At 40.4% G+C, this 56908-nt stretch carries 60 protein-coding genes (1 of these 60 cut by a window edge); 48 read left to right on the top strand and 12 right to left on the bottom strand.

Going from position 1 to position 56908, the window contains the following annotated elements:
* The 3 genes in view from ACQ93I_RS13525 to ACQ93I_RS13515 are tightly spaced (at most 59 nt apart) and all read left to right on the top strand, a layout consistent with a single transcriptional unit that may run on beyond the window.
* Nucleotides 1-431, top strand: partial view of an adenylate kinase gene (locus ACQ93I_RS13525; protein WP_431698954.1) — the end only. Its footprint begins 679 nt before the window's first position; 431 of the gene's 1110 nt are visible here — the last part of the coding sequence; its start codon lies beyond the left edge, outside the window; it ends in the stop codon at nucleotides 429-431.
* 30 nt (nucleotides 432-461) lie between these two features.
* Entirely contained in the window at nucleotides 462-1472 is a 1011-nt protein-coding gene (gene obgE / locus ACQ93I_RS13520) for a GTPase ObgE (RefSeq protein ID WP_431698953.1), read from the top strand.
* A 59-nt stretch (nucleotides 1473-1531) separates the two neighbouring features.
* Nucleotides 1532-2053, top strand: coding sequence for a DUF4136 domain-containing protein (locus ACQ93I_RS13515; protein ID WP_431698952.1), 522 nt, complete (start codon nucleotides 1532-1534; stop codon nucleotides 2051-2053).
* Nucleotides 2054-2237: 184 nt separating this feature from the next.
* Here the strand turns inward: ACQ93I_RS13515 and ACQ93I_RS13510 are convergent, their stop codons facing one another.
* From ACQ93I_RS13510 to ACQ93I_RS13500, 3 genes are read right to left on the bottom strand one after another with little or no spacing between them, the layout of a single operon-like run.
* A complete protein-coding gene (locus ACQ93I_RS13510; RefSeq protein WP_431698951.1) occupies nucleotides 2238-3926 on the bottom strand; it encodes an OmpA family protein in 1689 nt (562 codons plus the stop codon).
* 12 nt (nucleotides 3927-3938) lie between these two features.
* Complete coding sequence (locus ACQ93I_RS13505) at nucleotides 3939-5129, bottom strand: PorP/SprF family type IX secretion system membrane protein (protein WP_431698950.1); 1191 nt, start codon at nucleotides 5127-5129, stop codon at nucleotides 3939-3941.
* Nucleotides 5130-5149: 20 nt separating this feature from the next.
* A complete protein-coding gene (locus ACQ93I_RS13500; protein ID WP_431698949.1) occupies nucleotides 5150-9838 on the bottom strand; it encodes a gliding motility-associated C-terminal domain-containing protein in 4689 nt (1562 codons plus the stop codon).
* A 353-nt stretch (nucleotides 9839-10191) separates the two neighbouring features.
* On the opposite strand from ACQ93I_RS13500, the gene ACQ93I_RS13495 reads away from it, so the two are divergent.
* From ACQ93I_RS13495 to ACQ93I_RS13465, 7 genes are read left to right on the top strand one after another with little or no spacing between them, the layout of a single operon-like run.
* Nucleotides 10192-11547 (top strand): UDP-N-acetylmuramate--L-alanine ligase, encoded by a 1356-nt coding sequence (locus ACQ93I_RS13495; RefSeq protein WP_431698948.1) that lies wholly within the window; start codon nucleotides 10192-10194, stop codon nucleotides 11545-11547.
* Between the two features lie 52 nt (nucleotides 11548-11599).
* Nucleotides 11600-12301, top strand: coding sequence for a RadC family protein (gene radC, locus ACQ93I_RS13490; RefSeq protein WP_431698947.1), 702 nt, complete (start codon nucleotides 11600-11602; stop codon nucleotides 12299-12301).
* Between the two features lie 9 nt (nucleotides 12302-12310).
* On the top strand, nucleotides 12311-13600 hold the full coding sequence (locus ACQ93I_RS13485) for a polysaccharide deacetylase family protein (RefSeq protein ID WP_431698946.1): 1290 nt from the start codon (nucleotides 12311-12313) through the stop codon (nucleotides 13598-13600).
* On the top strand, nucleotides 13587-14276 hold the full coding sequence (locus ACQ93I_RS13480) for a YjjG family noncanonical pyrimidine nucleotidase (protein WP_431698945.1): 690 nt from the start codon (nucleotides 13587-13589) through the stop codon (nucleotides 14274-14276). Before ACQ93I_RS13485 ends, ACQ93I_RS13480 begins: the two co-directional genes overlap by 14 nt.
* A 41-nt stretch (nucleotides 14277-14317) precedes the next feature.
* On the top strand, nucleotides 14318-14860 hold the full coding sequence (locus tag ACQ93I_RS13475) for a hypothetical protein (RefSeq protein WP_431698944.1): 543 nt from the start codon (nucleotides 14318-14320) through the stop codon (nucleotides 14858-14860).
* On the top strand, nucleotides 14857-16251 hold the full coding sequence (locus tag ACQ93I_RS13470) for a DUF5723 family protein (protein ID WP_431698943.1): 1395 nt from the start codon (nucleotides 14857-14859) through the stop codon (nucleotides 16249-16251). The genes ACQ93I_RS13475 and ACQ93I_RS13470 overlap by 4 nt, the downstream gene beginning before the upstream one ends.
* Nucleotides 16248-17177, top strand: coding sequence for a hypothetical protein (locus ACQ93I_RS13465; protein WP_431698942.1), 930 nt, complete (start codon nucleotides 16248-16250; stop codon nucleotides 17175-17177). Before ACQ93I_RS13470 ends, ACQ93I_RS13465 begins: the two co-directional genes overlap by 4 nt.
* On the opposite strand, the gene ACQ93I_RS13460 is transcribed toward ACQ93I_RS13465, so the two are convergent.
* Nucleotides 17171-18448 (bottom strand): replication-associated recombination protein A, encoded by a 1278-nt coding sequence (locus ACQ93I_RS13460; RefSeq protein ID WP_431698941.1) that lies wholly within the window; start codon nucleotides 18446-18448, stop codon nucleotides 17171-17173. The two genes, ACQ93I_RS13465 and ACQ93I_RS13460, sit on opposite strands and share 7 nt — an antisense overlap.
* 174 nt (nucleotides 18449-18622) lie before the next feature.
* On the opposite strand from ACQ93I_RS13460, the gene ACQ93I_RS13455 reads away from it, so the two are divergent.
* Entirely contained in the window at nucleotides 18623-19372 is a 750-nt protein-coding gene (locus ACQ93I_RS13455; RefSeq protein ID WP_431698940.1) for a rhomboid family intramembrane serine protease, read from the top strand.
* A 7-nt stretch (nucleotides 19373-19379) separates the two neighbouring features.
* Here ACQ93I_RS13455 and rlmB read toward each other — a convergent pair whose 3' ends face one another.
* From rlmB to ACQ93I_RS13415, 8 genes are all read right to left on the bottom strand, one after another.
* The gene (rlmB, locus tag ACQ93I_RS13450) at nucleotides 19380-20117 is read right to left on the bottom strand and encodes a 23S rRNA (guanosine(2251)-2'-O)-methyltransferase RlmB (RefSeq protein WP_266070228.1); all 738 of its coding nucleotides are present in this window, start codon (nucleotides 20115-20117) and stop codon (nucleotides 19380-19382) included.
* Between the two features lie 52 nt (nucleotides 20118-20169).
* Nucleotides 20170-21918, bottom strand: coding sequence for a hypothetical protein (locus tag ACQ93I_RS13445; protein WP_431698939.1), 1749 nt, complete (start codon nucleotides 21916-21918; stop codon nucleotides 20170-20172).
* Between the two features lie 8 nt (nucleotides 21919-21926).
* Nucleotides 21927-23126, bottom strand: a complete 1200-nt coding sequence (locus ACQ93I_RS13440; RefSeq protein ID WP_431698938.1) for a DUF4249 domain-containing protein — start codon at nucleotides 23124-23126, stop codon at nucleotides 21927-21929.
* A gap of 11 nt (nucleotides 23127-23137) precedes the next feature.
* The gene (locus ACQ93I_RS13435; protein ID WP_431698937.1) at nucleotides 23138-25900 is read right to left on the bottom strand and encodes a TonB-dependent receptor; all 2763 of its coding nucleotides are present in this window, start codon (nucleotides 25898-25900) and stop codon (nucleotides 23138-23140) included.
* A gap of 1 nt (nucleotide 25901) precedes the next feature.
* Nucleotides 25902-26636 (bottom strand): hypothetical protein, encoded by a 735-nt coding sequence (locus tag ACQ93I_RS13430; RefSeq protein ID WP_431698936.1) that lies wholly within the window; start codon nucleotides 26634-26636, stop codon nucleotides 25902-25904.
* Between the two features lie 279 nt (nucleotides 26637-26915).
* Nucleotides 26916-28046 (bottom strand): hypothetical protein, encoded by a 1131-nt coding sequence (locus tag ACQ93I_RS13425; RefSeq protein WP_431698935.1) that lies wholly within the window; start codon nucleotides 28044-28046, stop codon nucleotides 26916-26918.
* Nucleotides 28047-28076: 30 nt separating this feature from the next.
* The gene (locus ACQ93I_RS13420; RefSeq protein WP_431698934.1) at nucleotides 28077-29507 is read right to left on the bottom strand and encodes a SusD/RagB family nutrient-binding outer membrane lipoprotein; all 1431 of its coding nucleotides are present in this window, start codon (nucleotides 29505-29507) and stop codon (nucleotides 28077-28079) included.
* Between the two features lie 10 nt (nucleotides 29508-29517).
* Nucleotides 29518-32736: a SusC/RagA family TonB-linked outer membrane protein gene (locus ACQ93I_RS13415; protein WP_431698933.1), complete on the bottom strand. Its 3219-nt coding sequence runs from the start codon at nucleotides 32734-32736 to the stop codon at nucleotides 29518-29520.
* 473 nt (nucleotides 32737-33209) lie between these two features.
* On the opposite strand from ACQ93I_RS13415, the gene rpsL reads away from it, so the two are divergent.
* The 37 genes from rpsL (at nucleotide 33210) to ctlX (ending at nucleotide 56890) form a co-directional block, all read left to right on the top strand.
* Nucleotides 33210-33584, top strand: a complete 375-nt coding sequence (gene rpsL, locus ACQ93I_RS13410) for a 30S ribosomal protein S12 (RefSeq protein WP_029037125.1) — start codon at nucleotides 33210-33212, stop codon at nucleotides 33582-33584.
* A 45-nt stretch (nucleotides 33585-33629) separates the two neighbouring features.
* On the top strand, nucleotides 33630-34106 hold the full coding sequence (gene rpsG / locus ACQ93I_RS13405) for a 30S ribosomal protein S7 (protein ID WP_266070236.1): 477 nt from the start codon (nucleotides 33630-33632) through the stop codon (nucleotides 34104-34106).
* Nucleotides 34107-34109: 3 nt separating this feature from the next.
* The gene (fusA, locus tag ACQ93I_RS13400) at nucleotides 34110-36221 is read left to right on the top strand and encodes an elongation factor G (protein WP_431698932.1); all 2112 of its coding nucleotides are present in this window, start codon (nucleotides 34110-34112) and stop codon (nucleotides 36219-36221) included.
* A 12-nt stretch (nucleotides 36222-36233) separates the two neighbouring features.
* A complete protein-coding gene (gene rpsJ / locus ACQ93I_RS13395) occupies nucleotides 36234-36539 on the top strand; it encodes a 30S ribosomal protein S10 (protein WP_010181931.1) in 306 nt (101 codons plus the stop codon).
* A gap of 159 nt (nucleotides 36540-36698) precedes the next feature.
* Nucleotides 36699-37310: a 50S ribosomal protein L3 gene (gene rplC, locus ACQ93I_RS13390; RefSeq protein WP_431698931.1), complete on the top strand. Its 612-nt coding sequence runs from the start codon at nucleotides 36699-36701 to the stop codon at nucleotides 37308-37310.
* Entirely contained in the window at nucleotides 37310-37939 is a 630-nt protein-coding gene (rplD, locus tag ACQ93I_RS13385) for a 50S ribosomal protein L4 (RefSeq protein ID WP_431698930.1), read from the top strand. The genes rplC and rplD overlap by 1 nt, the downstream gene beginning before the upstream one ends.
* A gap of 5 nt (nucleotides 37940-37944) precedes the next feature.
* Nucleotides 37945-38235 carry a 50S ribosomal protein L23 gene (gene rplW / locus ACQ93I_RS13380; protein WP_029037130.1) on the top strand — a complete coding sequence of 97 codons (291 nt, stop codon included), beginning with the start codon at nucleotides 37945-37947 and terminating at the stop codon, nucleotides 38233-38235.
* A 9-nt stretch (nucleotides 38236-38244) separates the two neighbouring features.
* Nucleotides 38245-39072: a 50S ribosomal protein L2 gene (rplB, locus tag ACQ93I_RS13375; protein ID WP_431698929.1), complete on the top strand. Its 828-nt coding sequence runs from the start codon at nucleotides 38245-38247 to the stop codon at nucleotides 39070-39072.
* Between the two features lie 6 nt (nucleotides 39073-39078).
* A complete protein-coding gene (gene rpsS / locus ACQ93I_RS13370; protein WP_029035468.1) occupies nucleotides 39079-39357 on the top strand; it encodes a 30S ribosomal protein S19 in 279 nt (92 codons plus the stop codon).
* 8 nt (nucleotides 39358-39365) lie between these two features.
* Nucleotides 39366-39773 (top strand): 50S ribosomal protein L22, encoded by a 408-nt coding sequence (rplV, locus tag ACQ93I_RS13365; RefSeq protein WP_266070241.1) that lies wholly within the window; start codon nucleotides 39366-39368, stop codon nucleotides 39771-39773.
* Nucleotides 39774-39781: 8 nt separating this feature from the next.
* Complete coding sequence (rpsC, locus tag ACQ93I_RS13360; RefSeq protein WP_266070242.1) at nucleotides 39782-40504, top strand: 30S ribosomal protein S3; 723 nt, start codon at nucleotides 39782-39784, stop codon at nucleotides 40502-40504.
* A 19-nt stretch (nucleotides 40505-40523) separates the two neighbouring features.
* Nucleotides 40524-40943 (top strand): 50S ribosomal protein L16, encoded by a 420-nt coding sequence (gene rplP, locus ACQ93I_RS13355; protein ID WP_266070243.1) that lies wholly within the window; start codon nucleotides 40524-40526, stop codon nucleotides 40941-40943.
* Between the two features lie 11 nt (nucleotides 40944-40954).
* Complete coding sequence (rpmC, locus tag ACQ93I_RS13350; RefSeq protein ID WP_097056535.1) at nucleotides 40955-41146, top strand: 50S ribosomal protein L29; 192 nt, start codon at nucleotides 40955-40957, stop codon at nucleotides 41144-41146.
* Nucleotides 41147-41163: 17 nt separating this feature from the next.
* The gene (gene rpsQ / locus ACQ93I_RS13345) at nucleotides 41164-41421 is read left to right on the top strand and encodes a 30S ribosomal protein S17 (protein WP_093113468.1); all 258 of its coding nucleotides are present in this window, start codon (nucleotides 41164-41166) and stop codon (nucleotides 41419-41421) included.
* Nucleotides 41422-41423: 2 nt separating this feature from the next.
* Nucleotides 41424-41792, top strand: coding sequence for a 50S ribosomal protein L14 (rplN, locus tag ACQ93I_RS13340; protein ID WP_265162654.1), 369 nt, complete (start codon nucleotides 41424-41426; stop codon nucleotides 41790-41792).
* A gap of 12 nt (nucleotides 41793-41804) precedes the next feature.
* Nucleotides 41805-42116, top strand: a complete 312-nt coding sequence (rplX, locus tag ACQ93I_RS13335) for a 50S ribosomal protein L24 (RefSeq protein ID WP_266070244.1) — start codon at nucleotides 41805-41807, stop codon at nucleotides 42114-42116.
* Between the two features lie 2 nt (nucleotides 42117-42118).
* Nucleotides 42119-42670, top strand: coding sequence for a 50S ribosomal protein L5 (rplE, locus tag ACQ93I_RS13330; RefSeq protein WP_266070245.1), 552 nt, complete (start codon nucleotides 42119-42121; stop codon nucleotides 42668-42670).
* A 2-nt stretch (nucleotides 42671-42672) separates the two neighbouring features.
* Complete coding sequence (rpsN, locus tag ACQ93I_RS13325) at nucleotides 42673-42942, top strand: 30S ribosomal protein S14 (RefSeq protein WP_431698928.1); 270 nt, start codon at nucleotides 42673-42675, stop codon at nucleotides 42940-42942.
* 64 nt (nucleotides 42943-43006) lie between these two features.
* Nucleotides 43007-43405, top strand: a complete 399-nt coding sequence (gene rpsH / locus ACQ93I_RS13320) for a 30S ribosomal protein S8 (RefSeq protein ID WP_431698927.1) — start codon at nucleotides 43007-43009, stop codon at nucleotides 43403-43405.
* A gap of 19 nt (nucleotides 43406-43424) precedes the next feature.
* The gene (rplF, locus tag ACQ93I_RS13315) at nucleotides 43425-43967 is read left to right on the top strand and encodes a 50S ribosomal protein L6 (RefSeq protein WP_431698926.1); all 543 of its coding nucleotides are present in this window, start codon (nucleotides 43425-43427) and stop codon (nucleotides 43965-43967) included.
* A gap of 11 nt (nucleotides 43968-43978) precedes the next feature.
* Complete coding sequence (rplR, locus tag ACQ93I_RS13310; protein ID WP_431698925.1) at nucleotides 43979-44338, top strand: 50S ribosomal protein L18; 360 nt, start codon at nucleotides 43979-43981, stop codon at nucleotides 44336-44338.
* A 4-nt stretch (nucleotides 44339-44342) separates the two neighbouring features.
* Nucleotides 44343-44867, top strand: coding sequence for a 30S ribosomal protein S5 (gene rpsE / locus ACQ93I_RS13305; RefSeq protein ID WP_265162661.1), 525 nt, complete (start codon nucleotides 44343-44345; stop codon nucleotides 44865-44867).
* A gap of 12 nt (nucleotides 44868-44879) precedes the next feature.
* Nucleotides 44880-45062, top strand: coding sequence for a 50S ribosomal protein L30 (rpmD, locus tag ACQ93I_RS13300; RefSeq protein ID WP_029035482.1), 183 nt, complete (start codon nucleotides 44880-44882; stop codon nucleotides 45060-45062).
* A gap of 9 nt (nucleotides 45063-45071) precedes the next feature.
* Nucleotides 45072-45524 carry a 50S ribosomal protein L15 gene (gene rplO, locus ACQ93I_RS13295; protein ID WP_431698924.1) on the top strand — a complete coding sequence of 151 codons (453 nt, stop codon included), beginning with the start codon at nucleotides 45072-45074 and terminating at the stop codon, nucleotides 45522-45524.
* 9 nt (nucleotides 45525-45533) lie between these two features.
* The gene (gene secY / locus ACQ93I_RS13290; protein WP_266070252.1) at nucleotides 45534-46871 is read left to right on the top strand and encodes a preprotein translocase subunit SecY; all 1338 of its coding nucleotides are present in this window, start codon (nucleotides 45534-45536) and stop codon (nucleotides 46869-46871) included.
* Nucleotides 46871-47086: a translation initiation factor IF-1 gene (infA, locus tag ACQ93I_RS13285; RefSeq protein ID WP_006988529.1), complete on the top strand. Its 216-nt coding sequence runs from the start codon at nucleotides 46871-46873 to the stop codon at nucleotides 47084-47086. The genes secY and infA overlap by 1 nt, the downstream gene beginning before the upstream one ends.
* 5 nt (nucleotides 47087-47091) lie before the next feature.
* A complete protein-coding gene (ykgO, locus tag ACQ93I_RS13280) occupies nucleotides 47092-47208 on the top strand; it encodes a type B 50S ribosomal protein L36 (protein ID WP_037325435.1) in 117 nt (38 codons plus the stop codon).
* Between the two features lie 2 nt (nucleotides 47209-47210).
* The gene (rpsM, locus tag ACQ93I_RS13275) at nucleotides 47211-47585 is read left to right on the top strand and encodes a 30S ribosomal protein S13 (protein ID WP_168139061.1); all 375 of its coding nucleotides are present in this window, start codon (nucleotides 47211-47213) and stop codon (nucleotides 47583-47585) included.
* 8 nt (nucleotides 47586-47593) lie between these two features.
* Nucleotides 47594-47983 carry a 30S ribosomal protein S11 gene (rpsK, locus tag ACQ93I_RS13270; RefSeq protein ID WP_265162665.1) on the top strand — a complete coding sequence of 130 codons (390 nt, stop codon included), beginning with the start codon at nucleotides 47594-47596 and terminating at the stop codon, nucleotides 47981-47983.
* Nucleotides 47984-48072: 89 nt separating this feature from the next.
* Nucleotides 48073-48678 (top strand): 30S ribosomal protein S4, encoded by a 606-nt coding sequence (gene rpsD / locus ACQ93I_RS13265; RefSeq protein WP_431698923.1) that lies wholly within the window; start codon nucleotides 48073-48075, stop codon nucleotides 48676-48678.
* 20 nt (nucleotides 48679-48698) lie between these two features.
* The gene (locus ACQ93I_RS13260) at nucleotides 48699-49691 is read left to right on the top strand and encodes a DNA-directed RNA polymerase subunit alpha (RefSeq protein WP_431698922.1); all 993 of its coding nucleotides are present in this window, start codon (nucleotides 48699-48701) and stop codon (nucleotides 49689-49691) included.
* Between the two features lie 95 nt (nucleotides 49692-49786).
* Entirely contained in the window at nucleotides 49787-50281 is a 495-nt protein-coding gene (gene rplQ, locus ACQ93I_RS13255; RefSeq protein WP_266070255.1) for a 50S ribosomal protein L17, read from the top strand.
* 164 nt (nucleotides 50282-50445) lie between these two features.
* On the top strand, nucleotides 50446-51567 hold the full coding sequence (gene carA / locus ACQ93I_RS13250; protein ID WP_431698921.1) for a glutamine-hydrolyzing carbamoyl-phosphate synthase small subunit: 1122 nt from the start codon (nucleotides 50446-50448) through the stop codon (nucleotides 51565-51567).
* 397 nt (nucleotides 51568-51964) lie between these two features.
* Nucleotides 51965-53257 (top strand): phosphopyruvate hydratase, encoded by a 1293-nt coding sequence (eno, locus tag ACQ93I_RS13245; RefSeq protein ID WP_431698920.1) that lies wholly within the window; start codon nucleotides 51965-51967, stop codon nucleotides 53255-53257.
* Between the two features lie 277 nt (nucleotides 53258-53534).
* Nucleotides 53535-54824: a citrate synthase gene (locus ACQ93I_RS13240; protein ID WP_431698919.1), complete on the top strand. Its 1290-nt coding sequence runs from the start codon at nucleotides 53535-53537 to the stop codon at nucleotides 54822-54824.
* Between the two features lie 213 nt (nucleotides 54825-55037).
* A complete protein-coding gene (locus ACQ93I_RS13235) occupies nucleotides 55038-55952 on the top strand; it encodes a dimethylarginine dimethylaminohydrolase family protein (RefSeq protein WP_431698918.1) in 915 nt (304 codons plus the stop codon).
* Nucleotides 55953-55957: 5 nt separating this feature from the next.
* Nucleotides 55958-56890, top strand: coding sequence for a citrulline utilization hydrolase CtlX (gene ctlX, locus ACQ93I_RS13230; protein WP_431698917.1), 933 nt, complete (start codon nucleotides 55958-55960; stop codon nucleotides 56888-56890).
* The last annotated feature ends 18 nt before the right edge of the window (nucleotides 56891-56908 follow it).

Raw genomic sequence — 56908 nt, 5'->3', positions numbered from 1 at the left:
TTGCAAAAGCCTACATGGATAAAGGCCAGCTGGTGCCCGATAGCATTACTATAGATATGCTGAAGGCTGAAGTAAGACAGTCAACCGAAGGGAATGGCTTCATTTTCGACGGATTTCCACGCACGGTTGCTCAGGCCGAAGCTCTTGAGGAATTTCTTCAGGAAGAGGGAACCCAGGTTAATGCCATGATCGCTCTGGAAGTTGATGACGAGATCCTGGTGGAGCGTTTGCTCGAGCGGGGAAAAACTTCGGGACGGCCAGATGACGCTAATGAACTTGTTATTCGCAAAAGAATAAAAGTTTATTACGAAGAAACTGCGATCTTGAAACAGTTTTATTTGAAACAGGATAAATATTTTGGCATAAACGGCGTAGGCTCTATTCAGGAGATCACTGCACGTTTAAAAGAAGCTATTGACCAGCTGGTATAAGAAATGCCACTGGTGTAAAGATGATAAAGGATGACTGAAGGGAATTTTGTTGATTACGTTAAGATACACGTATCCTCGGGTAATGGAGGTAAAGGATCGTCTCACCTGCACCGTGAAAAGTACGTTGCAAAAGGCGGGCCCGATGGAGGAGATGGAGGCCGTGGAGGGCATGTGATCCTAAGAGGGAACAAAAACCTTTGGACGCTTTTTCACCTCAAATTTAAGAGGCACGTTAAAGCCGGGCACGGGGAACACGGAAGTAAACAACGTAGCACCGGGGGCGATGGGCAGGATGAGATCATTGAAGTGCCGTTAGGAACGGTTATTCGTGATACCGAAACCCAAAATATTCTTCACGAGATTACTGAAGATGGACAGGAGATCATTGTTGCTGAAGGCGGAAAAGGAGGGCTGGGTAACTGGCATTTTAAATCTTCAACCAATCAAACCCCGCGATATGCGCAGCCTGGAATTCCCGGTGAGGAAGAGGATATTACCCTTGAGCTAAAGATTCTTGCTGATGTTGGTCTTGTAGGTTTTCCCAACGCCGGAAAGTCAACTTTACTTTCGGTGATCACAGCAGCCAAGCCAAAAATAGCCGGTTACGAGTTTACAACCTTAAAGCCCAATTTAGGAATTGTCGAATATCGTGACTTTAAAACCTTTGTGGTGGCCGATATCCCCGGAATTATTGAAGGGGCAGCTGAAGGAAAGGGTATTGGACACAGGTTCTTAAGACATATTGAGCGCAACTCAACACTCTTGTTTTTAATCCCTGCTGATGCGAAGGATATAAAGGAGCAGTACGAGATCCTGGTAGATGAACTAAGGCGTTACAACCCGGAACTTCTTGATAAAGATCGTTTGGTAGCCATTTCAAAAAGCGATATGCTTGATGCCGAATTAAAGGCTGAAATGACCACGCAACTTGATCGCGAACTCAATGCGCCGTATATCTTCATATCATCTGTAGCGCAGCAAGGATTGACCCAGCTTAAAGATAAGCTCTGGGAAATGCTGAATAAAGAGGAGGCTGTTTAATTCCTGTTAATGTCTTAGTTTTCAGTGGTGTTTTCTTTAAATTTAAGGAAAACACCAGTATGAAACTTTTAAAAATATGTTGTTTATGCTTCATTATGAGCGGCTGTGGAGGACCACGGGCGGCTTTTGACTACGATGAGCAGACAAACTTTTCCACTTATAACACTATAAGCATCTATCCGGAAGTCCAGTCGGGTCTAAGTGAGTTAGATGAAAACCGGCTACTCAATAGCATGGAAAGTGCTTTACAGGAGAGGAATTTATCTACCTCAACAACTCCCGATCTATACCTAAACGTCTATACCGAACAATACCAGGAGCCCAGCCGTAACCGCCTTGGGGTGGGAATAGGTGGTTCCGGAGGGAATGTGGGAGTAGGAGTGAGCGGAGGTATACCATTAGGAGGCCCTGAGAGTTTTCTTCAGCTTACTTTTGATCTTATAGATGTGGAACGGGACGAACTGGTTTGGCAGGCTGTTGTTAACAGCAAATTTAATCCTAACTGGAGTCCTGTACAAAGACAACAACAGTTTGATAAAATAGTGGAAGAAGCTTTAGAAGGTTACCCTCCAAAAAGGTGATTATGGATTCACATTTTTGAGGAGTAAAATTCCTTCTGGTTAATGCCATGGAACATTTTGAAGGAATATATTTTCTAATTCTATAGATATTTATTCAATAGAAAGTTTTGTATATACCTTTTCAGAATAAAAAAGGCCCCGATTTCTCGGGGCCCTTCTTTTTGGCTGGTTAGTTAATTGTAGCCTAGTTTTGGTCGTCATCGGCTGCTTCAGGCTGATCTTGCAGGTAAGGAGTACTTCCTGTAATTTCAGTGAATTCACTTCGTCTATTGCGCGCATATTCAGCAGCAGTACACATATTAGGTCTTGTACAGTCATTCAATGGTACTTCTTCACCATATCCTTTTGGAACCAACCTGTCACGGCTTATTCCCTGAGACACTAGATACTCGAGAGTAGATTCAGCACGACGCTGAGAAAGATTCATGTTGTATTTATCTGATCCACGTGCATCGGCGTGAGAGCCAATTTCTATTTTAAGCGTTGGATAGTTTTTCATGATCTCAGCTACGCGGTTAAGAGTAGGTTCAGATTCAGATTTGATGGTTGCTTTATCAAAATCAAAGTAGATGTTTCCAACTCCTGCGATTTGTCTTCTTCCGGTTTCAGGATTGATCTCCATTTCATCTTTTGGAAGGATTGGAGGTGTGTAATCTTCTCTGGTGAAAGCGTAAAGGTTATCAGATCCTCTTCTGTTGGAAGCAAGATATCCTTTTTCTTCTCCTTCTTTCAGTACAAACGCGAAGTCATCAAACTCACTGTTAAGAGAATTACCAAGGTTTTGAGCTTCTTCAAAAGTGCCATTATTTTGCTCGCTTTTGAAAACATCAAGATTACCGTAGCCCATATGCCCATCAGAAGTAAAATAAAGAGTTCCGTCATTAGCAATGTAAGGGAACTGTTCGCGGTGAGCGGTATTTACATTTGGCCCCAGGTTTACTGGTTCTCCAAATGTTCCGTCTTCGTTAACAGCTACGCTGTAAATGTCAAATGATCCCATTGATCCTGGCATATCACTTGCGAAATACAGGGTAGAACCGTCTTCACTTAAAGTTGGGTGCTCTACAGAATACTGGTCGCTGGTGAAAGGCAAAGCTTCAATGTTTGTCCACTCGCCATCAACAAGCTCGGCGCGGTAGATTCTAATGGTAGATACAGGTACTTCAGCCCAGTCAACTTTAACTCTTCTTGAGTTAGTACGGTCAAAGTACATGGTTTTTCCATCGGTAGAAAAAGCAGCTGAACTTTCGTGAGTGTCGGTATTGATCTTGTCGTTGAACAACGCGATGTTGCTAAGGTTACCTTCATCATCAATATCGGCAACGTAAAGATCAAGATAAGGTTTCTTGTTCCATGCGTAAATAGGACGATCCTGATTGCGGGTAGAAGCAAAAACGATACGGTCACCCATAAAGGTAATTCCGAAGTCTGAAGACGCTGCATTCTGCATTACCTGGTTTGTAGTGTAGGTATGAGATACAGCAGTATCAAGCTTTGCAGTCCACTCTTCAAAATCTACAGTACTGTTGTAGTACTGGCTAAAGTATTTGTCGGCTTCTTCGTCCTGTCCTGTAGCACGTAGTGAATGCGCAAACCTGAAAGAATATTCGGGTGCAACGCTACCGTCGTTGTACTTCAGAAAAAGGCTGCGGTAAGTTTCGGCCGCATTACCCATTCTGTTTGTATAGAAATAGGAGTCTCCTAATTTCTGAAGGACTTCCTGATCCTTATCCTGAACTAACCGGAATTCTTCAGAAGCGTCCATATAGGCTCTCTGGTTAAATAAACGGTTAGCTTTCTTTATCTGAGAACTCTGGGCCACGGCCGAGAATCCAATAAGGACAGCTAAAAGTGTGGTATAAAGTTTTTTCATGTTTCTTAGGTTTTAGAAGAATCTTGGGGATACGTTGTAACCTTTTGAAAGGCCGAGGAGGTCAAGGTCAAAAAGTACCATGATTTCATGTGTGCCATCATTAAAGTCACTTAGGTTTCCTGTTGTATAGTCGTAGGCGTAACCTATTCTAAGTTCAGGAGTAACTCTAAAGTTCACCAATCCACTTACTGTTTCATCAAAACGGTAAGCTACACCTGCTTCAAAACGATTGTAAAGAAGCACGTTTGCTGTAATGTCAACAGAAAGAGGAGCTCCTTCTACTGCACGAGCCATAAAGGCCGGTTTAAGCTTTAGGTTTTGGTTAAGGTCGAATACATACCCCCCGGTAAGGAAGTATAGGTTTCCTGTTGTATAGTCGTAGGCGTAACCTATTCTAAGTTCAGGAGTAACTCTAAAGTTCACCAATCCACTTACTGTTTCATCAAAACGGTAAGCTACACCTGCTTCAAAACGATTGTAAAGAAGCACGTTTGCTGTAATGTCAACAGAAAGAGGAGCTCCTTCTACTGCACGAGCCATAAAGGCCGGTTTAAGCTTTAGGTTTTGGTTAAGGTCGAATACATACCCCCCGGTAAGGAAGTAGTGGATATTTTCCTCTCCCAAACGAGCCAGTCCTGTTTCGTTTTCAAGGTGTTTTGACGTGAAAAGGTTTGGAGCCGATAGACCTACATAGTATTTATCACCAAACCAGTAAGCACCAACACCAAAGTTTGGAAATGCTTCACTAACGTTTTGAGCGGCAGGATCAACTTGTTCGTTATTCCCGGTTTCAAGAGCAGTGAGGTTTGCGTCAAAGAAAGTAACCCCTGCTTTCACCCCAAAAGATAATTTTGAAGTTTCTGATACCGGAAGGACATAAGCCACATCGGCATAAAGGTTGTTTTCTTTAACTATATCTCCAATCTCGTCGTGAACTATGGAGATACCTGCTTCAATCCTTTCGCTAAGCCCGGTGTGGGCAAAGAAATTGGCAGTTTCAGGAGCTCCGTCCATCCCGGCCCATTGGTTTCTATAAACGCCACCAACGTTTAGCATTCCCAGGTCATCTAATGCATAAGCAGGATTTATCACGCTCATGTTATACATGTACTGGGTATACATGGGATCTTGTTGTGCATTACCCTTTAGTGAAAAAAGGGCAATGCAAACAACTGTAAAAATTTTTATAAAAGAATTTCTCATTTGTTTCGAATATTTCAAAATTATCTGCTTAAGTACACTCTACCTTGAATAGGAGCGGTCTGTCCGTCGTTATAGTTTAGGATATAGAAGTAAACTCCTACTGGAAGTACTCCGCTTCCGAATGATCCTTCCGAAGAAGTACCATCCCATCCCTGAGATTTTCCAACCTGGCCTTTATATACAGGCTCACCCCATCTATTGTAGATCTCCATCATGTGGTTTGGATATTCCGAAGAAATGTTCTGAATTACAAACCGGTCATTAATGGCATCACCGTTTGGAGAGAATATTTCAGGAATAACAATCTCGCAATTGGATAGATTTACCTGTACAGGAGTTCTTGTAGAACTTTCACATCCAGTAGTTGCATCAACGGCAGCGGCGAATAAAGTTGTGCCGTTCTGCAGCGGAGTGGATGGAGATACAGTTTCTGAACCTGTAGCGGTAGTGTACCATACAAGATCTCCGTTAGCAATAACGCTACCTTCAAGATCACCTACTGTCAAATCCTGACCGGCGCATAGTTGTTCTGGTTCAGTTACCAGAGATGGTGCGTCTACATCATTTAAAGTTACAGTTACGGCAGTAGCATCAGATACACAACCAGTAGTATTTGTTTGTGTAACATAATATGTTCCTGCAGTAAGCACTTGTGTAGCATCTACCTCTGTTTGAAGTGTTTCATCAGAATAAACAGTAAACACTGCGTCGGCTTCACCAGAAATGTCAAGATCGGCTACAGTCGCATTGCTGGCAGCACAACCATCAAATGGCGTCACTGTTGGGGCGGCCGGAGTGTTTTCTCCGTTACATTCTGGTTCTTGAGTTCCAACAATTACAGTCACTGTAGCTGAAGCTGAACATCCGTTGTCGCTAGTTACAGTATAAGTATATACGCCTTCTGCATCGGTTGCAGGATCAAAAGTTGCATCAACTTCATCACCATCAAAAGTCCAGGTTCCACCAGTTTCAGGTGTTCCTCCAAGTTCGGCAAAAAGGTCTACTGTTTCTGTTGCATCTTCTTCAAGATTTACAGTAGCATTTTGTCCGGCGTCAGGGTTTTCAAGAACTGTAACCGTAAGTACGGCAGAATCTGTACACTGACCGGTTCCTACTGTGTAAGTAGTGGTGAAGTCTCCAAATTTGCTGTTGATATTGTAATCATCTATGATTTCCTGAATGGTTGGGTTAAAGCTTCCATTTGTAGCCACTCCTGATTCAAGAAGGCTTATATAAAGATTTCTAACACCTGCATTGGAGAGATTTTCTACTTCAGAATTACAAACTTCTACTGAATTGTCTGCTCCTGCATTGGCAGTGTTAGCAGTTACATTAACAGTAAAGGTAGTAGAGGCACTTCCTTCTATACAACTTTCAGTATCACCTTCTTCAACGGTGTAAGTGATGGTGAAAGCACCTTCTTCAGATACGTCCAACATTCCATCAGTAATTACTCCTGAAGCATCAGAGAAAGTTCCGCCTAAAGTGTTGTCTTCAGTAAGGAAATCAAAAAGATTAATAGTTCCTTCGGCAGTACAGGTAGTTATACCATCTATGTTACCTGTGCTTGCAGGTTCAGTAGGTATTATTGTTACTGTAAGTTCTGCTGAATCTGTACACTCTCCATCAGTAAGGGTGTAGGTTGTAGTGAAATCACCTAAACCATCTTCATCAGCCTGGTACATAGCTGAGATCTCAGCTGGAGTTGGACTAAAAGTTCCATCTACGGACACTCCTGCATCCAGAAGGCCAAGGTAGAATTTTCTTATTTCGTCGATACTTGGGAAAGTAGTTTGAACATCAGTTTCACAAACATTTGCTGAACTGTCTGTTCCAGCATCTACAATACCTGTGCAAGGATCAGTTGATACTGTAACAGTAACAGTAGCTGAATCTATACAACCTTCATAACCCACAGTGTAAGTGAAAGTTCCTGGTTCGTCTGTAGCTGGATCAAAAGTTCCGTCTCCGTTACTCCAGGTTCCACCTTGCTGAGCGTTTTCTCCTAAATACTCAAATAGGGTTACTGCATCGTCTTCTGTAGTTAAAGTAACAGTGGCGTCATCTCCGGCAAAAGCTTCAGCAACTACATTAATGGTTAATTCATACGTTTGTGCGTCAGGGGCGGTGTATACAGTGGTGAATTCTCCTAATTTATCAGCATCTGCCTGATACATTTCAGAAATTTGCCTTGGTGTCGGATTAAAAGTACCGTTTGTTGCTACACCTGTAGGAAGAAGCCTAAGGTAGAATTTTCTTATTTCATCATAGCTTGGGAAGAAAGTATCAACATCTCCTGCACAAACTATAGCATAACCACTACCTGGTGTAGTTGGATCTGTTGGGTCGGTTGGATCGTTTACAATTACTGTTACGGTTGCAGAATCCATGCAGCTTTCGTACCCTACTGTATAGGTGAAGGTTCCGGCTTCGTCAGTGGTTGGATCAAAAGTTCCGTTTCCTGTATTCCAGGTTCCACCTTGCTGAGCGTTTTCTCCTAAATACTCAAATAGGTTTACTGCATCGTCTTCTGTAGTAAGAGTAATAGTGGCATCATTCCCGGCATTGGCTTCAGTAACTACATTGATGGTGAGTTCATAAGATTCTCCGTTTACAGTGTAAATAGTTGTAAACTCTCCTAATTTGTCAGCATCTGCCTGATACATTTCAGAGATCTGCCTTGGCGTAGGGTTGAAGGAGCCATCTCTTGCAGTTCCTGTAGGCAATAGGCGCAGGTAGAATTTTCTTATTTCATCATAGCTTGGGAAGAAAGTGTCTACATCTACTGAGCAAACTATTGCATATCCAGAAGATGGATTCCCTGGGTCTACAGGGTCTGTAGTAAGAGTAACTACTACAGAAGCAGAGTCTGTACAATCACCTGAACCTACAGTATAAGTGTAAGTGCCGGCTGCATCTGTTGCAGGATTAAAAGTGCCATTGCCAGAGGTCCATGTTCCTCCTTCTTGGGCCTCTTCCCCAAGTAAAGTAAATAGATCTACCGGAGCATCATCAGGACTTAATGTAATCGAGTTCTCATTTCCTGCATTTGCATCCTCTATAACGGTAATAGATATTGCAGCTGTATCTTCACACTCTCCTTCACCTACAATGTACGTGCCTGTTACAGTAACTGGTTCAGTAAGTGGTATGCCAGGAACTAAGAATCTCTGTAATCCAGTAAAATCTCCTTCAAATGTTCCATCAAGGTCTCTGTCTCCCAGCCACTCTGCAAGTACTTCCATACCTGCTGTTGGATCTGGATCTTGTGACCCTGGATCTTGTGCATTTATAATTTGCTGTACAAGAGCTTCAATTTCAGTGCGACAGAAGGTTTCATTCACATCTTCACCTGCATTAGCCTCACAAGGAGCTACTGTAATAGTGAATATTGCAGAATCTGTTCCGGTAATACAACCACTAGTTTCATCTACAGTGTATGTGACGGTGTAAACACCAGCACCTGCCTGTCCAGGATCGAAAAGTCCGTCAGGATAGCCTTCAAAACTTCCTGAAGTTTGTGCTTCTGGGGTAAGGAATGAATATAGAACCTGAGGTTCATCATCAATGGCGAATTCCAAAGAGACATCCTGTCCCGCATTAGCTTCTTCCGAAGCTATAACAGATATTGTAAGGTCTACCTGGTCACAACCTACAGTGTAAGTGGTTGTAAAATTCCCGATACCGTCGTTATCATTTTGATATTGAGTTGCCACTTGAGCAGGAGTAGGATTAAATGTTCCATTAGAAGGAACTCCTTCACCTAATAAGCTCAAATAGTAGTTTTCAATGGCATCAACACTTGGGAAAGTTTCCTGAACATCAAGTTCGCAGACTATTCCAGGACCCGTAGTCTCAAGCTCTACAGCTGGTGTTACAGTTACAGTAACAGCTAATCGATCAAAACTTTCACAAGTACTTCCTACCGAAGATACATAGTAAGTGCGGCCATCTACTAATTCAGCAGTAGAGGCTAATCTTGTTCCTCCTGCGGTATAGTATCTATTGTTGCCGGTGGCGACAATATCTGCTAGAGTAGGGTTGTTTATTGCACAAAACTCCTGTGCTTCATCACCTGTTGGAGCTGGTTCGTTAGATAAAACTATCTCAACACTGTTTAAACTGGAAATACAACCATCAGGTCCTTCCTGTCCTACCCAATAGGTAGCTCCATTTACAAGTTCAGTACTCTGAGTTAATACCTCTTCCTGAAATGCGTCAGCATACCATATGATTTTGCCGCTATTATCTGCACTGGTTCGAATGTCTGCTAAAGTTAAATTAGAATCGTTAACATCCTCAACACAGAAAGTAAGTTGGGGAAGGGAAGAACCAGGATCAGCTTGTCTCAGGGTATTTTCGTTGATTCCTAAAATTCTAGGTGCACCAACGACTGTCACGGTCACAGCCGGTCTCGTAGAGCAATTTCCAGTGGAAGAACCAGCATAATAAATGTTAACTCCGTTTGGGATAAATTCATCGTTACCCAAAGGTTGTGAAGCGTTTTCGGTCGCATACCACACGACATCAGTTCCTGAAGAAACCTGAAGACTCCCAAAGGTTGGTTCTTCAGTATCGCAGAAACTCTGCGTGCTTAGTTCATCCTCTACAGTAGGACAACTCTGTCCATATGTGTAGGTTCCGCTAAATAGTAATAAGGCAAAAAAGAATAATGGTATTCTCATTTTACCCAGAGTAAAAATTCGCATAGGCTTTAAGTGTTAAATTTAATCAATTGCATTTTAGGTTATACGGTTCAAATATAAAGTAAACATTCATTTTAAAACTTAAACTCCTGTTAAGGGAGAAGCCTAAAAGAATGTAGCTGGACCTTTTATATCTTGCTGAAGTAGGGGAGGTTAAAAGTACGATTTTTTCATTAATAAAATATTTTTAGGAGTTTTTTTACATCTAATATGTTAAAGGTGTTTTTCGTCCATTAAAGGGGACTCACAGTTGGACATAAGAACGCTGTTTTTGTTACAGATTATTTGAGTTTTTTTGATCTAATTCGAAGGGGGTCTTTCTTCCTATTCCTTTATATTTACTCAAAAATTTTAAAATGCAGCTACATTTTATAGCAATTGGGGGAAGTGCAATGCACAATCTTGCTCTTGCTCTTCACGACAAAGGGTACACGATCACTGGGAGTGATGATGTAATATATGAGCCTTCCCATTCAAGATTGATGAAAAATGGCTTGCTTCCAAATGAGTTTGGTTGGTTCCCCGAAAAAATCACGAAAGACCTTGATGCTGTTATCCTCGGAATGCATGCCCGGGAAGATAATCCCGAATTAAAGAGAGCAAAAGAACTGGAACTTCCTATATATTCTTATCCCGAATTTTTATTCGAACAATCTAAAGAAAAGACAAGAGTGGTTATTGGCGGCTCTCATGGGAAAACTACAATAACCTCGATGATTCTACATGTGATGAACTACCATCACAAGAACGTTGACTTTATGGTAGGGGCTCAATTGGAAGGATTTGAGAATATGGTTCACTTAACCGAAGAAAATGATTTTATAGTGCTTGAGGGAGATGAGTACTTATCCTCTCCTATAGATAGGCGTCCAAAGTTTCATCTTTATAAACCTAACATCGCGCTACTTAGCGGAATCGCGTGGGATCATATCAATGTGTTTCCCACTTTTGAAGAATACCTGGAGCAATTCAAAATTTTTATAGATTCTATAGTTAAAGGAGGTATCCTGGTATATAATGAGGAGGATCAATACCTGAAGCAACTGGTGGAAGAATCTACAAATACCATTAGAAAGCATTCTTACAGAACGCCTGGTTATCACGTGGAGAATGAAAATACACTTTTGCATACGCCCGAAGGTGATATGCCTGTTGCCGTTTTTGGTGAACATAACCTTCAAAATTTAGCAGGTGCAAAATGGATTTGTCAACACATGGGTATAGACGAAGAAGATTTTTATGAAGCTATTGCTTCTTTTAAAGGCGCTTCAAAAAGGTTGGAGAAGATAGTAGAAACCAAAAACACTGTCGTATTTAAAGATTTTGCTCATAGTCCTTCAAAGGTGATGGCAACTACTAAAGCCGTGAAGGAACAGTATCCAGACAGGCAGGTGGTCGCATGTCTCGAACTACACACCTATAGCAGCTTAAATGCCGATTTCCTTAAGCAGTACGAGTCTTCTCTAAACGCAGCCGATGAAGCTGTGGTTTTCTTTTCCCCCGAAGCGGTAGAAAATAAGAAGTTGGAGCCCATTTCTAAAGAACAAATTTTTGAAGCTTTTTCCCGAACAGATCTAACGGTTTACACTAATCCACTGGAGTTTAAAACTTACTTGCAAGAACAGCAGTATGATCATAAAGTGCTTTTGTTAATGAGTAGTGGTAATTACGGAGGTTTAAATTTTGATGAGATCAAGAACTGGGTATCCTAAAATGGCATTTTTGGAATAGCTTCATTTTGTTATCTTTAGAGAAATTGAGCCAATGGATTCTCAGAAATCAAAAGCATTTACAATTAAACACTGGGCAGAGGGAGACAGGCCCAGGGAGAAACTCCTTCAAAAGGGCAGGGAGTTTTTAAGTGATGCCGAGTTGCTGGCAATCTTGATTGGCTCAGGGAGTAGAAACGAATCGGCAGTTGAAGTCTGTAAAAAAGTTCTGTTCAAAGCTGAAGATAATCTCAATGAACTGGGAAGGTTTTCTGTAAAACAGCTCATGGAAGTAAAAGGTATTGGTGAAGCTAAAGCTTTAACCATAGTGGCCGCACTGGAGTTGGGTAGAAGACGGAGGTCTTCTGAAGCTCTAGAAAAGAAAAAGATATCTTCAAGTGCTTCAGTTTTTGAGCTTATGCAGCCAAAAATAGGGGAGTTGCCTCATGAAGAATTCTGGATCCTCTACCTCAATAATTCCAACAAGGTCATCCAGGAGTTGCCTCTGAGCAAAGGTGGCATAACGGGAACTTTGGTAGACGTGCGTTTGGCCTACAAACAGGCACTAAATTTGGGTGCCACGGCGACAATACTGGTTCATAACCATCCATCAGGCAACCTTAATCCAAGTGCGGCAGATAAACAACTTACCCAAAAATTTAAGACAGCCGGCGAATCACTCGACATAAAAGTTCTGGATCATTTAATAATAACCGAAAAGTCCTATTTCAGCTTTGCTGATGAAGGTTTGTTGTAATACATATTTATGCTGCTGGTATACACCCAAAAAATTACGCCTAGAATTACTTATGTATTTAAACATGTATGTACCCAAATTCTAGGTTTGCCTGTTGGCTTCACATCAAAGATTGAAGAATTTGTGGCCCATGAAGGCATGAAGCTCTCTTACGGAAAGCAAAGTCTGGCAAATGAGGTCTTTATTCAGAATGTAGATCTTTTGCTGGAGCAGGGAATGAACGATCTTGAGGTAAAGGTTCAGGAATGGGATGGGGTTCCCTGCTTTTTTGCTGTGGGGGAAACCAGCTCTGTACCCTTTGATATTTTCGCGGCTTCTTTTTACCTGCTTAGCCGGTATGAAGAATATCTACCGCATGTAAAAGACAAAGAAGGTAGATTTCAGGCGAGTGAAAGTCTGGCTTTTCAGGAAGGTTTTCTTGAAAAACCGGTCATTGATATTTGGGCGCAAAAATTCCGGCAGGTTCTAAGTGATAAATTTCCAAATCAAAAATTTCCGAAGAGACAGTTCACAACTCAAACTATCGTCGCTGTCACTGAAGCTTACTGCTATAAAAAAAAGGGAATTGTAAGAGTGGTTTTGGGATTGTTGCTGGATCTAATTAGGTTTAAGCCCAAGTACGTGTTGCACCGGTTGCAGGTAATGACCAAAATGAAAAAAGATCCTTACGATATTTACACAAAGGTCATCCAGTTTTTGAAGAAATACCGGGTTCCCATGAAGTTCATGTTTCAGGTAAGCGATTTTTCTACTTATGACAGGAATATCAACCACAATCGATTGGAACTGCAAAGCCTCATTAAATCGGTCGCCGATTATGCCGAAGTTGGCCTGCAGCCGGGATTCTATGCAAATCAAAAATTCGCGGTTTTAAAGGAAGAAAAAAAGCGAATGGAAGATATTATTAAAAGGCCGGTAGAAAGTGCGATCAACAATCATTATAATTTGTTGCTGCCCGATACCTATAACCACATGGTAGAACTTGAATTTCAAAAAGATTTCTCCATGGGCTATCCCGAGGCTGTGGGCTTACGGGCAGGCACCTGTACTCCCTTTTTGTTCTATGATCTCAATTTTGAAATCACCACGCCATTACTGGTGAATCCATACGCCATTAATTCTGAAGCTTTCGGAAAATTAAAAGAAAATGAAATAGAGTATAAGGTTCTCGAAATAAAACGACAAATCTCTATGGTTGAAGGAAAATTAATTTCCGTATTTACGAATAAAGATTTTTCCGAATATGCCAACGCAAGAAGGAATTTTTCAATTTTAAAGATGCTTAATGAAATTCAGTAACATTCGTCATATATTTTTTGATCTCGATCATACCTTATGGGATTTTGACCGCAACTCGGGGCTTGCCTTTAATTCAATTTTTGAAAAGCACCAGATAAAAGTGAGGCTCGAGGAGTTTCTTGCAATATATGCGCCCATAAATGCCAATTACTGGAAGCTGTATAGAGATGACAAGGTCACACAAGAAGATCTTCGCTATGGCCGGCTGCGGGACTCTTTTAAAGGTATGAATGTAAATGTTACAGATTCTCAGATAAAACAGTTAAGTATAGATTATATTGAGCATTTGCCGAAACATAATTACCTGCTTGCCGGTACCGTTGAAGTGCTCGATTACCTTCGCCCGCTATATAAATTGCACATCATCACCAATGGTTTTAAAGAAGTTCAGTACAAAAAACTGGAAAGTTCTGGCATTCTCAAATATTTTTCTTCCATTACTACTTCTGAAGATGTGGGAGTGAAAAAGCCCAATCCAAAAATCTTTGAAGTTGCTCTAGAAAAGGCGGAAGCAAAAGTGGAAGAAAGTATCATGATTGGTGATAATCTTGAAGCTGATATCTTAGGTGCCAAAGACTTCGGAATGCAGGCTATACTGTATAATTACTATAAAACTGAATATTCAACAGATCATCATCAGGTGATGGAAATGAAGGAATTAACTGACTTTTTGTAATAAGCAGAAGTAAATTTCGTTAGATTTAGAACTGTATGAAGATGTCCTGGAGAAATTGTTTTTCAAAAATGGCCTTTTTGGCACTCCTCGCAGCCTGCACTTCCTGTGTTAAGGATGTTGATCTTGACCAGACCGATGAGATTGTACTCTCTCCCGAAGCCGCCGTCGATCTTATTTTCTTTGATCTTGTTGATGAAGAATTCACCGTTGTCTCTAGCAGCGGGGTAACTGCAAAAGATGAAACCAGGCTTGATTTTCTTGACGATGACTACATACAAAATGACCTTGTGCGGGCCGATTTCAACTTCAGGTTCACCAACACGTTTGAGAGTCACTTAACGGCAATTATAAGATTTCTTTCCCCTGCAAACGGGGTGCAGCATACCATACTGGTTTCAATTCCCCGTGGAAGTATAGAAACACCGTCAGTAATAGATTACACCGAAATTATCAATGAAGCCCAGATAAATAGAATAAGAAGAAGTATAAAAGTGTCTGTTGAAGTAACAAGACATGACCCGTCGGCGGTTGCAGGATCTTTGCAGCTCGCTTCCAAAGGGTTTTTCTACTTTGAATTCAAATGATGAGAATATTTTTCTTCCTCTTCATATTGACGCTTTCTCAGGGTATTTTGGCCCAAAACAAACAGCTGCTCTACAATTATGATGATTTACCTCAAACCCTCTTACTAAATCCGGGAGCCGAAACCAATTTCGATATGCATCTTGGTCTTCCGTTTTTATCACAGATCCATTTATCTGCAGGGTCTTCAGGCGTGAATATGTATGATATTTTCAGGAAGGATGGAGGTTCTATTAATGACAGAATTAGAAAAACGTTGCACAAGCTTTCCAAAAATGATTTTTTTACAGTTAACCAGCAACTCGAGATCTTTTCTATTGGTTGGCGGGATCAGCGAAGAAGGTATTATACGGCAGGTATCTACCAGGAACTTGATGCCTATGTGTACTTTCCCAAAGATCCTGCGGTGCTTGCTTACGAAGGGAACAAAGATTACATCGGGCGAAATTTCGATTTCTCTGATGCTGCTTTCACTGCCGAGGTGCTCAACGTTTTTCACCTGGGTTTTACCAATTATTATTCTGAAGATTTAAACTACGGTTTCCGCGGAAAAATTTATTCCGGAATTTTTAATGCCCACAGTGTAGATAATACCGGCATTTTTAGGACAGAACTTTCCCCTGAAGGCCCCAACCTTTACCGGCATTATATGTCGCAGGTCGATATCTTGATAAACACCGCCGGGTGGGACGAACTTACAGACTCTGATGCTACCAACAGGCAACTTATGGCTAGCTTCTTAAAAAAGGCATTTTTGGGAGGTAATATTGGGTTGGGCCTCGATGCCGGATTCACCTGGTATCCTTCAGATCAATATCGTGTCACCGCCAGCCTGCTGGATATTGGCTTTATGCGCCAAACAAAAAATGTAGAGAACTATAGGTACTACGGCGATTACGAGACAGATGGGATAGAGTTGCTCTTTCCCGGTACCCGAGAATACTGGGATGAATGGGAAGACAACTTAGACAAGAACCTCAAAGATGAAACCCTTACCAATTCCTACACTACCTGGCGCCCCGTAAAATTTAATGCCTCTTTAGACTTTGGTTTTTCTGAAAATGCCGAACCCTGTAACTGCTACAGGCCAATGGGCAGGAGAAGATATTTTAACCATCTTGGAGCTCAGTTCTTTGCGGTAAAACGGCCCCGTGGGCTCAATTTTGCCACCACGCTTTACTACGATAAAACCTTTAATAATAACTTTAGAGGGAAAATTACTTATACAGCCGATTCCTATTCGTTTTCAAATATCGGGCTCCTGTTTTCTGCCAGACTTTCCAATTTTAATGTTTATCTTGCTGCAGATAATCTTCTGGATTATACCAATCTCGCCAAGGCGCAGAACGCTTCGGTGCAGCTTGGTGTCCAACTAATGTTTAGCAGGGAATGAGAACCATTTTTTTCTTTTTTGTCTTTTTATTCGGAATAACCAGTAACACTTTTGGGCAGGATGTCAATAAGTACAAATATGTGCTGGTACCACAGGAATTTGAATTTCTGAAGCATCCAAACCAGTATCAGGTAAACGCACTTACCGCTTTCCTGTTAGAAAAATATGGTTTTGACGCACTTTACGAAGAGAAGATCCCAGCAAATATGGGGCTTTGTGATGTGCTTAAAGTCAATGTTCGTAATGATTCAAGCCTATTTCGTTCCAGGCTTTACGTCACTTTAGAAAACTGTAATGATGAGGTGGTTTTCACTTCAAAAACAGGATCGAGCAGGGAGAAGAATTATAAAAAATCCTATCATGAAGCTTTAAGGGAAGCTTTTACTTCTTTTGAAGGCCTTAGTGAAGGGACAGAATTTATAAAAAGCGGGGTTGCTGTTGCGGATACTTCTGCGGAAAAAAATCCTGCTGAAGTTGTGATAGATCCTGTACCCGCGGCCAAAGATATTCAGGAAGAAGCTTCCGAAGTAATTATTGATCCGGTACCGGCTGCTAATGATACTCAGGAACAAGCTTCAGAAGTTATTGTTGATCCTGTGGTAACTTCCGAAGAAATAGAAGAAGCTACAGAAGAGTCTTCGGCACTTCCTGAAGTGGTTGAGAAGAATGAGAATTTGCAGTTTGTGAATGGTGCAATCACCTATAAACTAGTGAAAACACCGGCAGGTTATGACCTTTACAGGGAAGGAGAACCAGGTAAATTTGGAACTTTACTAAAATCGGGTGGGGGAGAGAATTACCTTTATTCTTCAAAAAACATCTCCGGAAATGCCTTTTTTGACACCCATGGAAACCTGATCGTTGAATATCTTGATCCTAATTCTCAGCAACTCATTAGCGTAAAATATTCTCAGAAAGGTCAATAACCGTATTTGCCTTTCCACCGTTTTTGCAGAAAATCTCTTTGGGATTGTTCCCGTTGATTATTCCCGGGACGAAAGAACGCATGATTGCTTATTTCCTTCGGAAGAAATTCGGCTGCGGCAAAGTTTCCGTCGTAATTATGGGCGTATTTATAATCTTCTCCATATCCTAAATCTTTCATGAGCTTGGTAGGAGCATTCCGTATGGCCAAAGGCACGGGAAGATTACCGGTCTTTTTTACCATCGCCTGGGCCTCGTTAATGGCCATGTAAGAGGCGTTCGATTTTGGGGAAGTAGCCAGGTAAATACAGCACTGGCTCAAAATGATCCTTGATTCGGGATGGCCAATGGTAGAAACTGCCTGAAAGGTGTTATTCGCGAGGATCAAAGCCGTGGGGTTTGCATTGCCAATGTCTTCGGAAGCTAAAATGAGTAAACGGCGGGCAATGAATTTCACATCTTCGCCACCTTCTATCATTCGGGCCAGCCAGTACACAGCTGCATTGGGGTCACTACCTCTAATCGATTTGATAAAAGCCGAAATTATATCGTAGTGCTGCTCGCCGGTCTTGTCATAAAGCACCGTGTTCTGCTGAACTTTGTTCATCACCATATCGTTGGTGATCACTACTTTGTTTTCTTCTTCAGAAGTAACCACGAGTTCAAAAATGTTGAGCAACTTTCGGGCATCACCGCCGCTAAGTCTTAGTAGCGCCTCTGTTTCCTGTAATTCAATCTCTTTTTTGGAGATGATTTCGTCTTCAGATATAGCTCTTTTCAGCAGAGCAATAAGATCGTCTTTTGAGAAAGAGTTGAGTACGTATACCTGGCTTCGTGAGAGTAAAGCGGGAATAACTTCAAAACTTGGGTTCTCGGTAGTTGCTCCAATGAGCGTGATCCAGCCTTTTTCTACTGCGCCTAGAAGCGAATCCTGCTGCGATTTACTAAACCTGTGAATCTCATCTATAAAAAGAATAGGGTTTTTTGTGGTGAAGAGGCCGTCGCTTTTTTTTGCTTTTTCTATAACTTCCCTTACATCTTTAACGCCGCTGCTAATGGCACTAAGGGTAAAGAACGGCCGGCCAGACTCGGTAGCTATAATATTTGCCAGGGTGGTTTTACCCACTCCCGGAGGCCCCCAAAAAATAATGCTGGGTATGATGTCCCTCTTAATTTGTTTGCGAAGAGCGGCATCAGGCCCCACCAGGTGTTGCTGCGATAAGTAATCATCTAATGTTAGGGGACGTAATCTTTCGGCTAAAGGTTTATTCATGAGGTAAAAATAGTAAATTGAGTACTCTTGCAGAAAATGCAGGCGGTATAAGTTTTCTTAGTGACGAACTGGCAGCATGAGGTTCACTTCAGGAAAATGTGTGCTAAAAATGTCATTTTTGGAAGGTATTTGTGCAGCAGTTTTAATTGGTTAACTTTTTGCAAAGCCAAAGGTATGAGAGTACAAAAATCAGCAAATTCTGAACCATTTGTTTTCACTACAGGGGTGGTGGGCTATCCCTTGATCTTTGTACTGGCTATTTGGATAGTATTTTGGATGGAAATACGCTTTGGGTGGGACTTCACGAGCTTTGGAATCTACCCGCGAACTCTTGAGGGGCTTAGAGGTATAGTTTTTTCTCCTTTTATACACAGTGGGATAAAGCATTTGTTTCACAATACCGTTCCGCTGTTTGTTCTTACGCTTTCCCTCTTTTACTTTTACCGGAAATTAAGCTGGAAAATCCTCCTTTTTGGGCTCCTGCTGTCGGGGTTCCTTACATGGCTTATTGGGAGGCCCGCTTTTCATATAGGGGCTTCAGGAATGATCTATGTACTGGCGGGATTTTTATTCTTTAAAGGTATTTTTTCGAGATACTTCAGACTGGTAGCTCTTTCCCTGATCGTGGTTTTTCTTTACGGCGGACTATTATGGTACATCACACCCATTGATCCGAAAATCTCGTGGGAAGGCCACCTGGCGGGACTTCTTTCAGGATTGATCTTTGCCCTCATTTACAGGCAGAATGTTGCCCGTGCTCCAAAATATGAATGGGAAAAGGAGACCTACAGGGAAGAAGAAGACCCTTTTATGCGACATTTTGATGAGCATGGCAACTTCATTGAAAATCCTGATGGAGAGGATGAGCCGCTTTATGTTTACCATTATAAACGAGAGGAAAAGGACCGGCCAAAGGCAGAATAGTACTTCGTTAATCCAGTCTCTGCCGCATCACTTCATAAAGAAAAGCACCACAGGCTACAGAAACATTTAAGCTGCCAATGCTACCCTGCATAGGGAGTTTGGCTTTGTCATCAACCAGCTTAAGCACAGATTCAGAAATTCCCTTGCCTTCATTTCCCATTACCATTGCCGTGGGTTCTTTAAAATCTACGGAATAAAGCAGCTTGTCGGTCTTTTCTGTGGCTGCTACCACTTTAATACCCGAGCCCTGCATGTAGAAAATGGCATCTTTGATATGATCTACCTTGATAAGCGGAATTTTAAAGATCGCCCCGGCAGAAGTCTTCACCGTATCGGCAGTTACGGGAGCGCCCCCTTTTTTCTGAATGATAATTGCGTTTACACCACAACATTCGGCAGTTCTAATGATCGCACCAAAATTCCGAACATCATCTACCTGATCAAGTAAAAGAAAGAGCGGGGCTGTTTCCTGTTGAAGCGCCTTTTCAACTTCAGAAGCAAGATCGGCAAATTGAACGGGCGAGATCTTTGCCACAACACCCTGGTGATTTCCTTTTACCAGCCGGTTCAACTTTTCTACCGGGACGTAAGAAATGTTGTATTCGCCAGATTTAGTTTTTTGCTGTAATTCCTGAAATAACTGGCCGCTAAGACCTTTTTGAACAAAGATCTTGTCTATGGTCTCATTATTCTGAATGGCTTCAATTACGGCACGTATTCCAAAAATGGTGGTTGTATCTTTCATGGTGCAAAGATAGAGATAAATGAATGGCTGCGGAAAACTCTTGAAAATTACTTTATTCTTCAGCCTGCACTGTAAAAGTTCTTTTTACAGACACAGGTTTTCCTGTATTTGTGAACCCTTCAAGATGAATTTCAAAAGTTCCGGGAACATCAGAAGTGAAGAAATTCATTTTTTCTTCGGAAGAATCCATTTCTACTGAAGGCACCCACAGAAGTTGTGTTCTTAGATCTGGAATCCTTGACAGTTGATTATCTGAAGAAGTGGCATAAGACTGTTTAAAATAGTTCTTGCCGGCTTCAGGAAGTTTCATTGCTACTCTTTTGATGTAATCCTGGTTTAAAGTTTCAGAAAAATTTCCCTCGATCGTTTCAACATCAACAATTCCGGCGAAAATATGAGAGCCTAAAAAGAAGTTATCCCTCAAAATCTTTATGCTCTTCACGTATTTTGCCGGATAGTTGATCAAGAGATCGTGATCTTGTACCATCGCGCCGTCTACGATAAGCAGCGCCGGAAGATAAAAATTAGTTGCGCCGTCTGTCTGGTTTATCACGAATTGAGAGCCGTCTTTGCTCCTGGCCAGGTGGGCAAACATGACAATTTCAACCATGGTTTCTTTTATAGTGGGAAACCTGGTGTAGTCATCCAGATTGTAGACGGTAGGCTCTTGAGTGTAAAAAGGTTCTTTTTCAGTTATAACTTTTAAAGTGTCGGGTTTAACGCTGTAATATGCATTTTCAATCTGAACCTGTACGCTGCGGTCAAGAATATAATCTTTCATGGCAGGGGTAATCTTAAAATCGGCGAACTTCAAATCAGGATTGGAGATTTGAGGTAAAGGATCAAGTTTGATCTCATAATTTTCGGTTTCATCTCCTAAAATTTGCATTAAAGCTTCGGGGGTGTCGTAGGCTTCATCTAAATTGAGATAGAATTTCCCCTGCTTGTTTGTAGTTGCGATCTTGAGCATGTAATCTTCACCCGGAAGGGAGAAAGCCAGTTTCTTTCCTGATAAATTGCGGGCTGCTTCTGGCGTTTTTGCCACAATTCGGCCGGAGATGAGATTGCCTCTTGCTTCAGGAAGAAAAACTGAATCTCTATTGTGTTCGGTGCCAGAAGAAGAAAGCTCAAAACCTTCAGAAGTAAATGTATTGGGAACTGGGATAGTGTCTTTTTGTCGAACAGAAAGGGAATAATTGCCCGATTGCCCTTCAAGGTTGAAAGCAACTTTTTCTCTCCTCTCAAAAATGTCATTTTTCAAGGTGATTTTTACCGGGCTGTTATTACTGGCAACAGAAGTCTTTTGTGGTGCCGGAGATTGAGAAATGTCGGCATCACCTTCAGAATTTGATAAAATAGCCGAAGAATCACCGCGATATGGATTAATTATGGCCACATCACCTGCGAAATAAGCGTTGTGATTCCTCATCCAGTTAGAATAGCTCAATAATTTATAATTTCCGGATGGTACAGTGGTAGGGATAAAGAAATCTCCCTGCGCCTGTCCATTTTTCAGCAGAAGTTTATGCTTAAAAATGGTATTTCCATCTTCTCCTATTAATTCTACATAAGCGACTTTACTTACGTGACTTAAATTTCCTGTTTCTGTCTCCAGATTATAGAGCTTATAATACAGGTATTCTCCCGGGAATAATAAGGGCGAATTGTAGTGAACAAAGATCTTTTCCTGCGGAACTTTTTGGAGTAGCGCTGCACCTGCTGAAATATCTACGGCCTGAGCATAAAAGTGCATAGGGAGGAGGAGAAAACAAAAGATAAAGGAGAAAGAAAGGTTTTTCATGATAAAATTTATTCAATCCAGAATTCAGGTGCTTCATTAGAGCCGTAAACGGTGCAGTCTACGCACTCTGTGGCAATTACTCTCATGGGGCCTTCGCCTAATTCTCCCGCAACAGGGGCGCCGGCAAGGCTAAAGTATCTCACTGTTCCACCTTTAATCATGCCTATAGGGGTGTCAAAGTTTTCTCCCGGCCGGAATATCAAACAAGATTCGGGAAATTGTGGCCGGGGTTCATCAAATGCAAAGAAATCATGATAGTTGAAATAGACCCTTTTTGAAGAGGTAGATGAGAGGGTAAAGAATCCCAGTACTTTTTCATCTTCATTATCTACAGCCCGAATATTTCCGTTTACAAAACCAGGTTGCGTGGGGCTCAAGACACTCCCTGAACCTGAGATCTTCTTGAGGGTAGAATAGTAAGAAAAGGCTTCAGGTGTTAAAGAATACTGTTTGACCAGGATACTGTAACGCTGTGCCAGCACAGGGTTCTGTTTATTAATAAAACGCACCACAAAAGAATTAAGGTTATTGTCGCTTAGGGAACTTGTGTTTGAGAGAATTATATCGTTAGACGGCACCGTATTATAACATACCGTTTCCTGGCGCGTGTTTGGAACTATGCTCCAGTCGCTTCCCTGGAACTCAATAGTGTTACGAACAGTGTAAGGAGACACAATTTTGTAGGTTTCTTCATATTCGTACAGCGCAAAATTGGAGGCTGAAGAGGAATATTCGCTGTCGACCATTAGTGCAACTCCATCTTCTCCCTGGTAGAAACTGCGTTCGGCATAAAGGTCATCGATTTTGGCTCCGGGAACCAGAGTTGCAGCATCTGAAGTATAGGTTTTTCCGTCTCCGGTTTGTATTTGAAGTTGATAAGTGTGTTGGGCACCGGCAGCAAATGCTGTGTTAGAAAGATAAATTCCGGGGGTATCTGATTCATAGAATTGGAATTCCCTGTTGTTGTCTTCGATAACAGTGACAGTGGCGTTTGTTTCTGCAGTAGGCGCTTTCTTTTCCAGCCCGTACGTACGGGTGAGCTTTACCTGCTGGAATTTGACTTCATCGGTAATTAGAGCCTCTACCACCAGCAAATCTTCAAAAGTTTCGGTTTCAAAATCGTAGGGTTCCACACAACTATTCACCACTATGGCAGAAAGCAGCAGTATAAAAAGGCGAATGACAGATTTAATATTGATACAGCTCATATTCTTCCGCTTTAAAATCTGAAATTATAGGTAATTGTAGGTACAGGTATTGAGAAAATGGAGCTTTTATATGCTTTTACTTCCCCCTCTTCAGTCACAAAAAATACTGAATACGGATTATTTCTTCCCAATACGTTATACACTGAAATATTCCAGAAACTGTGTGCAAATTTTTTGATCTTGTGATTGCCTTCTACGTTAAAACTGAGGTCCAGCCGGTAATAGTCAGGAATCCTGAATTGGTTTCGGTCACTATACAAGACATATTCTATCCCGTTTTGCACGTATTTTCCAGTGGGATAAGTTACGGGGCGACCAGTTTGATAAACGAAATTAGCCGAAAAACTAAAACGCTGTGTCACCTTATAATTGGCCACCACGCTAAGATCATGGGGCTTGTCATAGTTTGCCGGGAAATATGCACCGTTATTTACACTTTGCTCATTAAAGGCGCCATCCAGCTTCAATTCAGATCTGGAGTAGGTGTAGCCCAGCCAGCCGTTGAGCCGTCCTTCTGTTTTTTTCAGAAGAAATTCGGCGCCAAAAGAGCGGCCTTCTCCCTGTAAGACTTCAGTTTCTATATTCTCATTTAGAAAAAGTTGGGCACCTACCTTGTAGTCGAGTATGTTTTTTGATTGCTTGTAGTATCCTTCTGCACTCACTTCGTACATATTGTTGTTGAAGTTTTTGTAAAGTCCGAGAGAATATTGGTGTGCACGTTGAGGTGCTATGTTATCATCGGTTAGTTTATAGGTATCGGTAGGGGAGACTGTAGTATTGTTTGATAGGGTATGGATATACTGGTATGCGTTGTTGTAACTGAGCTTAAGAGAGAGGTCGGGAAGCAGGGAGTATCGTGCCGAAAGCCGTACTTCGGGTCCGCCATAGGTTTCAATTACTTCATTGTTCCCGTAGTGTATGGTGTCTATTACTGTTGCCTCAGATTTTGGAAGTCCTTCTTCATAAATATTCTGGTCTTTTTCTCCCAAAGCTGCATAATGAGAGTATCGCAAGCCGGCACTAAGAAGCAATTTGTCATTGACTTTAAAATTGTCGGCAATGTAAATAGCAGATTCCAGACCTTTTTCCTTCTGAATTTCGAGGGGTTCTATTATAGATTCGCTTCCCAAAGGCTCTATTTCACCTGGATGGACATTGTACAATTTGGTTGAAATACCATAGTCGAATTTATGAGCAGCACTATGCAGATATCTCATGTTAAGTTTAATTTCACTTTCATTTATTTTATAGCCTGAAGTGAAATTGTTATTGTAGTCGCTCTCATAATCTATATCAAAATTATACTGACTGTTGGTGAGGATAAGACTGCCATCATTTTTTTCATTGAGCTTATGGTTGAGCTTCATTGAAAACAGTAGGTTTTGATAATTAAATAAAGAATCGGAGGTAATACTGTAGTTATCCCGGCTATAATACCCTGTGGTTTGAAGGTTCGTTTTGTCGTTAAATTTATGGTTGTATTTTGCAATGACATCGTAAAAGGAGGCTTTACTATCTTTTAGCGATTCGTCGTCAAGATTTTTTAAAATCCAATCGGAATATGTACTTCGGCCCCCAAGGAGGAGTCCTGATTTACCTTTAACAATGGGAACTTCAAGAGCAACATTGCTGGTGACAGGCCCAACGGAAACTTCTCCTGCGAATTTTTCGGTGTTTGCATCTTTGGAGGTAATGTCAAAAACTGAAGAAAGCCTTCCCCCGAATTGGGCCGGGATGTTGCCTTTATATATAGTAATATCTCCCGTGGTAAAAGGATTGATAGCAGAGAAGATTCCGAAGAAATGAGCAGGATTATAAATTACGGCATCATCAATTAAAATGAGGTTTTGATCTGTTTTTCCGCCTCTTACATTGAACCCTGCAGATCCCTCTCCTGTTGTGGAAATCCCGGGCAGGGTAACAGCGACTTTCATGACATCCCTTTCACCTAAAACCAATGGAATGTTTTTAATCTCATTCATGTCGATGTCTTCTGTGCCACCAATGGCATCCTCCACGTTCTCGGCCTGCTTTGAATCTACCAGAACTTCTCCCAGTAGCTCATAATCTTCTTTGAGGCTTAAATTATAGGTGCCATCACTAAATATTACGAGTCTAGTTACAACATCTTCATTACCCAGAGATCTTGTTTCCAGGAGGTGTTCTCCAGCCGGTAATCTGAGGCTGTAATTTCCATCTACGTCTGTAACTGTACCAATGTCGGTACCCTGAATAAGAACTGAGAGGTTTGAGATAGGCTCTCCTGTTTTTTGATTTGTAACCTGTCCGCTTAAATTAAAATTATCAATTTCAATCGCCCTCTTTTCTTTACCAATAAAGACCGTTTTATTTGCTATTTTTGGATTGTTTTCCTTGACATAAAAGACGGGATTATATTCTCTGGTTTCTTTGGGCGTGGCAATCGCTATTTGTGTAGTGTCCGGGAAGAAGCCTTTGGGTAACTGATCATAGATGATGTTGCTTTTGGTGATGATAATTCTATTGTCATCTAAAAGGTAATAATTTAGGAGTGTTTGTTCCAGAACCTCCTTTAGAACTTCGTTGACTGGAATGTTGCTGTAGTTTGCTATCACCTTTTTATCTTTTACCCAATCTCCAATGTAGAAAAAATGCAGATCAGTTTGCTGTTCTATTTCCCTAAGAACATCTTCAAGAGTGCTTTCTTCTAGAGACAGCGAAACTTTAGGTAAATTCTCCTGAGCCAATAGTAACTGGAAGGAGAGGAGCATAATCAGAGTAAAAATTTTCTTCAATCTAGTTGAGGTTTAATTTTGAAGTTGATGGTGCCAAATTTTGAAATAACGCAGTTAGAAATTCATCTTGATCTGATTTCTGTCGGCGTGAATTATTCCGGTAAAAATTTTCAATTTGTTCTTCCTTGTTAGGAAACAACTTACGGATAGATCTTCTCGAATCAATTTTGCTGAGGGTGTTTTCAATGGACACAAAGTATTCGGGAGAATCTTCTTTAAACTCAAAATAGGCGAAATTCTGGTCTAAATGTTTTTTTAGTTTTTTATGATGCTTCTTTAGTAATAGAATATCATCGCTGTCTAAAAGAATTTCATAGAATTGTGGTTTTTCATCCGGACTTGCACTTAAAGAAATAAAGCTGTGGTTTTCTATATTAAAAGCCTTCACTTTAGATTTGTGCAAATTAATAGTTGTAGCGCCACCGGTTGTGGGAATTCGTACTAATAAGAGATCATCATAGATGTTGTATTGCAGATCCAGATCATAATAAGGTTGGTCGTCATATAACACATTTCCATTTAGATATTTCTGGGTTTGAAAATATTTATGATGGTTGCTTTTTATGATATGCTGGTCAATATATTCTGTACCATTCGCCAGGTCGGTATTTTGAATATGTATGGCGGAGTCTAATAACTTATATACAGGTTTTACTTCTGTCTGGGAAAAGGTTGTTGCGGCATTTAAGGAAAGGATGAACCACAGGATTGGAATATTTCCGAAGTTTTTCAGCATTTAAAAAAGGAGTGTAAATAATCAGATTGGAAAATTAGCATATTTATATCTTATTGAGAACTAAATTTAATTTTTTTCAGGAGTAAACGTTGAATTTCCTGAAATTATTTGAAATATTGGTAATTCTGAGTTAGGGGAGTGGGGACAGATCAATTGTATTACTTACTGAGGAATATGTTTTGTGTCGATATACTCTTGAAAAGTAAATTTCCTGTTTGCCCGTAAAACAAAAAAGGCTGCCCATTTGGACAGCCTTTTCTTTTTCAAAAGATCTTATTGTTATTCAACAATAGTACCTTCCTTGTATTCAATTTCAAAGCTTACGGCGGTTCCATTAACAACTGTTACGTCACCAACTTTCATTAGGCCGTACGCAACCACTTCTTCTCCTTCAACGGTGCGAGTGGTTTTGTAAACAAATACATCTCCCGCTTCAACATTGGGTACGGAAGTAACAGGAGTTCCGTCTTCAAAAGCTTCGCGAGCATCCATAAGGTCTACGGTTGAGAAGAAATCTTCTTCTGTCACTTCAACGAAGCTGATTAGAGCATCATTTACTACTTCAAATCCTTCAACTTCTGTAAAAATAATTTCTCCTTCGCTACTGCCTTCAGCATAATTTTCTCCAGTTGCAAAACTAAACTGTGTTGCAGTAGCATCGTTAGAAATGGTTGCAGATTCGCTGCTACCAAAAACCTGAGGCACCACTACTACGCTAGTTACTACCTGATCTTGTAGGCTTCCGCTTGTAGCAGTAAACCTGTAGTATAGAGTGTCTCCCGGTGCAAGGTCATATGCCTCATAATCTAAATTGGCAAGATCAATTTCTCCTTCTTCAGGATTTAAAGTGATGTCATCTGCTTCAACATAAGTTCCTGCTTCATTTTTCTTCCATTCAAGCATGAAATCATCTATAGGTGCATTAAAGGTAGAAACAGAATAACCAAGGATAGTTTCCTCTTCGTCTGAAGTAGGATCTAAATAAGTGATCTCATCAACTTCACTAAGTTCAATTGCGTGATCAACGTTAATAGAAGCAGGATCATTTAGTACCTCTCCGCTAGATAGCATAGAAACGATTCTAAGGTCATAGGTTCCAGTAACTTCATCGTCGCCGAATTTGAAATCTCCAAGCTCAGATGTGCTAAATGTAGCTGTTCCATCTCCAATATTAGCTGTGGTCAACACATTGCCATCTCCATCCTCAATTGTAATACTTTCGAATTCAACATTATTGGTGAAAAGTTCAATGGTTACATCTTCGTTTTGGTCAAGAACGCTTATGTTGCGATCTACCAGGACCGCATTGGCCCCAACTTCTCGTGTATCGATCAGAGCTTCATCGTCATCGCAAGACCATAAACCCACTGCAAGGAAACAGAGACTTAAATATTTTAATTGTTGTTTCATTATCTTAAGATTTTGTTTTTTAGTTTTCTTTTAGTTCTGATCCCAGAATACAGGAGTTTGTTGTTCATCTCCACCTATTGCACTTGAAGCTGCTTCCCAGTTTTCACCGTTCAATGTAGCTTCACTTACAGGGTAAGTAAATCTTAATGGTACAGGAAGACCGGATTGTGCTGCGTTAGGCAATTTCGGGAAATCTAGTTTTCTCCAGGAAGACCAGGCTTCGAAACCACGGTTATACAAAGCTATCCATTTTTGAACACCAATTTTTTCTATCCAGTTAGACTGGCTATAGGCAACTGCTGGTTGTGCAATGTAAGCATTGGCTTCAGCTTCAGTTCCATCCCAATAAAGAATGGAAGAAGTAATAGCCTCATTATAGTGAGCTTCAGCGTCGGCTGTAATATAACCTCTGGCAGCAGCTTCAGCAATAAGGAATTCTACTTCAGTATAGTCTAAAAGCACACCTTCAAGTGTTGGATCTTCAAAGCGTTCGCTATATATAGTGCTATTTCCCTGAGTGTTACCATTGGCACCATAAGTTCCACCATCATAAACACCTGCACCAAGGTTCTGGGCGAAGTAATCATTTCTTCTTGGATCGTCAAGTGCATTCATTCTGTCAACAAGCGTGTTTGCTGCAACGAAATCGGCACGACCTGACTGTACAAGATCTTCCCAGATTGGGTTAGTGTTTGGAGCTGATGCTTCATAATCCATCGATGCATTGTCTGCATGAGATTCAAAAACTCCTGCTTGAATGGCTTCTGTTGCCATTTTAGCAGCTTTAGTATCATCTACATTAGCGTATCTTAAAGCTAAACGTAGTTTCAAAGAGTTGGCGAATTTAGCCCATTGTCCTGCATCTCCATTATAAAGATAATCAGCATCACCAAATCCACCGGCTCCATCATTAAGCTGGCTAATAGCGCTATCCAATCTTATTACGATATCATTATAGATAGCAGCATCGTCATCATATACAGGAGTGCTATTTTCAAGATCCAGAGCTTCTGTGTAAGGGATGTCACCAAAAGTGTCAACCAAAACATGCCATGTGAATACCTGTAGTACTTCAATCATAGCTAATTGATTTTGAATTTGAGCTTCAGAAAGAGAAGAATCAGGGTTTTCATTCAAAATCATTTTAGCCTCTTCAAGGTCTTTTAAAACATTACGGTATAAGATGATCCATTGTGAACCGTTTATGTCTCTTTCTACCAGGTTGTAGTTCGCTTCATCGGTATAGGTAGTCTCGGTCCAATATTGAGCTACCAGTTTAAAAATGCCCCTGTTAACATTTGTGCTGACCATTTGGTCAATCAAATTCTTAGTAGCATTAGAGAACAGTACATCGGCCGGTACTTCTGTAGGGGCTTTTGTATCGACATTTACTTCTGATAGGTCATCAGAACATGCTACAACCCCTGTAGCCAGTAATATGATTAAAAATAGTTTCTTCATGATATTTTTTTTAGAATTGTAGTCTTACGTTAAAACCGTACTCTCTGGCAGTTGGAATTGCTCCAGACTGGTATCCCTGAATGTTACCAGAACTTAATCCTGCTTCAGGATCTGAGTAAGGAATGTTCTTGTCGATAATCCAAAGGTTTCTTCCTACTGCAGAAAGTGTAACATCTGTCATGGAAATTTTATCGGCAATAGAGTTTGGTAAAGAATAAGATAGCGTAGCTTCTCTTAATTTTACGTAGCTGGCGTCATAGACGTGGAAAGCATTTGGTGCATAACCGTAACCTATGGCGTTTGCATAGCTGCTCATATCAGTTCTTGTTGTATTTGGAGTACCATCGGGGTTTACTCCTTCAAGAACAATACCACCACCTTGTGAGATAGGGTTTCTCATTGGGTTACCCAAATCATTAGTTCCTACAGTATTTGCAGGTACTCCGGTTGCATAACCATACCATGTGTCAAGAGAGAAGACACTTCCACCTTCCTGGATATCGATAAGGAAGCTGAATGCAATATCTTTATATGAAAAGGTGTTGCTGATACCAGCTTTCCAGTCTGGATTGATATCTCCAATAGGTTGTGGAGTTCCATCTACTACAAATCGACCATTGTTAGGATTAATAACAGGACCGCTTCCGTCTTCAAGGTAAGTGTAGTTAGTTCCCCAGATTGTTCCGTATGGTTCTCCTACTGTAGCATTGATCGAGATACCTCCCTGAAGTGATGCCAATTCAAGGTTTTGGTTACCTCCGTACAAGGATAGTACTTCACTTTCGTTAGTAAACCAGTTACCGTTAATTCTCCATTCAAAATCATCGGTTCTAATTGGGCTCACGTGTAGGCTTGCTTCAAAACCTTTGTTTTCAATTTCTCCGGCATTAACCCATCTGGAAGTATAACCTGTTGCAGCTGTAATGGTAACAGGCATTAGTTGATCCTGAGAGTTGGACTGGTAAGCAGCCACATCAAAACCTAAACGTCTGTTAAAAAACTCCATTTCTAAACCAACTTCCCAACTGGTAGTGGTTTCGTTTTTAAGATCTGGGTTATTAGCTGTACTGCTTACTGAGTAAAGCGGAGTCCTAAAGTTTGTAGGGTTGTCATAAACATTCTGTACAGACAATGGTGGTGCGTAGTTACCTACTTCGGCGTAGTTGGCACGAAGTTTACCAAATGATAACCAGTCGTTGTTAAGAAATTCTGAGAATACAACACTTGTAGAAACAGAAGGATAGAAGTATGAGTTATCATCTTCAGGTAAAGAAGAAGATTCATCAACCCTTGCAGTTGCATCAAGGAACAGTAAATTTCTATAACCAAATGAGGCGCTGGCGAAGTAACCATTGGTATGTAATTCTTCAAAAGATTCAGATGGTGGCTCTAAAAGGTTCTGTGAATTTGATAAAGCGAACAGATCAGGAATTACCAATCCACCAGTAGTGCTTGCTCTCATTTGACGGAAAGTCTGTCTTCTTGCTGTAGCACCTAATAAACCAGAGAGGTTAAGGTCTTCTGAAAGGTCGTAGTCAAAGTTTAAGAGTAAATCGTAGTTCAATTCAGTATAACTTGCGTCATATCTGCTGTATGAAGACACTCCGTTACTTCCAACGTTTCTTCTTTCTTCTCTTAGGTCATTGTATGTATCCATAGAAACTCTTCCCGTAGCAGTAAACCAGTCTGTGAATTCATAGTTTATATTGAAATTACCATATAGTCTGTCTCTAACATCGGTTTGGTAATTTTCATATAACTGCCAGTATGGGTTATCTGTATAGATGGGGCTTAAGTTACCGCCTTCTGCATTTGCATAGTTCCAGGTGATGTTTCTTCCAGTAGAGAAGTAAGCATCTTTTTGAGCTTCAAAATCTACGTTGTTTTGGTTCCACTGACGCATAGACTGGAAGATGTTTGAATTATCATATCCTGTTCCATAACGACCTTTACCATCAGTGTTGGTGTAAGTAGCAGTTACTCCTGCAGTAAGTTTTTCGGTGAAATCGTGAGTAGCTTTAACATCTACTGTGTTTCTCTTAATGTTACTGTTTGGAAGGATACCTTCCTGGTCATAAAGTGTGTAGCCTAATCTATAAGTACTACGATCTGTACCTCCATCTAATGAGATGCTGTGGTTGTAAGAAACACCCGTTCTGAAAATTGACTCAGGTCCGTTTTCGGCAGCTGTCCATGGAGTAGCCTGTAGATAATTTGGAGATTCAGGATAAAGTGCATCCCATTGAAAAACCATTAGACTTGGATCGAATCTACCACCAAAGGAGGCATCTTCTGTGAAAGGAACTACAAGATCATCTGTTCCGTCTCCATCAACATCCCAGCTGTCAAAATAACCAGTTTCATAGTATTGCCCATATCCGGCACCGTATTCTTTTTGGTACTCTACGAAAGTATCATCATCCATTTCAGAAAATGTTACTCCGCTAGAAATAGTAACTCCAATATCATCGTTCTTTTGTCCTGATTTTGTAGTGATAATAATCACCCCGTTTGCAGCACGAGACCCATATAATGCAGATGCTGCAGCACCTTTAAGTACGTTTACAGATTCAACGTCATCTGGATTAATATCCATGGCTGCGTTACCGTAATCGTATCCTCCTCTACCACGGGATTGGTCAGAAGTATTGGAGTTCTCGTTACTAATTGGCACACCGTCAACTACAAATAGAGGCTGGTTGTTACCAGTTAATGAAGTGTAACCACGAATAATCACGTTTGAAGAACCACCAAGGGTACTACTCTTCTTAATGTCCAAACCGGATACTTTACCCGATAAAGAGTTAATGAAGTTACCTTCTTTAGCCGTGTTTACTTCGGCTCCGCTAACTTCTTCGGTAGCATAACCAAGAGATCTTTTTTCACGCGAAATCCCGAGGGCAGTTACTACAACTTCTTCAAGTTGAGCAGCATCGGGCTTTAAGATCACATCGATTGTGTCTACATTGGTAACAGGGTATTCGACTGTTTGCATTCCCAGGTAAGAAAAAACCAGGACTTCTCCCTGACTCACCTCAAGAGAGTAATTACCGTCGAAATCTGTCTGCACCCCTTTGGTAGTACCTTTAACAAGTACGTTCACCCCAGGGAGAGGCATCCCATTACCATCAGTCACAGTACCGGAGACTGTGAGGTCTTGTTGTGCAAAGGAAATTTGCACAACTAACGCCAATAATAGCGTTAGCATTCCACTTAATTTTGTTTTCATTTTAATGATTTGTTTGAATTAGCCAGTGCCAAATTTGAAGATAAATTGTCATCCTGACAACTTTTTCTCTTTAAAACTTTAGTATAATCTTAAAACTGCTGCAATATTTAAGCTTTCATTAACGTTTTGAAGCCGTTTTAGCATTTAATGTAGTGGCTTCATTTTCAGGACTGGGCGTGCTGTATGTTAAAGTGTGATGAATATCATTTGTGGGGTGAAAATAAATTGATAAAAAAAATTCTTTTTACCCTGAAGAGAAATCTTAAAATAAAAACATTGGTAAAAGCAGAAAGTATTGGTGACAAGTTTGGGTGAGGTGTCAAAAATGGCAAAAGTCAAGCGAGTTTTTTTCTTTTTGATAATGCCTCTGAAAATTAATTGCTTAAGATTTGAATTATTGGGTTTTATTTCTACCTTTGCAGACCTTTTTAGAAAAGGGTAATATCAAATAAATAATTAGTGTAAAAGAAATTATGCCAACAATTTCACAATTAGTACGAAAAGGAAGAGCCACAATTACCAAGAAGAGTAAATCGGCTGCTTTGGACTCGTGCCCTCAAAGACGGGGAGTATGTACTCGTGTTTACACCACTACACCTAAGAAACCAAACTCTGCTATGCGTAAAGTGGCAAGGGTTAGGTTGACTAATGGTAAAGAGGTGAACGCTTACATCCCTGGTGAAGGTCACAACCTCCAGGAGCACTCGATAGTATTGGTTAGAGGCGGAAGAGTTAAAGATTTGCCTGGAGTTAGGTATCATATTGTACGTGGTGCTCTGGATACTGCCGGTGTTGCAGGAAGAACCCAGAGGCGTTCAAAGTATGGTGCTAAAAAGCCGAAGAAATAAATTTATTTCCAGGGCAAGTAACAATTAACTTATTACAAAGAAGAAATGAGAAAAAGACAGGCGAAAAAAAGGCCACTTTTACCAGATCCAAAGTTTAATGATCAGTTAGTAACGCGTTTTGTTAACATGATGATGTGGGATGGTAAAAAATCTGTTGCCTTTAAAGTTTTCTATGATGCTATTGCTATCGTAGAGGAGAAAAAACAGGATGAAGAAAAAACTGCACTTGAGCTTTGGAAAGATGCTCTCTCTAATGTTATGCCTCACGTTGAAGTGCGTAGCCGTAGAGTAGGTGGTGCTACTTTTCAAATTCCAATGCAAATTAGACCAGATCGTAAGGTTTCAACTGCTATGAAGTGGTTGATCTCTTATTCGAGGAAGCGTAACGAGAAATCTATGGCCCAAAGACTTGCGTCTGAGATTCTTGCTGCAGCTAAAGAAGAAGGTGCGGCTGTTAAGAAAAGAGTGGATACTCACAAGATGGCTGAAGCTAACAAAGCATTCTCTCACTTTAGATTCTAAAAAATGGCACAAAGAGATTTAAAATTTACAAGAAATATTGGTATTGCTGCGCACATTGATGCTGGTAAGACCACAACTACAGAGCGTATTCTCTTCTATACCGGAATAAGTCACAAAATAGGTGAAGTGCATGATGGTGCTGCTACTATGGACTGGATGGAGCAGGAGCAGGAGCGTGGTATTACTATTACTTCTGCGGCTACGCATTGTAAGTGGATGTACCGTGACCAGGAATACACTGTTAATATTATCGATACTCCGGGACACGTTGACTTTACTGTAGAGGTAGAGCGTTCACTTCGTGTTCTTGATGGTATGGTTGCTCTTTTCAGTGCGGTTGATGGTGTTGAGCCTCAATCTGAAACTGTATGGAGACAAGCCGATAAATACCGTGTTCCAAGACTTGGTTTTGTGAATAAGATGGACCGTCAGGGTGCAGACTTTTTCAATGTATGTAATCAGGTTAGAGAGATGCTAGGTGGAAACCCGGTGCCTCTTCAAGTGCCAATTGGAGATGAGGTAGACTTTAAAGGAGTTGTTGATCTTATTGCTAAAAAGGCTATCATCTGGAATGAGGAAGATTACGGAATGACTTATGAGACCATTGATATCCCTGCGGAATTAATGGACGATGTAAATAAATATAGAACTCTGCTTGTTGAGGCGGTTGCCGAGTACGATGAGGCTCTTATGGAGAAATTCTTCGAAGATGAGGACTCAATTACTGAAGATGAGATCATTGCTGCTCTAAGAGCTGCAACCATAGATATGTCTATCATTCCAATGATGTGTGGTTCTTCTTTTAAGAATAAAGGAGTTCAGGCTATGTTGGATGCTGTAATGCGTTACCTTCCATCTCCGGTAGATGTTGAAGCTATTGTTGGGGTTAATCCTGATACAGAGCAAGAAGAGAGCCGTAAGCCTCATGTTGATTCTCCTTTTTCAGCTTTAGCTTTTAAAATTGCTACCGATCCTTTCGTTGGTCGTTTAGCTTTCTTTAGAGTTTATTCGGGAGCATTAGATGCTGGTTCGTATGTTCAGAACAACCGCTCCGGAAAAAAAGAACGTATTTCGCGTATCTATCAGATGCATGCTAATAAACAACAGCCGATTGACAGAATTGAAGCTGGTGATATTGGTGCAGCTGTTGGATTTAAAGATATTAAAACAGGAGATACTTTGACAGATGAGAAGCACCCAATCGTGCTTGAATCAATGTCTTTCCCTGACCCTGTAATTGGTATATCTGTTGAGCCTAAAACCAAGGCAGATGTTGATAAGATGGGTATGGCTTTGGCTAAATTAGCTGAAGAAGATCCAACTTTCCAGGTTAAGACTGACGAAGTTTCTGGACAAACTATTATTTCAGGAATGGGTGAGCTTCACCTTGAAATTCTTGTAGATCGTTTGAAAAGAGAATTTAAAGTAGAGGTGAATGAAGGTCAGCCACGTGTTGAGTACAAAGAAACTGTTACTAAAGATGCAGATCATAGAGAAGTTTACAAAAAGCAATCTGGTGGTCGTGGTAAGTTTGGTGATATTGTATTCACATTAGGACCTGCAGACGAAGACTTTAAGGGGCCTGGACTTCAGTTTGTTGACGAGATCAAAGGTGGTCGTATTCCAAAAGAATTCATTCCATCAGTTGAAAAAGGATTCAAAGAAGCTATGAAAACCGGTCCTATGGCAGGTTTTACAATGGATACTTTAAAAGTAGTTCTTAAGGATGGGTCTTTCCACCCTGTGGATTCAGATCAGCTTTCTTTTGAATTGGCTGCAAAAATGGGATATAAAGTTGCTGCTAAAAAAGCAGGAGCTGTGATCCTTGAGCCAATCATGAAAGTTGAAGTGGTTACCCCAGAAGAGAATATGGGTGATATAGTAGGGGATTTAAACAGACGTCGTGGACAGGTGAATAATATGTCTGACAGGTCTGGTGCCAAAGTTATTAAAGCTGAAGTGCCATTATCTGAAATGTTTGGATATGTTACTACCTTGCGTACCCTGTCTTCAGGACGTGCAACTTCTACTATGGAATTTTCTCACTATGCCGAGACTCCTTCTAATATTTCAGAAGCGATCATGAAGGCAGAAAAGGGAACCGCTAACGATTAATTTATCAGGAAAATGAGTCAAAAAATCAGAATAAAACTAAAATCTTACGATCACAACCTGGTAGACAAATCTGCCGAGAAGATTGTAAAAACCGTAAAAAGTACGGGAGCTGTGGTAACTGGTCCTATTCCGTTGCCAACTCACAAGAAGATATTTACTGTATTGCGTTCTCCGCACGTTAACAAAAAGTCTAGAGAGCAGTTTCAGTTAAGCTCATATAAGAGATTACTGGATATTTACAGTTCTTCTTCAAAAACGATCGATGCTCTTATGAAACTTGAATTGCCAAGTGGAGTAGAGGTTGAGATTAAAGTGTGATCGTTGAAGAGTTAAGGCATGCCTTAACTCAACGGTTTATCTAAACATGTCCCGAGCTTTAGGCAAGGGAAAAACGGTGAAAAATACATTCAGGATTGGAAGTGTTTTTCAATCCTGAATATTTTTAAATAAATATAAATTAATAACTAATAATTAATTATGTCTGGGTTAATAGGAAAAAAGATTGGCATGACCAGCATTTTTGACGAGAACGGGAAGAACATTCCTTGTACCGTTATTGAAGCAGGACCATGCGTAATTACCCAAGTCAGAACCAAAGAGGTTGACGGGTATGAAGCTCTTCAACTTGGTTTCGATGACAAAAAGACTGCTAATAAAGCTGCCGAAGGGCACGCTAAAAAAGCCGGAGCCGCAGCAATGCGCAAAGTCGTTGAATTCAAGGGATTTGAAGGAGAGTATAAATTAGGTGATGCAATCACTGTAGAGCATTTTGCTGAAGGCGAATTTGTAGACGTTTCCGGTGTTTCTAAAGGAAAAGGTTTTCAAGGTGTTGTCAAACGTCACGGTTTTGGTGGGGTTGGACAGGCTACTCATGGTCAGCATAACAGATTAAGAGCTCCTGGTTCTATTGGTGCTGCTTCTTATCCTGCGAGAGTTTTCAAAGGAATGAGAATGGCCGGAAGAATGGGTGGCGAAAAAGTAAAAGTAGAAAACCTGAGAGTTCTAAAAGTAATAGCCGATAAGAACCTGCTTGTAATAAGCGGTGCTATACCGGGACATAAGAACTCTTACGTAATCATTCAGAAGTAATGGAAGTAGCAGTTTTAGATATAAAAGGAAAAGAAACAGGAAGAAAGGCAAACCTTTCTGATGCTGTTTTTGCAGTAGAGCCTAACAACCATGCTGTTTATCTTGATGTGAAGCAATACTTGGCCAATCAACGCCAGGGAACTCACAAAGCTAAGGAACGTGCAGAGATTGCTGGTTCTACGCGTAAAATCAAGAAACAAAAGGGAACAGGTACTGCCCGTGCGGGAAGTATCAAGTCTCCTATTTTTAAAGGTGGAGGTAGAGTTTTTGGTCCAAGACCAAGAAGTTATTCCTTTAAGTTGAATAAAAACCTAAAGAGACTGGCTAGAAAATCTGCCCTGTCTATGAAGGCAAATGATAACTCCATTATAGTAGTTGAAGATTTTACATTTGATGCTCCAAAAACTAAAAACTTCATCGATGTGTTGAAGGCTTTAGGACTGGAAGGTAAAAAATCTTTGATAGTGTTGGGTGACTCGAATAAAAACGTATATTTGTCGTCACGCAATTTAAAGACCTCTGAGGTTGTAAGTTCTTCAGAATTAAGCACTTACAAAATATTAAACGCTAATAACTTGGTGTTTTTGGAGGGGTCTCTAGAAGGAATTGAGTCGAATCTAAGTAAATAAGCATTATGAGTATCTTAATAAAACCTATTATTACAGAGAAGGCTACAGCAGATAGCGAGCTTAACAATAAGTACGCTTTTGTAGTTGATAATAAGGCGAATAAGATTGAAATTAAAGACGCAGTTGAGTCTGCTTATGGTGTTTCAGTTACTAAAGTTCGTACAATTAACGTCCGCCCGGACAGAAAAACCCGTTATACAAAAACGGGTGTTGTTACTGGTAAAACCAGTGCTTATAAAAAAGCGCTAGTACAGGTGGCGGAAGGTGAAACTATTGATTTATATAGTAATCTTTAAGATTAAAGAATGTCAGTTAGAAAATTAAAACCAATTACCCCTGGTCAGCGTTTTAGAGTAGTGAACGGATTTGACGCGATCACTACTGATAAGCCGGAGAAAAGTTTATTAGCTCCGAACAAAAGATCTGGTGGTAGAAACAGTCAGGGAAAAATGACCATGCGCTATATAGGTGGTGGTCATAAAAAGCGTTACAGGATTATAGACTTTAAAAGAGACAAGCAGGGTATCCCTGCAACAGTTGCTTCTATTGAGTATGATCCAAACAGAACAGCTTTTATCGCACTATTGAATTATCAGGATGGTGAAAAACGATATATTATTGCTCAGAATGGACTTCAGGTAGGCCAGAACATAGTTTCTGGAATGCAGGATGTAGCACCCGAAATTGGAAATGCTATGCCTTTGTCTATCGTTCCTTTGGGTACTATTATTTCTTGTATTGAGCTTAGGCCAGGACAGGGAGCTGTAATGGCTCGTAGTGCAGGTGCTTTTGCTCAGTTAATGGCAAGAGAGGGGAAATATGCTACTATCAAGTTGCCTTCTGGAGAGATCAGACGGGTGCTTGCCAGTTGTGTTGCAACTATTGGTGCTGTTTCAAACAGTGATCATCAGTTGTTGATCTCTGGTAAAGCTGGTAGACATAGATGGTTAGGTAGAAGACCAAGAACCAGGCCTGTTGTTATGAACCCGGTTGATCACCCAATGGGTGGTGGTGAAGGTCGTGCTTCAGGAGGTCACCCACGTTCTAGAAAGGGATTACCTGCAAAAGGTTACAGAACCCGTTCTAAAACGAAAGCGAGTAATAAATATATTGTAGAACGTAGAAAGAAATAATAAGATATGGCACGTTCATTAAAAAAAGGACCTTACGTTCACTATAAATTAGAACAGAAAGTTGCGCAGAATACCGAGTCTGGAAAGAAAGCGGTTATTAAGACCTGGTCAAGGGCTTCAATGATCACTCCAGATTTTGTTGGGCAAACTATTGCTGTGCACAACGGACGTCAATTTGTTCCTGTGTACATCACTGAGAACATGGTAGGTCATAAATTAGGTGAATTTTCACCAACAAGATCTTTTAGAGGTCATGCTGGTGCTAAGAATAAAGGTAAAAGATAATTGAAGCTATGGGAGTTCGTAAAAGAGAAAGAGCAGAGCAAACTAAAGAAGCTAAGAAGCAAATAGCTTTTGCTAAACTAAATAACTGCCCTACTTCGCCAAGAAAAATGCGTCTGGTTGCAGACCTTGTTCGTGGTGAAAAAGTAGAAAGAGCGCTTCAAATTTTGAAATTCAATTCTAAAGACGCGTCTAAGAGTCTTGAAAAGTTGCTTTTGTCTGCACTTGCCAACTGGCAAGCTAAGAATGAAGATGCGAGTATTGAAGATGCAGAATTGTTTGTAAAAGAGATTCGCGTTGACGGAGGAAGTATGTTGAAAAGACTACGTCCTGCACCACAGGGTCGCGCACATAGAATTAGAAAACGTTCCAACCATGTTACTTTGGTTCTTGGAGCAAACAATAATACACAAAGCTAGTTAAGAGTATGGGACAGAAAACAAATCCAATCGGGAATCGTCTTGGTATCATTAGAGGATGGGAATCCAACTGGTACGGAGGAAATGACTACGGCGATAAATTAGCCGAAGACGATAAGATTAGAAAATATATCCATGCTCGTCTTTCAAAAGCGAGTGTATCCAGAGTAATCATTGAGCGTACTCTAAAGCTTGTAACCGTTACTATCACCACAGCCCGTCCTGGTATCATTATTGGTAAAGGAGGTCAGGAGGTAGACAAGCTTAAAGAAGAGCTTAAGAAGATTACCGACAAGGAAGTTCAAATCAACATCTTTGAAATTAAAAGGCCAGAACTTGATGCTCATTTAGTGGGCTCAAGTGTTGCAAGACAAATTGAGAATCGTATCTCTTACCGTCGTGCAATTAAAATGGCTATTGCGGCTGCAATGAGGATGAATGCTGAAGGGATCAAGATTGAGATCTCAGGGCGTTTGAATGGGGCAGAAATGGCTCGTTCAGAATCCTACAAGGATGGAAGAATTCCATTGTCAACATTTAGAGCCGATATTGACTATGCTTTAGTTGAAGCTCATACTACTTATGGTAGATTGGGTGTTAAAGTATGGATCATGAAAGGTGAGGTATACGGTAAAAGAGAACTTTCTCCACTTGTTGGCATGGCCAAAAAACAAGGAGGAAAAACCGGAACCGGACGAAGCGGTGCACCAAAATCGCGTCGTAGAAAGTAATTTTTTAAAGTAAAGAAAAATGTTACAGCCTAAAAGAACAAAATATCGCAAAATGCAGAAGGGCCGTATGAAGGGTGTGTCTCAAAGAGGACACAGACTTTCAAACGGAACTTTTGGAATAAAGTCATTAGACTCTAATTTTTTGACTGCACGACAAATAGAAGCTGCGCGTATTGCTGCTACTCGTTATATGAAGAGGGAAGGATCACTTTGGATTAAAATTTTTCCAGATAAGCCTATTACAAAAAAGCCTCTTGAAGTACGTATGGGTAAAGGTAAAGGTGCCGTTGAATACTGGGCTGCAGTTGTGAAACCCGGAAGAATACTTTTTGAAGTAGGAGGTGTGCCTTTTGATGTTGCTAAAGAGGCTCTTCGCCTGGCGGCACAAAAACTTCCTGTAAAAACTAAGTTCATTGTAGCTAGAGATTATCAAGCTTAATAAGACACGTTATGAAACAATCAGAAGTTAGAGAATTGTCTGTAGCAGAATTACAGGAAGAACTTGGTAAGTCAAGGAAAGCATATTCCGATCTTAAAATGGCTCACGCAGTATCGCCATTAGAGAACCCAATACAGTTGAGAACTGTAAGAAGATCTATAGCGCGTATTGCTACAGAGTTAACTAAAAGAGAACAACAATAAGTGTTATTCTGCTGAAAATGGAAAAAAGAAACTTAAGAAAAGAACGTATAGGTGTTGTTACCAGTAATAAGATGATGAAATCTATTGTGGTTTCTGAAACTAAAAAAGTAAAGCACCCCATGTATGGAAAGTTCGTTTTGAAAACGAAAAAATATGTGGCGCACGACGAAACAAACGACTGCAACATTGGAGATACTGTAAGGATCATGGAAACACGTCCTTTGAGTAAATCAAAATGCTGGAGATTAGTAGAAATAATTGAAAGAGCGAAGTAATTATGGTACAACAAGAGTCTAGATTAAGAGTTGCAGACAATACCGGAGCTAAAGAAGTTTTAGTTATTCGCGTATTGGGCGGTACAAATAGAAGATACGCTTCTGTTGGAGACAAGGTCGTTGTCAGTGTTAAAGAAGCTACACCTAACGGAAATGTAAAGAAGGGTGCAGTTTCAACAGCAGTTGTTGTTCGTACCAAAAAGGAAGTGCGCAGACCAGACGGATCTTACATCCGTTTCGACGATAACGCATGTGTTCTTCTCAACCCAGCTGGGGAAATGAGAGGTACGCGTGTTTTTGGACCTGTAGCACGTGAACTTCGTGATAAGCAATTCATGAAGATCGTATCATTAGCACCAGAAGTGCTTTAATACAGAAATAAGATGAAAAAGCTTAAAATAAAAACCGGAGATAACGTTCGTGTAACTGCTGGAGATCATAAAGGTCAGGAAGGTAAAGTGCAGCAAGTATTTCTGGATAAGAATAAAGCCATTGTGGAAGGTGTGAATATGGTTTCTAAGCATGAGAAGCCTAGCGCATCCAATCCTCAGGGTGGAATTAAAAAGAAGGAAGCACCTATCCATATTTCTAATCTTTCTTTGATCGACAAAAATGGTGAAACTACCAGGGTTGGATATAGAGAGGAGAACGATAAGAAAGTAAGGTTTTCCAAAAAATCTAATGAAGTAATATAGTTATGGCGTACGTACCAAGACTTAAACAAGAGTATAAAGAGAGAGTGATCTCCACTCTTACAGAAGAATTCAGCTACTCCAACGTAATGGAGGTTCCAAAACTACAAAAGATAGTTGTGAGCCGTGGCGTTGGTGCTGCTGTTGCAGATAAGAAACTTATTGACCATGCGGTAGATGAATTAACAGCTATTACAGGTCAAAAAGCTGTTGCGACCATTTCTAAAAAAGACGTTGCTTCATTTAAATTACGTAAAGGTATGCCTATTGGTGCCAAAGTTACTTTGCGTGGGGAGAGAATGTATGAATTTTTAGATCGTTTGATCACTTCTGCACTTCCACGTGTTCGTGATTTTAATGGTATTAACGCAACCGGATTTGATGGAAGAGGAAATTATAACCTTGGGGTAACCGAGCAGATTATTTTTCCTGAGATCGATATCGATAAGGTTAATAGGATCAATGGTATGGATATTACCTTTGTGACTAGTGCCAATACCGATAAGGAAGCGAAATCATTGTTAACTGAACTGGGATTACCTTTTAAAAAGAATTAATTATGGCTAAAGAATCAATGAAAGCCCGTGAGGTGAAGAGACAGGAATTGGTAGATAAATATGCTGAAAAACGTAAGGCTCTTAAAGAGGCTGGCGATTATGAAGCACTACAAAAACTACCAAAGAACTCATCTCCCGTGCGACTACATAACCGTTGTAAGTTGACAGGAAGACCTAGAGGGTATATGAGACAGTTCGGAATTTCCAGGGTAACTTTCAGAGAAATGGCGAACAACGGATTAATTCCCGGAGTTAGAAAGGCTAGTTGGTAAGATTATAAATTGAAAGAAGGTTCTTTCTATACTGGAGGAAAACCACTTTCGCAAATAAAAATAGATGAATACAGATCCTATTGCAGATTATTTAACAAGAATTAGAAACGCAGTTGCTGCAAACCACAGAGTGGTGGAGATCCCTGCTTCTAATCTTAAAAAGGAGATCACCAAAATACTTTTTGATCAGGGGTACATCCTTAGCTACAAATTTGACGAATCTTCTGCTCAAGGTAGCATTAAGATTGCGCTTAAGTATGATAAGGTTACTAAAGAGCCTGTTATAAAAAAGATTCAACGCATAAGTAAACCTGGTTTACGTAAGTATGCCGGTGCCAATGAACTTCCTCGTATCCTTAATGGGCTTGGAATCGCTATTGTGTCTACTTCTCATGGTGTAATGACAGGGAAGCAGGCTCAACAGGAAAAAGTTGGTGGTGAGGTATTGTGTTACGTTTACTAATATTTAAAGACGAAAAGAAATGTCCAGAATAGGTAAAAGTCCAATCACAATTCCACAAGGTGTTACAGTAGACATTAAGGACGGAGTTGTTACGGTAAAAGGAAAATTAGGTGAACTAACTCAGGAATATTCTGAGATTGATATCATCATAGAAGACGGAGTTATTACATTTGAGCGTCCTTCAGAAAAGAAAGATCATAAGGCAAAACACGGTCTTTACCGTGCTTTGATCAGCAATATGATTGAGGGTGTTACTAATGGATTCACTCACGAACTTGAACTAGTAGGTGTTGGGTACCGTGCATCTAACCAGGGTCAAAAATTGGACCTGGCTGTTGGGTACTCTCACAACATTGTCTTAGATTTGGCCCCCGAAGTAAAAGTGGAAACAATTTCAGATAAAGGTAAAAATCCTGTTGTGAAATTGACTTCACATGATAAACAACTAGTTGGTCAGGTAGCTGCAAAGATCAGATCTTTCCGTGCGCCAGAACCTTATAAAGGTAAAGGTATTAAGTTCAAAGGTGAACAGTTACGAAGAAAAGCAGGTAAATCAGCTTAATAACTAAGATTATGGCAGTTTCAAAACAAGATAGAAGAACTAAGATCAAGAAAAGGATCAGAAGAGATATAAGCGGTACTCAGGGCCGTCCAAGACTTTCCATTTTTAGAAGCAATAAAGAAATTTATGCTCAAATTGTGAATGATGTGGATGGGAAAACTTTGGTAGCTGCTTCTTCAAGAGATAAAGAGGTTGCCTCGGCGACTGTAGAGAATAAAACAGAGCAGGCAGCTTTAGTTGGAAAAGCTATTGCTGATAAAGCTTTAAAAGCCGGGATTGAGACCATCTCATTTGACAGAGGAGGATACTTATACCACGGAAGAGTAAAATCATTAGCAGAAGGTGCTCGCGAAGGAGGACTAAAATTCTAAAAGTATGTATCAGGATTATAAAAATGTAGAACTTGTAAAACCGGGTGGACTTGAATTAAAAGACCGTTTGGTTGGTGTACAACGTGTTACCAAAGTTACAAAAGGTGGTAGAGCATTTGGCTTCTCTGCAATTGTAGTTGTAGGTGACGAGAATGGGGTTGTAGGCCAAGGTTTAGGTAAATCTAAAGAAGTAGCCGATGCTATCGCTAAAGCGGTTGAAGACGCTAAGAAAAACCTGGTGCGTATTCCTCTTAATAAGGGAACACTTCCTCACGAACAAAAAGGTAAATATGGTGGAGCTAGAGTAATGCTTTTACCTGCAGCTCCGGGTACTGGAGTTATTGCTGGTGGAGCGATTCGTGCGGTACTTGAATCTGTTGGTGTTCATGATGTACTTTCAAAGAACCAGGGTTCTTCAAACCCTCACAACGTGGTGAAAGCTACTTTTGATGCATTACTTCAGTTAAGAAGTGCAGAGACTGTTGCCCGTCAACGTGGTATTTCTCTTGAGAAAGTTTTTAAAGGTTAATAACAAGGAATAATGGGAAGAATAAAAGTTACACAGGTAAAAAGTGCTATTAAGCGCACTCAAAACCAAAAACGTACTTTGGAAGCACTTGGTCTAAGAAAACTTGGTCAGGTTGTGGAGCACGAAAATACGCCAAACATCCTTGGTATGGTAAATAAAGTAAATCACTTAGTCTCTGTAGAGGAGACCAAATAAGAAACTCACATGGATTTAAGTAACTTAAAACCTGCTAAAGGTTCAGTTCAAAGTAACGCGAAGCGAGTTGGGCGTGGTGAAGGATCAGGGAAAGGCGGTACTGCTACCCGTGGTCATAAAGGTGCAAAATCTCGTTCTGGTTACTCTAGGAAAATAGGATTTGAAGGAGGGCAAATGCCACTTCAAAGACGAGTTCCAAAATTCGGTTTTACCAACATCAACCGTAAAGATTATCAGGGTATCAATCTTGATACACTTCAATCTTTGGTTGACGAAGGAAGAATCACCGATACAGTTGATATGAATGTTCTTATTGAGAACGGATTAGCTGGGAAAAACGAGTTGGTTAAGATATTAGGAAGAGGTGAATTAAAAGCTAAGTTGAAAATATCTGTTCATAAATTTACTGCCTCAGCAAAACAAGCTATTGAAGCTGCTGGTGGTGAAGCTGTTACTTTATAATAGATAACAATGAAATTCATCAATACATTAAAGAATATCTGGAAAATCGAGGAGCTAAAAAATAGAATTTTAGTAACCCTCGGTTTATTGCTGGTGTATCGCTTTGGAGCACAGGTGGTGCTTCCTGGAATTGATGCGTCTCAATTAGCGAACCTTGCTACTCAAACAGATGGCGGTTTATTAGGGCTTCTTAATGCTTTTACAGGAGGTGCATTTTCGAATGCTTCTGTATTTGCTTTGGGAATTATGCCCTATATATCGGCATCTATTGTAGTGCAATTAATGGGAATTGCTGTTCCTTATTTGCAGAAATTGCAGAAAGAAGGAGAGAGTGGTCGTAGAAGGATCAACCAAATTACTAGATGGTTGACTATTGCTATTACTCTTGTGCAGGGGCCTGGTTATATTTATAACCTTTTTGCCACCTTGCCTTCAGGTGCATTTTTGCTTGGAAGTACAGTGACCTTTGTTGCTTCTTCTGTAATAATCCTTACTACAGGAACCATTTTTGCAATGTGGCTTGGAGAGAAGATAACTGATAAAGGTATTGGTAACGGTATTTCACTGCTTATCATGGTAGGTATTATTGCAACACTGCCACAAGCCTTCATTCAGGAATTTGCTTCCAGAGTATTCGAATCGAACGGAGGAATGATTATGATCCTTATTGAACTTGTAATATGGTTTGTAATAATTCTGGCCAGTGTAATGTTAGTGATGGCTGTTAGACAAATCCCTGTCCAGTATGCAAGAAGAACTGCTACGGGAGGATACGAAAAGAATGTTTTTGGTTCAAGACAATATATTCCATTGAAGCTAAATGCTTCTGGAGTTATGCCAATTATTTTCGCGCAGGCAATAATGTTTATTCCGGCAGCGGTTGCAGGGCTTTCACAGTCTGAAACCGCACAAGGAGTTACAGCTGCCTTCAGCGATATCTTTGGCTTTTGGTACAATTTGGTTTTTGCAGTGTTAATTATAATTTTTACGTACTTTTACACTGCGATTACGGTACCTACCAATAAAATGGCAGATGATCTTAAAAGGAGTGGTGGTTTCATACCCGGGATAAGACCAGGTTCAGAAACTTCAGAATTTTTAGATCGTATCATGTCGCAAATCACCCTGCCGGGTTCTGTTTTCTTAGCGCTTATCGCAGTGTTCCCTGCAATTATCGTTTCCCTTTTGGGAGTTCAGGCCGGATGGGCATTGTTCTTTGGAGGAACATCATTGTTAATCATGGTAGGAGTTGCAATTGATACCATGCAGCAGGTAAATTCTTACTTGTTGAACAGGCACTATGATGGTCTTATGAAAACCGGTAAAAACAGAAAAGCAGTAGCATAATGGCAAAACAATCGGCAATAGAACAAGACGGAACGATCATTGAAGCATTATCAAATGCAATGTTCCGGGTGGAGTTAGAGAACGGTCATGTTGTGACCGCGCATATCTCAGGTAAAATGCGAATGCATTACATCAAATTATTGCCTGGGGACAAAGTGAAATTAGAAATGAGCCCGTACGATTTATCTAAGGCTCGAATAACTTACAGATACTAAAAACTATGAAAGTTAGAGCATCAATTAAAAAAAGAAGTGCCGAGTGCAAGATTGTGCGAAGAAAAGGCAGACTGTACGTGATTAACAAAAAGAATCCAAAATTTAAACAAAGACAAGGGTAGTTATGGCTAGAATTGCAGGTGTTGATATACCAAAACAAAAGCGAGGCGTTATAGCATTGACCTATATCTTCGGAATTGGAAAGAGCAGAGCTCAGGAAATTCTTAAAGAGGCCAACGTAGAAGAAGGAAAAAAAGTTTCCGATTGGAATGATGACGAAATCGGAAGAATTCGTGAGGCAGTTGGATCTTTTAAAATAGAGGGTGAATTGCGTTCAGAAATCCAGTTGAGCATTAAGCGCTTAATGGATATTGGAAGTTATAGAGGGATTCGTCACAGAGCGGGATTACCGTTAAGAGGACAAAGAACTAAAAACAACTCCAGAACCAGAAAAGGAAGAAGAAAAACAGTTGCAAACAAGAAGAAAGCAACTAAATAATAAGTAGGATGGCAAAAGCAAAAGCAACTCAAAAGAAGCGTAAGGTAAATGTTGAGTCTATTGGAGAAGCGCATGTTACTGCTTCTTTCAACAACATTATCATTTCGTTGACCAATAAAAAAGGAGATGTTATCTCATGGTCCTCTGCCGGTAAAATGGGCTTTAGAGGATCTAAGAAAAATACTCCTTATGCAGCGCAATTGGCTGCAGAAGACGCATCAAAAGTGGCACACGAAGCAGGTCTTCGTAAGGTAAAGGTTTTTGTGAAAGGACCAGGAAATGGTAGAGAATCTGCTATTCGTTCCCTTCACAATGCTGGTATTGAAGTGACTGAGATTATCGATGTTACTCCACTTCCACACAACGGATGTCGTCCTCCAAAAAGACGTAGAGTTTAATTAACAAGTATAAACAAAAGTAAGCAAAGAGATCTGCGAAGGACAGTGACCTTAATTCCACGATCGCTTGCTTTATAACAAATTTTTCAATGGCAAGATATACTGGTCCAAAGACTAAAATCGCCCGTAAGTTCGGGGAAGCTATTTTCGGAGATGACAAATCTTTTGAAAAAAGAAATTATCCTCCGGGACAACACGGTAACAACCGTCGTCGAGGAAAAAAATCTGAATACGCTGTCCAGTTAATGGAAAAGCAAAAAGCTAAGTATACCTATGGTGTTCTTGAGCGTCAATTCAGAAACATGTTTGAAAAAGCAACACGTGCCCAGGGAATTACCGGGGAGGTGCTTTTACAATTATGTGAGTCTCGTTTAGACAACGTGGTATATAGAATGGGAATTGCCCCATCTAGACGTGCTGCAAGACAATTGGTTTCTCACAGACATTTAACTGTGAATGGAGAGTTAGTAAACATTCCATCTTACCAGTTAAAAGCAGGAGATGTTGTAGGAGTAAGAGAGAAATCAAAATCCTTAACTGCCATCCAGGATTCATTAGCTAATTCTAGCAGTGTCTACGAATGGATCACGTTTAACAACGAGACCAAACAGGGAACTTATGTTTCTGTTCCGGCAAGAGTACAAATTCCGGAAAATATCAATGAACAATTCATCGTCGAATTATATTCGAAATAATAATTCACAGAAGTCGTAATATGGCAATATTAAATTTTCAGAAGCCCGATAAAGTTATAATGATTGATTCAACCGATTTCGAAGGGAAATTTGAATTTCGCCCTTTGGAACCAGGTTATGGATTGACTGTTGGTAACGCTCTAAGAAGAGTGCTTTTATCTTCACTTGAAGGGTTCGCTATTACTTCGGTTCGCATCGAAGGAGTAGAGCACGAATTCTCAACTATCCCCGGGGTAGTAGAAGACGTAACCGAAATCATCTTGAATCTTAAACAGATCAGGTTTAAAAGGCAAATTGATGAAATAGACAATGAAGCCGTTACCATTTCTGTATCTGGTCAGGAGCAATTAACTGCTGGTCACTTCCAAAAATTCATCTCAGGTTTCCAAATCCTTAATCCGGATATGGTGATCTGTAACATGGATAAAAAAGTGAACCTTAATATGGAGGTTACTGTAGAAAAGGGTAGAGGATACGTTCCTGCTGAAGAGAATAAGAAGCCAAATGCACCTATCGGTACGATCTACACAGATTCTATTTACACTCCTGTAAAGAATGTAAAATATAGCATCGAAAACTATAGGGTAGAGCAAAAGACCGATTATGAAAAATTGGTTTTCGAGATTTCTACAGATGGTTCTATTCATCCTAAAGAGGCTCTTACCGAAGCTGCTAAAACTTTGATCCACCATTTTATGCTGTTCTCTGACGAACGCATCACTTTGGAGGCCGATGAGATTGCACAGACTGAGACTTACGATGAAGAATCTCTTCATATGCGTCAGTTGCTAAAAACCAAGTTAGTTGATATGGACCTTTCAGTTAGAGCATTGAACTGTCTTAAAGCTGCAGAAGTTGATACCCTTGGTGACTTAGTATCTTACAACAAGAATGACCTTATGAAGTTCAGAAACTTTGGTAAAAAATCGCTTACCGAACTTGAAGAGTTGGTAAACAACAAAGGACTGAACTTTGGAATGGATCTTTCAAAATATAAATTAGATAAAGACTAGTCGCGTAAATACGCAGCTGTCAATAAAACAAAATAATAACCATCATAATTTGCTCCTCAAAATGGGTTGCAGCAAGATGATGAAACAAAAAAGTCATGAGACACGGAAAAAAGACAAATCACCTGGGTAGACAAACAGCACACCGTAAGGCTATGCTTGCAAATATGGCTTGTTCTCTAATTGAGCACAAACGTATTAACACTACTGTGGCAAAAGCAAAAGCCCTAAAGCAATTTGTTGAACCATTGGTAACCAAGTCTAAAGAAGATACTACTCACAACAGGAGAATAGTATTTAGCAAACTTCGCGATAAGAATGCAATTTCTGAATTGTTCCGCGAGATTGCTCCTAAGGTTGGTGATCGTCCAGGAGGATACACCAGGATCATTAAACTTGGAAACAGGTTAGGTGATAATGCAGATATGGCACTTATTGAACTTGTAGATTACAACGAAATCTACAACGTGAATAAGCCAGAGAAGAAGAAGTCTACTCGTAGAGCTGGTAGAAGTAAAAAATCTTCTGATGCTGCGCAAGCAAAACCTGAGGCTTCTGCTGAAGATAAAAAAGACGAAGGAAACAAGGAATAGATATGATTCTTGATTCTTAAATTCTTAAAAGGATAAGCCGTTAAAGCTTATCCTTTTTTTATACCCTCACGCCAGGGTGCCAAAAAAGTTACTTTGAAACCGAAATTTAAAATCAAATAATCCTGAATAAAATTTATTTTTGTGAAGGATAAAGACGAGCAATCATGAAATACCAAGCAAGAAAAAAAGCCATTTTACTACTTGAAGACGGCACCATCTTCCATGGCAAAGCGGTGGGAGATAAGGATGGAAAGGCCTTTGGAGAGGTCTGTTTCAACACGGGAATGACAGGATACCAGGAAATTTTTACAGATCCGTCTTATTTCGGGCAAATTATGGTCACCACCAATGCCCATATAGGTAATTACGGTGCAAATGAAAATGAGAAAGAAGCTGAGAAAGCCCAGATTTCTGGTTTGGTGTGCAAGAATTTCAGCTATAATCAATCGCGTCCTGCAGCCGATCAAACGCTTCAGCAATTCCTGGATCGCAGTGCGCTCTTCGCGATCTCAGATATTGATACCCGTGCCCTGGTTACCTATATCCGGGAAAATGGGGCTATGAATGCGGTTTTAACTACCCAGTTTGAAGATTTAGAGGCCCTGAAGCAGGAACTTGCCAATGTGCCCGATATGAACGGTCTCGAACTTGCCTCAAAAGTCTCTACTAAAGAGCCTTATTTCTTCGGAAATGAATCTGCCCGCTTTAAAGTCGCCGTACTTGATGTGGGGGTCAAAAAGAGCATTTTAAAGCACCTGGCTTCCCGTGATGTATATTGCAAGGTGTTTCCATATGATACTACTTATGCCCAAATGAAAGAGTGGGAGCCTAACGGTTACCTGCTTTCCAATGGTCCCGGCGATCCCGAACCTCTTAAAAATGCCATTCAGGTGGCTAAAGATATAATTGCTGAAGATAAACCGCTTTTTGGAATTTGCCTTGGTCACCAGATCATTGCCCTGGCAAATGGCATCTCAACATACAAAATGCACCATGGCCACAGGGGGATAAATCATCCTATTCTTAACCTGGAAACCGGAAAAGGGGAGATTACCTCACAAAATCATGGTTTTTCAGTGAATAAAGAGGAAACTGAAGCCCATCCCGATGTTGTTGTGACCCATACGCACCTAAATGATCAAACCGTGGCAGGAATTAGGATGAAAAATAAGAACTGTTTCTCAGTTCAGTATCATCCTGAAGCCAGTCCCGGGCCAAATGATGCTCATTATCTGTTCGATGAGTTTATTCACAACCTAATAGGCCAAGAAATCACAGCTGAATAATTTTCAGAAGATCAATGTGTAGCATTACCCTTCAAAAATGCCATTTTTGAAGGGTAATTTTTTTTGTCTTTTTATTTCTGAAGTAAATTTCAGGCTAAGATTATTTTTCCTTCGGAAGTAGTTACTGAATAAATTTTCAGCATTTTTCTGAACTTTTTACGAAGGGAATAATGGCAACTTCCTTTAAGTTTTTGAAGAAATTTCCGAAGAAATTCTGCTGTTTTTAACGAGGGGAAATTGGAAACCGCGCTTCCGAAGATTTAGAAGCTATCTACATCGTTCTCGTTAATAAATTTCTCTTAATTCCTTTGAACTAAAGGCTTTGGTTTTTACTATTCTTTTGAAGTATTCGTATCTTGCAGGGGCTAAAAAAGATAATTAATTAAAATTTCTAAATATGAGCGTTATAATAAACATACATGCCCGCCAGATTTTTGATTCTCGCGGTAATCCAACTGTTGAAGTTGATGTAGAAACTGAAAATGGAACCATTGGAAGAGCAGCAGTCCCTTCAGGAGCCTCTACCGGAGAACATGAAGCGGTTGAACTACGTGATGGTGGCAGTGATTACATGGGTAAAGGTGTGCTACAGGCAATAAAGAACGTGAATGAAGTAATTGCTGAAGAGCTTCTTGGATATTCTGTTTTCGATCAAAATATTATCGACCAGGTAATGATTGAGCTTGACGGTACAAAGAACAAATCTAAGCTTGGGGCAAATGCTATTCTTGGTGTTTCATTAGCAGTTGCAAAGGCTGCGGCAAATGAACTTAATATGCCGTTGTATCGCTACGTGGGTGGTGTAAGCGCAAACACGCTTCCTGTTCCCATGATGAATATTATTAACGGTGGGTCTCACAGTGATGCTCCTATTGCGTTTCAGGAGTTCATGGTAATGCCCGTAAAGGCTAAGAATTTTTCAGAAGCTCTTAAAATGGGTACTGAGATTTTCCATAACCTCAAAAAAGTACTTCACAAGAGAGGTCTAAGTACTGCTGTGGGTGATGAAGGTGGTTTTGCGCCAACTTTAGACGGAACAGAAGATGCTTTAGATACCATCTTACAATCTATCAAAAACGCTGGTTACAAACCGGGTGAAGAAGTGATGATTGCTTTAGATTGTGCTTCGGCTGAATTCTACGAAAATGGCAAGTATGACTACACCAAATTTGAAGGAGAAAGCGGTAAAGTAAGAAGCAGCCAGGAACAGGCAGAATACCTTGCTGAACTTGCTTCAAAATATCCTATCATTTCTATAGAAGATGGAATGGACGAAAACGACTGGGATGGATGGAAAGCTCTTACAGAAAAAGTAGGAGACAAAGTTCAGCTTGTTGGAGATGACTTGTTTGTTACTAATGTAGAGCGTCTTTCAAAAGGAATAGAGAACAACATAGCGAACTCTATCCTTATTAAAGTGAACCAGATTGGTACGCTTACCGAAACAATTTCGGCTGTGAACATGGCGCACAACGCCGGTTATACTTCTGTAATGTCTCACCGTTCGGGAGAGACTGAAGACAATACTATTGCCGATTTAGCTGTGGCGTTAAATACTGGTCAAATTAAAACCGGTTCTGCTTCGCGTAGTGACCGTATGGCCAAATACAATCAGCTTCTTCGCATTGAAGAAGAACTTGGAAGTGTAGCTTATTTCCCGCAGGAAAAAGCTTTCAAGGTTAAATTATAACAGACACTTTACCTTTTTTTCTAAGCCTTTCCTCTTCGGGAAAGGCTTTTTCTTTTAGAACATGATATTCGTCATCTCTGCAATATTCTGGTCTTCCTATTTTTAAGAGAGTTCAGAATTAGGGAGATAACTGCTTTTTTTGCCATTTAGAATAAGCTTTTAGGCTTGTTTTCAGCACTTGGGCCTATGAGGAAAAGCTGTGTGCTACCGAAAATTAAGGTAGAATTTTGTAAATTAGCAATCCTGAAAATAAATCATAAGAAAATCCATAACAAATATGTCAAAAGTAGCTACTATAAAAATTGATGGAAAGACCTATGACCTGCCAATGGTTGTAGGCACAGAGAAAGAAGTTGCCCTGGATATTACGCAGTTGCGAGGGCAAAGTGGAGCAATAACCTTAGATCCCGGATATAAAAATACGGGTGCATGTGAGAGTGCAATTACTTTTCTTGATGGAGAAGAGGGGATTTTGAGATACCGTGGATATTCCATTGAAGAATTAGCTGAAAAAGCCGATTTTCTAGAAGTAGCTTATCTTTTAATATTTGGGGAATTACCAACTGAGGTACAGTTGCAAAATTTTAATACCGATATTCTCGATCAAAGCATCGTGAATGAGGATATGAAAACTGTTCTTAAAGGGTTTCCTCAAACAGCTCACCCCATGGGGGTCCTGGCTTCCCTTACCAGTGCACTTACCGCCTTTAATCCAAAGTCGGTGAATGTTGAGTCTGAAGAAGATATGTACCGGGCCATAGTAAAGATCCTTGCTAAATTCCCTGTTCTTGCAGCATGGACTTTGCGCAAGAAGAACAACCAGGTGCTCTTTAACAAAGATACCAATATTGGTTATGTAGAGAGCCTCCTGAAAATGATGTTCCAGGATGATAACTCAAAAAAATCTTACAAGCAGAATAAGATTTTGGTCGATGCGCTAGATAAGTTGCTTATACTTCATGCAGATCACGAGCAAAACTGTTCTACTTCAACAGTGAGAATTGTAGGTTCTTCTCATGCAGGTTTATTCGCTTCCATTTCGGCAGGGGTTTCTGCATTGTGGGGTCCGCTTCACGGTGGAGCAAACCAGGCTGTAATCGAGATGCTTGAAGAGATCAAAGCAGATGGTGGAGATACTTCAAAATTCATTGCAAAAGCAAAAGATAAAGACGATCCTTTCAGGCTAATGGGCTTTGGGCACAGGGTATATAAAAACTTTGATCCAAGGGCAAGAATTATCAAGAAAGCGGCCGATGAAGTACTTGGTCAGCTTGGTGTTGAAGATCCAATTCTGGAGATTGCCAAGAGTCTTGAAAAGACAGCTTTAGAAGATCCGTACTTTGTAGAGAGAAAACTTTATCCAAACGTAGATTTCTATTCGGGTATTATTTACCGTGCTATGGGTATCCCGACTGAGATGTTTACAGTAATGTTTGCAGTTGGTCGTCTTCCGGGATGGATTGCACAATGGAGAGAAATGCGCCTAAGAAAAGAACCAATTGGCCGTCCAAGACAGGTTTATATTGGAGAGACTAAACGTGCTTTCAAAGAAATTGAAAAGAGATAGAATGCTCAATTAATAATTAAAGTAAGAACTCCACTTTTTGTGGAGTTTTTCTTTTTCAGGTGCCAGGTAAATCTATTTTTTTCTATCATAGAGGTTACCCGGAGTAAATCCTTCCGTAGAAAATAATTTTATAAAAAAGTGCTGTAAATAAAGATTTTATGCATTTATAGAGGAGTATTCCTTTTCTTATATTTGCAGCCAAATTGGGAGTTTATGATGAAGCTAAATATTAAAAATGAGACTTCCCGTCTTAGAGCGGTGATCCTTGGGACTGCAGAGAGCCCGGGGCCTACACCCGAATATGAGAATGCCTACGATCCAAAATCGGCAGAGCATATCATGGCCGGCACCTACCCTTTAGAAGAAGATATTGTGAAGGAGATGGAAGCTGTGCGGGAGGTATTGGAAAAATATGATGTTCAGGTTTTTCGTCCAAATCTCGTAAAAGATCTCAACCAGATCTTTACACGTGATATAGCCTTTGTGATTGATGACATGTTTATAAAGGCAAACATTCTTCCAGATCGTGAAGAGGAAATTGAAGCCATTCAATATGTTATTGACCAGATGGATCCCGATAAGGTGATCGAGCTGCCCGAAGATGTTCATGTAGAAGGGGGAGACGTGATGCTTTATAACGATCATCTTTTTATAGGTGCTTATTATGGCGAAGATTATCCCCAGTTTATCACTGCGCGAACCAATCTCAAGGGAGTAGAGCACATCAGTAAGATGTTCCCCCATAAAAAAGTGCGGTCATTTAACCTGAGAAAATCAAATACCGAGGCGCGAGACAATGCACTCCATCTCGACTGCTGTTTTCAGCCGGTAGGGAAAGGAAAGGCCATTCTCTACAAAGACGGGTTCCTTGATGAAAAAGAATACGAGTGGCTGGTAAATTTCTTCGGAAAAGAAAACATCTTTGAGATTACCCGGCAGGAAATGTACGATATGAATTCGAATGTGTTTTCTATTTCTGAAGATGTGGTGATTTCAGAAAAAAACTTCACCCGCCTCAATACCTGGCTTCGGGAAAACGGGATGAAGGTGGAAGAGGTACCTTATGCCGAAATAGCTAAACAGGAGGGATTGTTGCGCTGTTCAACCTTACCTCTAATAAGAGATTAAAGTAAATGAGACAAATAACTGATACGGTACTAATGGTGCGGCCGGTGGCTTTTAGGATGAATGAACAAACCGCCGTAAATAATTTTTTTCAGGAAGGTTTGCACCTTGACAATGAGCAGATCAATAAAAAAGCTCAGGAGGAATTTGATGCTTTCGTGGAAAAACTTCGGAAGGTTGGGGTCAACGTTATTGTAGTAGATGATGACAAGAAACTTGACACCCCAGATTCTATCTTTCCGAATAACTGGGTGACTTTTCATGAAGATGCAACTGCAGCCATCTATCCTCTTTTTGCTGAAAACCGCAGAAGGGAACGCAGGGCTGAAGTCTTTGATAAAATAGAAGCAGAGGGCTATCTCATTAAAGATGTTATTGACTATACAAGTGCCGAGGAGGAAGAGCTTTTCCTGGAATCTACCGGAGTGCTTATTCTTGACAGGATCAATGAAAAGGCGTATTGTGCGCTCTCACCCCGTGCCAATGAAGAACTGCTAATTGAATTTTGTGAAGATTTTGAACTTACCCCGGTAATTTTTACTGCCTATCAGGATGTAGATGGTCGCAGGATGCCTATTTATCACACCAACGTGATGATGTGCCTGGCCGAAAATTTCGCGGTAATTTGCCTTGATAGTATAGACGATCCTAAAGAGCGCAAAAATGTGGTAAAACATTTAAAGTCTGACGGGAAGCAGATCATAGAGATTTCTGAAGCGCAATTACATCATTATGCCGGTAATATGTTGCAGGTGCAGGGCAGGGATGAAAAAAAATACCTGGTAATGAGTGAGGCGGCAAGAAAAAGCCTGCTTCCGGTTCAAATTGCAGCTATTGAAAAGCATTGTGAGATCTTGAGCAGTGATCTTACCACCATAGAAACCTGTGGCGGTGGCAGTGCCCGCTGTATGTTGGCCGAAATTTTTCTTCCGAAGAAATAAGAAAAAAAATAAAACTAC

The sequence above is a fragment of the Salinimicrobium sp. WS361 genome (assembly GCF_050750585.1).
Taxonomy (GTDB): domain Bacteria; phylum Bacteroidota; class Bacteroidia; order Flavobacteriales; family Flavobacteriaceae; genus Salinimicrobium.
The sequence above is the reverse complement of the archived record's forward strand: the minus strand, read 5'-3'. Positions and strand labels throughout refer to the sequence as shown.

Bases quoted from the DNA above. Each gene is read 5' to 3' on its own strand.
- obgE (WP_431698953.1), top strand. From the start codon at position 462: ATGACTGAAGGGAATTTTGTTGATTACGTTAAGATACACGTATCCTCG.
- ACQ93I_RS13515 (WP_431698952.1), top strand. From the start codon at position 1,532: ATGAAACTTTTAAAAATATGTTGTTTATGCTTCATTATGAGCGGCTGT.
- ACQ93I_RS13510 (WP_431698951.1), bottom strand. From the start codon at position 3,926: ATGAAAAAACTTTATACCACACTTTTAGCTGTCCTTATTGGATTCTCG.
- ACQ93I_RS13505 (WP_431698950.1), bottom strand. From the start codon at position 5,129: ATGAGAAATTCTTTTATAAAAATTTTTACAGTTGTTTGCATTGCCCTT.
- ACQ93I_RS13500 (WP_431698949.1), bottom strand. From the start codon at position 9,838: ATGCGAATTTTTACTCTGGGTAAAATGAGAATACCATTATTCTTTTTT.
- ACQ93I_RS13495 (WP_431698948.1), top strand. From the start codon at position 10,192: ATGCAGCTACATTTTATAGCAATTGGGGGAAGTGCAATGCACAATCTT.
- radC (WP_431698947.1), top strand. From the start codon at position 11,600: ATGGATTCTCAGAAATCAAAAGCATTTACAATTAAACACTGGGCAGAG.
- ACQ93I_RS13485 (WP_431698946.1), top strand. From the start codon at position 12,311: ATGCTGCTGGTATACACCCAAAAAATTACGCCTAGAATTACTTATGTA.
- ACQ93I_RS13480 (WP_431698945.1), top strand. From the start codon at position 13,587: ATGAAATTCAGTAACATTCGTCATATATTTTTTGATCTCGATCATACC.
- ACQ93I_RS13475 (WP_431698944.1), top strand. From the start codon at position 14,318: ATGTCCTGGAGAAATTGTTTTTCAAAAATGGCCTTTTTGGCACTCCTC.
- ACQ93I_RS13470 (WP_431698943.1), top strand. From the start codon at position 14,857: ATGATGAGAATATTTTTCTTCCTCTTCATATTGACGCTTTCTCAGGGT.
- ACQ93I_RS13465 (WP_431698942.1), top strand. From the start codon at position 16,248: ATGAGAACCATTTTTTTCTTTTTTGTCTTTTTATTCGGAATAACCAGT.
- ACQ93I_RS13460 (WP_431698941.1), bottom strand. From the start codon at position 18,448: ATGAATAAACCTTTAGCCGAAAGATTACGTCCCCTAACATTAGATGAT.
- ACQ93I_RS13455 (WP_431698940.1), top strand. From the start codon at position 18,623: ATGAGAGTACAAAAATCAGCAAATTCTGAACCATTTGTTTTCACTACA.
- rlmB (WP_266070228.1), bottom strand. From the start codon at position 20,117: ATGAAAGATACAACCACCATTTTTGGAATACGTGCCGTAATTGAAGCC.
- ACQ93I_RS13445 (WP_431698939.1), bottom strand. From the start codon at position 21,918: ATGAAAAACCTTTCTTTCTCCTTTATCTTTTGTTTTCTCCTCCTCCCT.
- ACQ93I_RS13440 (WP_431698938.1), bottom strand. From the start codon at position 23,126: ATGAGCTGTATCAATATTAAATCTGTCATTCGCCTTTTTATACTGCTG.
- ACQ93I_RS13430 (WP_431698936.1), bottom strand. From the start codon at position 26,636: ATGCTGAAAAACTTCGGAAATATTCCAATCCTGTGGTTCATCCTTTCC.
- ACQ93I_RS13425 (WP_431698935.1), bottom strand. From the start codon at position 28,046: ATGAAACAACAATTAAAATATTTAAGTCTCTGTTTCCTTGCAGTGGGT.
- ACQ93I_RS13420 (WP_431698934.1), bottom strand. From the start codon at position 29,507: ATGAAGAAACTATTTTTAATCATATTACTGGCTACAGGGGTTGTAGCA.
- ACQ93I_RS13415 (WP_431698933.1), bottom strand. From the start codon at position 32,736: ATGAAAACAAAATTAAGTGGAATGCTAACGCTATTATTGGCGTTAGTT.
- rpsL (WP_029037125.1), top strand. From the start codon at position 33,210: ATGCCAACAATTTCACAATTAGTACGAAAAGGAAGAGCCACAATTACC.
- rpsG (WP_266070236.1), top strand. From the start codon at position 33,630: ATGAGAAAAAGACAGGCGAAAAAAAGGCCACTTTTACCAGATCCAAAG.
- fusA (WP_431698932.1), top strand. From the start codon at position 34,110: ATGGCACAAAGAGATTTAAAATTTACAAGAAATATTGGTATTGCTGCG.
- rpsJ (WP_010181931.1), top strand. From the start codon at position 36,234: ATGAGTCAAAAAATCAGAATAAAACTAAAATCTTACGATCACAACCTG.
- rplC (WP_431698931.1), top strand. From the start codon at position 36,699: ATGTCTGGGTTAATAGGAAAAAAGATTGGCATGACCAGCATTTTTGAC.
- rplD (WP_431698930.1), top strand. From the start codon at position 37,310: ATGGAAGTAGCAGTTTTAGATATAAAAGGAAAAGAAACAGGAAGAAAG.
- rplW (WP_029037130.1), top strand. From the start codon at position 37,945: ATGAGTATCTTAATAAAACCTATTATTACAGAGAAGGCTACAGCAGAT.
- rplB (WP_431698929.1), top strand. From the start codon at position 38,245: ATGTCAGTTAGAAAATTAAAACCAATTACCCCTGGTCAGCGTTTTAGA.
- rpsS (WP_029035468.1), top strand. From the start codon at position 39,079: ATGGCACGTTCATTAAAAAAAGGACCTTACGTTCACTATAAATTAGAA.
- rplV (WP_266070241.1), top strand. From the start codon at position 39,366: ATGGGAGTTCGTAAAAGAGAAAGAGCAGAGCAAACTAAAGAAGCTAAG.
- rpsC (WP_266070242.1), top strand. From the start codon at position 39,782: ATGGGACAGAAAACAAATCCAATCGGGAATCGTCTTGGTATCATTAGA.
- rplP (WP_266070243.1), top strand. From the start codon at position 40,524: ATGTTACAGCCTAAAAGAACAAAATATCGCAAAATGCAGAAGGGCCGT.
- rpmC (WP_097056535.1), top strand. From the start codon at position 40,955: ATGAAACAATCAGAAGTTAGAGAATTGTCTGTAGCAGAATTACAGGAA.
- rpsQ (WP_093113468.1), top strand. From the start codon at position 41,164: ATGGAAAAAAGAAACTTAAGAAAAGAACGTATAGGTGTTGTTACCAGT.
- rplN (WP_265162654.1), top strand. From the start codon at position 41,424: ATGGTACAACAAGAGTCTAGATTAAGAGTTGCAGACAATACCGGAGCT.
- rplX (WP_266070244.1), top strand. From the start codon at position 41,805: ATGAAAAAGCTTAAAATAAAAACCGGAGATAACGTTCGTGTAACTGCT.
- rplE (WP_266070245.1), top strand. From the start codon at position 42,119: ATGGCGTACGTACCAAGACTTAAACAAGAGTATAAAGAGAGAGTGATC.
- rpsN (WP_431698928.1), top strand. From the start codon at position 42,673: ATGGCTAAAGAATCAATGAAAGCCCGTGAGGTGAAGAGACAGGAATTG.
- rpsH (WP_431698927.1), top strand. From the start codon at position 43,007: ATGAATACAGATCCTATTGCAGATTATTTAACAAGAATTAGAAACGCA.
- rplF (WP_431698926.1), top strand. From the start codon at position 43,425: ATGTCCAGAATAGGTAAAAGTCCAATCACAATTCCACAAGGTGTTACA.
- rplR (WP_431698925.1), top strand. From the start codon at position 43,979: ATGGCAGTTTCAAAACAAGATAGAAGAACTAAGATCAAGAAAAGGATC.
- rpsE (WP_265162661.1), top strand. From the start codon at position 44,343: ATGTATCAGGATTATAAAAATGTAGAACTTGTAAAACCGGGTGGACTT.
- rpmD (WP_029035482.1), top strand. From the start codon at position 44,880: ATGGGAAGAATAAAAGTTACACAGGTAAAAAGTGCTATTAAGCGCACT.
- rplO (WP_431698924.1), top strand. From the start codon at position 45,072: ATGGATTTAAGTAACTTAAAACCTGCTAAAGGTTCAGTTCAAAGTAAC.
- secY (WP_266070252.1), top strand. From the start codon at position 45,534: ATGAAATTCATCAATACATTAAAGAATATCTGGAAAATCGAGGAGCTA.
- infA (WP_006988529.1), top strand. From the start codon at position 46,871: ATGGCAAAACAATCGGCAATAGAACAAGACGGAACGATCATTGAAGCA.
- ykgO (WP_037325435.1), top strand. From the start codon at position 47,092: ATGAAAGTTAGAGCATCAATTAAAAAAAGAAGTGCCGAGTGCAAGATT.
- rpsM (WP_168139061.1), top strand. From the start codon at position 47,211: ATGGCTAGAATTGCAGGTGTTGATATACCAAAACAAAAGCGAGGCGTT.
- rpsK (WP_265162665.1), top strand. From the start codon at position 47,594: ATGGCAAAAGCAAAAGCAACTCAAAAGAAGCGTAAGGTAAATGTTGAG.
- rpsD (WP_431698923.1), top strand. From the start codon at position 48,073: ATGGCAAGATATACTGGTCCAAAGACTAAAATCGCCCGTAAGTTCGGG.
- ACQ93I_RS13260 (WP_431698922.1), top strand. From the start codon at position 48,699: ATGGCAATATTAAATTTTCAGAAGCCCGATAAAGTTATAATGATTGAT.
- rplQ (WP_266070255.1), top strand. From the start codon at position 49,787: ATGAGACACGGAAAAAAGACAAATCACCTGGGTAGACAAACAGCACAC.
- carA (WP_431698921.1), top strand. From the start codon at position 50,446: ATGAAATACCAAGCAAGAAAAAAAGCCATTTTACTACTTGAAGACGGC.
- eno (WP_431698920.1), top strand. From the start codon at position 51,965: ATGAGCGTTATAATAAACATACATGCCCGCCAGATTTTTGATTCTCGC.
- ACQ93I_RS13240 (WP_431698919.1), top strand. From the start codon at position 53,535: ATGTCAAAAGTAGCTACTATAAAAATTGATGGAAAGACCTATGACCTG.
- ACQ93I_RS13235 (WP_431698918.1), top strand. From the start codon at position 55,038: ATGATGAAGCTAAATATTAAAAATGAGACTTCCCGTCTTAGAGCGGTG.
- ctlX (WP_431698917.1), top strand. From the start codon at position 55,958: ATGAGACAAATAACTGATACGGTACTAATGGTGCGGCCGGTGGCTTTT.